Here is a 57,671-nt window from a genome sequence, read left to right on the forward strand (position 1 = left end):
TCAGTTTAGGAGTCGCGGTCGTACCACATTGAGCTTATCGACTTTTCCTGTCCTGCTCTTATCTTTGTTGACAGGTTAAGATCGAAATAAACCAGGTTTTATTTTCAATAAAGTTTGAGCCCGATAGAGCGTTTAGTTTAGGAGGTTAAAATTATGGAATGGGAATATTTATTGAGGGTTGTTATCGCCGGGTTATGCGGCGCATTGATTGGGTATGAACGGAAAAGCCGGATGAAGGAAGCCGGCATTCGTACCCACTTTGTCGTATCTTTAGGCGCGGCCCTGATTATGGTCATATCGAAATACGGCTTTCAGGATCAATCCGGCTGGCATGGCGTCGTGCTCGACCCTTCGCGGATTGCCGCGCAAATCGTCAGCGGCGTCGGTTTTCTTGGCGCCGGGATGATTTTTATGCAACGGCATACGATCAAAGGTCTAACCACCGCGGCCGGGATTTGGGCTACGGCGGGCGTCGGCATGGCGATCGGCGCGGGCATGTTTTTGCTCGGCGCGGGCGCGACCGTGATCATTCTGATCGCGCAAAAAATATTGCACGGCCGGTTCAGCTGGCTGGCCACGCCAAAAACAGAGCACCTGGTTATGCGCTTAACCCACGAACCCGGCAGCATAGAGCAGATTCAGCACATTTTTAAAGAAAAGGGCATTGCCGTGATCGGGTTTCATATCGAGCAGAAGCAGGACGGCGATTCGGACATCCAGTTGGAACTTAATACCCGGCTCCCCAGCGACTTCAAGGTGGAGCAGCTGCTTTCTTTAATCGGCGAATACCCGTTTATCAAATCGATCGACATTCAGCCGTAGCGAGCTGTTTTGGCGACTATGTTCGCGCGTTCACTGCGGACGCAGCCGGTTCACATGCGGGAGAGCCCATCTTTATGCGCTTGCCGCTAGCAAACCTGAATCATAAACAATCCATTTTAAAAAAGGACCGGACGAGAGCCCAGCTCTGCATCCGGTCCTTTGACTTTTCCAGCGAAAATACCTTTAAATGAGATCGGACTTTTGTAGAAGCTTCTGGACCATCACAGCAACTTCTGCTCTTGTGACGTATGCTTTCGGAGCAAGCTCCGTACCGGTTTTTCCGGAAACGATTCCCGCTTGCAAGGCATCGGCAATGCTGCTGATCGCCCAATTCGAGGTTTCATCTGCATCTGTAAATGAACGCAGAAGCTTATCTGCCGGTTGAGACGGGAGTTTTGCTTTCAGGCCGGTGAGGGTCATCGCTTTTGCTAAAATCGTCATCGCTTGCTCCCGTGTCATCTTGCCCGCCGGGCGGAAAGTGCCGTCTTCAAACCCGCTGATCAGCTTATATTCATAGGCTGTTTGTATCGCTTGGCTGTACCAATCCGCAGGCAGCATATCCGAGAATGGGGCCGCCCCGCCCTCTAATTTCAGTCCCAAAGCCTGGACGACGATCGCCGCAAATTCCGCACGTGTAATGTCTTGATCGGGATTAAACATCCCATTGCCGACACCGCTGACGACCATTCGCGAACCCATGTCTTTCACGGCATCTTCAGCCCAGTGGCCTGCCATATCTTTAAACATAATCGAACGCCATACCACGGAATACGTGCTGTTCGTCAAGCTGCTTATTCGGGCGTAGTATTTCCCGTCTTTGACGATGATTTTTGTCGGTACGTGATGAACCGTTCCATCCGCTCCAATCACTACACCCGTTGTGATTTTGCTTGGATCTGTACCATCCGGAATGGCGATGGTCCGTTCCACAAAAGCATTAAACTTCGATACTTCTACCGAGGAATCCCCGTAAGTCGCCCTCACCGTAAAATGAACCAGAGGGGCAACAAACGTGAACTCTCCGCCAATTTCCGAATTTTGAGCAATCTTCATCAAGTTTTCTGTTGGCACAGCAATTTCAATTTGCACCTTGATGTCTTGAAGCGCCATCGTGTTCCCAAGCCGGTTCACTATCGAATCGATGTTGATTTGCCCGGCGGGCAATGTATAGGTCGCATTCTCCGTGACAATCTCCAGAACGGCCTGCTTTTGCTCCATGAATTTGATCGTCTGACCGTTGAACTCGCTAACTACATGATCCGCTTCCGTATTCACCGCAGGAATTGTGATGACTGCCCCTTGCCCAGCCGCTGCAATCCTGTTCTCCAGCTGCTGCGAATCGACGGCAACTGTCATGACCGTTTGATCATTTACTGCGGTGATCGTGACCGTTCCAGCAGCTTCCTCAATGCCATTAATCAGCAGATCAACTCCCTCATCGGTAGTCTCCGGCGTGCCTGGAGTTGCCGGCTCTTCCGGTGTACTGCTGTTGCTGCTGCTTTTACTGCCGCTCGACCACCATGGCGTCACGGGGTTGGATGCCGCGGATGCCGCGCCGCTGCCGGCGCTATTGATCGCTTTTACCGTAAACGTATACGTTGTTCCATTCATTAAGCCGGTAATGGCAATCGGGCTGGCCGCTCCGGTTGCCGTAATATCCCCCGGTGAACTGGTAACCTCATAACCTGTAATTGCACTTCCGCCATCATCCCCTGGGATCGAAAATGCAACGATTGCCTGCCCGATGCTTGCGATAGCCGATATATCCGCAGGCGCTGCCGGTACCGTTACAGGTACTGCGCTAACTTCATTGGAGGCGGCACTATCCCCTCCCGAGTTCGCCGCTTTCACCACAAAATAATAGGTTGTTCCATTGCTCAAACCTGCCGCATCATAGGTGTATACCGAGCCGCTTACGGTAGCCGTCTCCGTCCCATAAGTGCCCGATGTGACGCTTTGGTAAACTTTATATCCGGTTGCCCTAGCCACTGGATTCCACGTGAGCGTAACTTTTCCGTTTCCGGCGGCAGCAGGCTGCAATACCGGTGCGTCAGGCGCAAGCGGCGGCGACGGGTTCTGCGTATAGAACGCTGTGTACGTCATATCCGCCGTCACTGTTGTTGCAGCTACTTGCTCGCTAGTCAGCATCGTTGTTCCCCCGTCGCTGCTCCAGCCTGCGAACGTGTAACCGCTATGGGGCGTTACTATAGGGATTGCCGCCGGACTGCGGCCATACGTTACTGTCTCGACCGTTGCGCTGATCGTTCCGTTTGCCCCCGCACCATACCTCACGGTATAGCAGTTCGCATCCCACATCGCGTACAACCTCACATCGGCAGCGCCCATGATGAAGCCCGCATTGGCCGCGTAGCTCATTCCGTTACCGTCCGCTTGCGTGTTCCATCCGGTAAAAGAGTGCCCTCCCTTCACAAGATTGCCGCTATTATCCATGACGGTGACCGATGCGCCTTCCTCATAGCTATGGCTATCCACAGGCACGTTTCCTCCCGTACTGCCATTGCCGTTATAAGAGACTGTGTGAAGTGATTTTGTCACTACTTGCCGCATCGTATAAGCGCTCTTGTACCCCGCCGCATCTTTCACAATGATGTTAAAATAATACGTGGTGCCAGGCCTCAAACCCGTAATTTCCAACAGGCCTATATCCGACGCATAGGATCCGACGGCCGTCCCTCTTCTTTCCATATCGCTCACCGTTTGAATGTTGCCGCTCCCGGAACGATACACCAAATATTGCAAAACGCTCTGCTCGCTCATATTATCCTCCGCTTTCGTCCAATTCAAGGTAACACTTGCAGAAGTTAAGGAGGAAGCGGAAATCGTTCCGCTGCTTACGGTTGGTGCCGTTGCATCCATCACTGCTTTACTTAGCACGGGCAACAATCGATTGGTTGATGTATTGTCGCCCAGTTGACCGCTGCTGTTTAATCCCCACGACCAGATCATTCCATCGCTTTTCATCGCAAAACTGTGAAAGCCTCCGGCGGCAACCTCCTTCATTCCGCTCAAACCGGGCACCTGCACAGGCGAAAGCCGCTGGGTGGTCGTCCCGTCTCCCAGTTGACCATAACTGTTATATCCCCAGGCCCAAACATGCCCCGCCGCATCCACCGCAAGACTATGGTAACCTCCTCCGGCAATTGCCGTAACGTCGGGCAACCCGGATATTTGTACAGGAACCTTGCGATTCGTTCCCGTACCGTCCCCTACTGCGCCGTATCTGTTTTCACCCCAGGCCCAAACGTGCCCGCCTGTATCAACCGCAAGACTATGGTTGCCTCCGGCGGCGATAGCCTTTATATTGCTGAGACCCGGCACTTGCTGCGGCAAGCTTCGCTGCTGTGTCGTTCCATCCCCTAACTCCCCCGCATCATTGATTCCCCACGACCAAACCGTACCGTCCTCTTTAAGCGCCAGACTGAAATACCCGCCTGCAGCGATCGCCTTTACGTTGCTCAAACCGCTTACCTGTACGGGTGTAGTTCGCTGGGTGGTCGTCCCGTCCCCCAGATCGCCATCCTCATTTCTCCCCCAGGCCCATACATGGCCGTCTTCATCCAGAGCAAGCGTATGATAACCGACGCCTCCGGAAACCGCCTTTATGCGGCTTAAGCCCGTAACCGTCACAGGGGTGGTGCGGTCTGTTAATGTGCCGTCTCCCAATTGACCGTCACTGTTGGAGCCCCACGTCATCACCGTTCCGTCATGCAAAACTGCAACGCTGCCTCGAACCCCTGAGGCAATCGCCTTAACGCCGCTGAGTCCCGCCGCTTGTCTCGGAACGGCCCGGCTCGCCGTCTCACCGTTCCCCATCTGTCCTTTGTCGCCCCGGCCCCATGACCAGACCGTTCCATCGCTAATGACCCCTACGCTGTGATAATACCCTGCGGCTATTTGAGGCACGACTGCATTTTCCGCATGTGCCGCGTTTTTCAATAACAATGGAAAAGTACTCAGAACGATTATGATACATAAAAAAACTTTCCCTGCTTGCCTCATTGCTCTTCCCTCCATATGGCGTTGACGGATTCGAATTCACAGACCATGTTAGCAAATATAAATAGATCGCCATATTAACTAAAGTTAACTTCTGCATATTTTTTTGGTATTTAGTATAATGAAATACAGGTATCGTTACGGTAAACAATAATTTGTTATTCGTTGAGAGGTACACCCATGATACGTCAAGCAGATCCCATCATTTTAAAAACAAAAATCGTTATCCCTGCCCTCAAAGAATCTACGGTTATGCGGGACCGGCTAGTGGATTCGATTCATTCCGGTTTGAAAGGCCGGCTTACAATCGTATGCGCGCCAACCGGGTTTGGAAAAACGACGCTGTTGGCCCAATGGGCGCATACCCGGCAGCACTTATGCGCTTGGGTCTCGCTTGATGAGAGGGATAACGATACGGTCCGATTTTGGCGATATATTGCCCATGCACTTGCTGCGGTGATTCCTGACGCAATCGGGGACCGCATTTTACAGCTCTCCCAAGTTTTACCGAGCTTGTCCTCCATCACCTTTCTCGATGCGCTTATCAACGAGCTGTTTGTACTTCCGGAGCCTGTTACGCTCATCCTGGACGATTACCACAACATTTTCCAGAAGCAAATCCACGACAGCTTCTCTTATCTGGTCCATCACTTACCGGAAACGATGCACCTGCTTGTCGCCACCCGTACCGAACTGCCTTTTTCTACCGTACAATGGATGGCTAAAAAAGAACAAAACCAAATCGACACGCTGCAGCTCCAATTTACACCGGCCGAGATGGAATTGTTTTGCCGGTCAATGGCCGGGATGACGTTGTCTGAGCGATATATTGAACAATTGATGTTGTGCACGGAGGGCTGGGTAACAGGGCTGCAACTGATGGCGCTCTCCCTACGTTCCGAGCCGGATTATAGCCGCTTTATGGAAGAGTGTAGAGGAAATCATCCCCGCATCTCGGAATATTTGTTCCACGAGGTCGTTTCCAAGCTCCCCGCTGACATTTATCGTTTTCTAATGAAAACATCTGTCTTAAGCCGGATGGATCCGCTTATTTGCGATGCCGTCACACAGGAAAGCGGCAGTCTTCGTATGCTCACGACGGTAAGGAGTATGAATCTGTTCCTTGTTCCGCTTGACGATCAGAATAGCTGGTTCCGGTATCATCATCTGTTCTCCCAATTTCTGCAGGAGCTTTTGAAGAGGACCGATCCGCAGCAATGGATCACATCGAACCGTTTGGCAAGCGAAGCTTTTGCCGAGCGGGGCTACTTGGACGAGGCTGTTGATCATGCCATTGCTTCTCGAGACTTTGCCCTTATGGAGACATACTTGGCAAGGCATATTCCGGTCGTACTGAAACGAGGGGAATTCGCTACCTTGCTCCGCTGGTTCGAAAGTATTCCCAGCGATTTTACACCTTCCCCGGAGCTCGCCCTCCTCTATGCATTTGTTCTCACAGTGACAGGGCAGCCCGAACGTTCGGAACATGAACTACAGCTTATTGAGCGGGAATGCCAAGCGATGGGGCATTCAGAGAGATCCAGGCAGCTGCAGAGCGGCATCGTGTTTGTCCGGTCGAATCTGGTGTTTTTAACCGGGGATTTTGACCATTGGCTTGCATTTATGGACGGTATCCTTGACGATAACCTGCCGGAAAATCCGACTTATTATAATTTCAATTACAATTTGGCCGAACCGCTTGTACGGCGAACGGCTTTGGGGCTTAAGGGATTGCTCTCGACCGATACGGAAACGATTGGCATTCGGTTTACGGAAATATTGGAGGCGCATGGTTGGCGGCATTCGCTTATTCATTTGTACGTGAAGCAATCGCTTTGCGAAGGTTACTATGAATGGAACAGAATGGATCAATGCCGCGAGTTGCTTCTCGAAATGGAAAAAACCGTTGTAAATGGACAAATTCCCGGTTTGTTCATTCCAATCCGCATCATAAAAGCACGTATATATATCACGGAAGGCCGCTTGCATCTAGCCCATGCCATCATAGAAGAGACGCTGGAAACAGCGGTAAAGCTGCCCGACACTCGCTGGATGCATGCTTTGCGGTCTTGCAAGGCGGGAATTTATGTACGGGAAGGCCGGATCACAGAGGCCAAACAAGAGCTAACCCGTCTTGGCATCTCCGCCAAGGATAAACCTACCTTCAACCGGGAGTTCGAATATTTGGCGCTGGTTCGTCTGCTCGGCAAGCAGCGTAAAGAAGCGGAGGCGATCCGTCTTTTGGAGCTGCTCAAACTCCAATCCGAAAGAGAACAGCTGCTTTCAAGCCTGGTCGAGATTTCGAACCTGCAGGCTTTGTTGGAATACCAGCTCGGAAAACGAAGCTCGGCGCTGAAACTTCTGCACGAAGCGTTACTTATCGGGGAGAGAAACGGGTACATTCGAAGTTTCCTTGACGAAGGAACGGCTATGGCGGAGCTGTTAACAAGCTACCTTAACTACAAAAACAACCAAGCTGCAGCGTCCGAAAGGACGGGTGTATCCGAGGAATATGTCCGCAAGCTGCTCGGGCTGTTTCCGATCATCCCTAAGGCGTATACCCATCTTACGTCCGATTTAAGCAAATCACTGAGCAGAAATGAACTAAACCTCCTGCAGTTGATCCGCCAAGGGGCGACCAATAAACAAATCGCGGCGGCGCTTCACTTATCGGAGGGAACGGTAAAGGTGTACCTCTCCCGCTTGTACGAGAAGCTGGGCGTATCCTCCCGTACGCAAGCCTTAAATATCGTGCAGGAATCACACTTACTGAATAATGAGGGGGATTAATTTTTGAGCAGGTGACAACTTTCCTTTCCAAGTCGGGGTTTCCCCTTATTTCCCCAGCAACCCTGCACCCGCCTTGGAGTAGGGTTGAGCTCTCTCGGCACGCTGCTGCGCTGCTTTCCTCCCTAATCTTTGCCGCCAGATTCCCTACGGCCGGGCTTAAGATTACGGTCATTTTTTAAGCTGTTGTTAAGCTTGTATTCAGTGTACTCTCAAGCTGCTTTCATGGTAGGCCTATATACTGAAGCACGAATGGGAAAAACAAGCAGCAGCATGGGAGGAACAGACGAATGATCATGAATTATGTTAAGTATGTAGGCATCGGTGCGCTTGCCGCAGTATTGATTACGGGCTGCGGGGAAAAGCCGGCGGCACAACCGGCCTCTGCAGCGGATGGTGCGGCTGCGCAGCAAACCGGGCAGATGGGATCTTCCGGACAAGCTCAAGCGTCGAGTCAGAGCCAGCCCAATCAAGCAGGGCAACCTAACCAGCAAGCAGCACAAAGCGGCGGAATAAACGACAAAGAGCGGCAGATGGGCATGACATTTCAAAACCTGCTGATGATGGACAAAGCCGACGGTTTGACCATCACCAAACAGCAAGCCGAATATATGCTGCCGGTCGTTCAAGACGGAATTACGAAGAAAGAATTGTCCAGCGATGCCGAGACGAAACTTACCGAAAAGCTGACTGCAGAGCAGAAACCGTTTTTGAGCGACCGCGCTTCGACCCGTGCGCAAGGCCAAGGCGGACCGCAGCAAGGAGGCTCGGGACAAACGGGATCGCAAGGAAACCAAGGGCAAGGCGAGCCTCAAGGAAACAACCAAGGGCAAAATCGCGGGCAGGACCGGCCGACGGGAAATTCCGGATCCGGACAGCAGCAAAACGCCCCGGCCCAAGGAGCCGACCGGACCCAGGGAGGCGAGGGCAAATCGCCCGTGCAAGGCGGCGGTAAAGGCGGGAATCCAGGCCAGCCCGGCGATCGCGGGCAGCAGTTGGTTGAGCTGCTGCAGTCCAAACTTAAATAACCCGTTACATAGTGGCTGCTTTTTATCTTCAGAAATGATGAAGGGAAGTTCGGCGGAGCTCCTTGCTCCTTATACCGGACTTCCCTTCATTTTTGTATGATTCACCTGTTATCCAAGCTTTTTAGAATATAAAACGTCGCCGTGCCTGTAGCTACAAGGCGATTTTCATCGTCGAAAACGTCCGCCCGGCCGACGGATATCGTGCCTCCGCGGTGAACAATTTCAGATTTGCACACAAGCTGTTTTCCTCTGCCGGGGCGAACGTAGTTGATTTTCAGCTCAATCGTCACCGAGTGCTGATCGTTTCTCAGTGTGGAATACACCGCCGTGCCGATCCCCGTATCGATTAAGCTGGCAATAGCACCGCCATGTACGACTCCTTGATTTTGCAGCAAATCCGTCACCACATTCATGCTTAATACGGCAGTTCCTTCCCCGATATGCTCCTCTTTGATGCCAAGTAAATCGCGAAAAGGACTCCGGGTGCGTTTTTTTTGCTCCTCGTTGTCCTGACCAGACAAGCTGTCCCGGTCTTGTTGCTGCGCGTCTTGCTGATGCTGGCTATCTTGCCGGTTAGTCTGGTCTTGTCCGTTATGCCGGTCAGATCGGCCTTGCTGATCATGTCGTTCTTGTTGATCGCTCATGCTCCTGCTGCGCCTCCTCAAATCTTATGTATGCACTTATTATTCCCAAGGGATAATCTGAAGATCAGGCCAAATTTGTATCCAGCGGGCGACCTTACCTTCATAAATATCCTTGGTGATTTGCTTTTTGTTGGCCTTAACGACTTTGCCCAACAGGTCGTCCAAGCCAAAGGGAGCGTAAATATTCCATCCATCGCGCTGTTTTCGTACGCCTATCGCGGTGGCTGTCGTTGGCCAAGTCCGGATCGCTGCCTCTAGCGATGCATACGGTACAATATCATATCCGAAATGCTGCTTATACCAAAGGTGGACTCTCGCCTGATTTTTAACGTCAAGCTCGACGGGAAGATGATGAAACAGGTCCTGTACACGGCAAATCATCCTTTCTTCCGCCGCGGCGCTTACATCCTCATCAAAATAAACCCAATCGATATCTTTAATGCCGTGATGCGGCGGCCTCCCGCTTAAGGTGTTCCATACCGTTTGAGCAATACAGCCCGCGCCGATATAATACTGGTCTAGACCAAGCTCCGGCGACTTGCGCAGCACCTCGTCGAGCAGTTCATTCCGGGCAATCATTTTGGTCAGCGCATCTAACTGCTCCGACAAAATTGTATTACATTCGTCATGCGAGGGCATCAGTTTCTTCTCCCCTACAGCTCAATGGGCTGATTGTTTTGGTCCAAATACTGAATGTCCGAACCTGTCGGAAACACAAAGCAGATCTGACTTTCCGCTTTTAGAAAGACGCCTTCCTTCGTTTTATAAGCGTGAATTTTATCGGCGGCAATCGCCGAATCGGCAATAAATTCCACCAGACACTTATCTCTCCTAGTGGAGGTTCAAATTTCCGTGGGTAGTCCATGAGCGTACATTTGCAAGCAGTCCTCATTATTCGCAAGCACATTCATCGTCTTCGGATGCGGCCTCGCGAAAATCGTCGGATAATCGACTTCCCCCAGCTCCGTCCTGACCGGAAAAGCAAGCTGTTCCCGCTCCAGCGAAAACTGTGCGTCCACTCCTTCTTTATTGCCGCGCGCATCCAAACGAACCCAGCGTTGATGGCTCTCCAGGTATACCGCGTTTAGCGCATGGATGCAGTACCCTGTCTCCGGCTCGTCCCCAAGCGTCAATCGCTGGTAGCAAAATCCCGTAGGAACTCCATTTGCCCGCAGTAATGCCGCAAGCAGATTGGACTTGGCGTAGCAGATGCCTTCCGCATAAGTCAATACCTCGGATGCTTTCCGTGTGACCCGCCTGCTCTGAATATCCCACGAATGATTGATTTGATCACGGACAAATTCGTATGCAGCTTGGACGAAATCTATCTCTGTTTGCGCGTGTGTTGCCAGTTCCGCCGCTTTATCCCGTACTGCCGGGTGGCTAAAGTCAAGTTCTTCAGTTTCGGGTAGGAAGTCTTTGAGGTTGTCAGATTCGATGGAAAAGACCATAGCAATGATTCATCTCCTTAAGTATCTATAAGTGACCGGATATGATTTGGCTTTCGAGTTTGTTTTGTTAACTTCATTAAAGTCCATTATGCCATAATGTGGATTGACTTGAAATTCCCGACCCGCAAAAATATAAAAACCACATGCTTTTGGCACGTGGTCAATACATTAAAACTCCCATCAATTCCCGGGGACGGCGGCGATCATCGCGTTAATGTGGCTGATTACATTATCCCTTTTGTTGACGACAAACTTGTACTCCTGGCCCGACTTGTCCTTCACCGTGATCCCATTGGGCACGATCAGCAGCGTATTCCGCTTCTCCACTACCGCGATGTCCGCAATCCGGATACTGAGCGGCTGGCTCTGAATATTGATGCTGTGCGGTTCGAACTTCAGGACCTCGCTGGTTATGTGCATCTTCCCTCCTACTGCTTCAATGCCTCTGAACAGATTGGCGTTTACATTCATAGCCGAATTGTTTTGTTGGTTTACCTGCACCTGATGCCGCCTCCTTTTTCATATTATCGAAAATCCGGTCAACCCGGACCTGCGAACAGGAGATTAGCTAACGATAGCTTGAACCTCGATCTCCACCAGAAGTTCCGGGTCGATTAACGCACTGACTTGAACCATTGTCGCCGCCGGCCGAATCTGTTTAAAAAATTCGCCGTGAGCCTTCCCGATTTCTTCCCAGCGGGAGATGTCCGTTACGTACATTCTCGTACGAACAACATCGTTCATGCTTGCCCCAAGCTTGTTCAAAATCTGCTCGATGAGCTGCAGCACAAACTTCGTTTGCTCATACGCACTGCCCCTGCCTACTACGACGCCGTCTTTTACCGCGGTCGTACCTGCGACCTCAATCATATTGCCTATTTTGACCGCTCTGCTGTAGCCTACAACAGGCTCCCAAGGCGAACCTGTAGGTAAGTTGATCCGTTCTGTCATTCCCTTCACCTCAAGTACTTCATAAAATCAGTTATCTGCATTAACTATCAGGTCGTTGCCCTGAGTGATAATAAAAATAATTAAGGTTCTATGGGATACCCACTTCTTCCGTGCAACTCGGTTTGATGCTCTTTGCTGATGACATAGGTACCTGAAATGATGTCATGCAGCGCCTGTTTTTTGTTTGTAAAACCGGCCATCATAAAACCAAATAACAGCGGAATGACGGAAATAATCGTGCACCAATGGATTCTTCGTCCATACTGTCCAGCAGCACAGACTGCAGCAGGAACGAAATCACTGACCAAATGATAATCACAAACACCGTGATAACAGATACAATCGCATAGTCAATGAAATGCGCCGCGACGCGTTTCCAAACCCAACGTACTCCGGAATGTTTACCACCCCATTCTATCCTTTAAAGACGTGATCTGAGCAACATGATGCCGGTGATGCCATACAAATCTTTGTAGAGCTATATCAAGCGTAATACTGCCTAGCAATTGGGTAGTTATCGTTTTGCTAAAATCAGAAGGGTTTAAACTTCGAAGTAAAATGACAAACCTGTTGTGGAGAGCTTCAAGCAGCAAAAGCGAGGTTTCCGGCGGAACGTCTTTGTAATCGTCAAGCTCCGCCCAAAGGTCTTCACGATACGTGCTTATGAGCGGGTTATCTTCCGTGAGCCCCCTCTTAAACCGCAGATACGCATTCATATCGTTATCGGCCAGATGATGCACGACTTGCTGAACGGTCCAGCCTTGAGGGCGATAGGGAGTATACAACTGCTCAGAGTGGAGACCGCCTAGCACATTGCGAAGTGTCGGTACCAACTCTCTGATTTCATCTATACAACCGGTGCGTTGTTCGAAAGTCGGATGCGGAATCGGTTCAAAACGACCGATTGGAAACCGTAAATGATCCATAACGCCTCTCCTCGACAAATTTAGTACTAAGGACCGATCCATAAATATCCATTTATAACCATTATACAAGCATAACCGCGTATACGCCATCGTCATCTTTAGGGCGTTCTTTTGCAAGCATACATGCAAAAAATCCGCAGAGACTGCGGATTTTTTAAATGGCCGTTATTAAGAATTCAACGTATCTCCAGCACATTGTGGATATGCAGCTTGGGGACAACAACTTTGACGGCTTGGCCGTCCCTTTTCACGTCCAGCGGATGCCCTTCCGGCTGCAATACGACACTTGTCACATTCGTATCGTACAGCGTTACCTTGATATCGTGCACCGGAGTGATGCTTTCGATCGGATCGTAAAACGACTTTTTCCGGTTGCCGGAATGGCCGTTCTGAAAGTTAATGAGATGAAGGAAGCGCACACCGTCCCTTTCCATCATATTCGCTTCGACCGTGACAGGAGCCTCCATTGAAAACAGCTTGCCAGTGTCGTATTTGTTCAGCAGGTTATCGACGATCCGGCGCAGCCAGAAATGATTATTATCCCAAAATGCCGTAAAAATCGGCGCAGCGATATACAGCGCAGTCCCGCTGCCGTAGCGGTTGACCGTGATCGCCGGAAAATCGCTGATTCTGCCCGCAGGCGGAATCGGATGACGGAACGCGCGCTGCGGCGCCGGCACGGTGAGCGGCCATTGCACTGAACTCAAAGTTTCCGCCGTCGACGGCTTCACCTTCAGAAACGGAGCTTCCACCAGCTGCGGAATCGCCGCTGTTCCTTGCCACAGCTCGTCATGTTCAGTCATATAAGCAAAAGGATACGGCGTCCGGTCCAAATAGTTGACGCCAAGCACCTCTGCGAGTAAAAAGTTGGCCGGCGAAGGCAAAGGCGCTCCCGGAGTACCTTGTACGCCGGGCCCGCCGGATGTGCCAAGTTCGCCGCTGTTCGCCGCTGCGCTCCGTGCCGCCAAGCTATCCGCTGTGCCTAAAGAGCTTCCTGCTGCTCCTGACGCACCGGACAATCCCATGACGGCGGATGCCCCTGCCTGACTCGTGACACCCGCTCCTCCCGGGCCGGCATGACCGCCTCCGAATGCCGCGCCGCCGCGTCCCGCGCTTAAAGTGGCATTGCCCGCCGCCAGAAGCAGGCCGCCGCCGCGCACAAACTCGGCGATCCGCTCCGCGGACCTCTCGCTGAGCCGCACCGTCTCCGGCAGCACTACCACCTTGTAGGCCGAAAGGTCGGGGAAATCGTCGTTATAAAATATATCGAATTGATGATGGCCTTCGATCAGCATTTTGGCCGCGCCGAGTGTTGCCGAATCGCCCTGCTCGAAATACCAGTTTTCCGTGTAGCCTCCGATCAGCGCCGCATGTTTGCTGCTTTGCGCACCGATACACAGCTCCTCGCGCTGCTCGACAAAAGCAAACGCCTCACCGATCACATCGTAAACGCCGCTTTGCAGCTTGCCGCTGGGCAGCACCTGATCGCCGACGTTGATAATGCCGCCGTTAGCCATGATGGCGGCAAATTCATATTTCAGCTGCTCCGCCGTCTTGCAGCTCATCAGCCCCCAGCCTTCCGTGAAACGGACGGTCATGATTTGCACCGGCACCGGAAGGTTGCGCACAAACCGCGAGCGGATCGAATGACACAGGAATGTGCCGGAAGCCGGCTGCGACTCCCACAGGCCGTAATCGCTGGTCGCGTTGATATCGGCCGGCTCGCCCATTTTCCAGGCGCCGTTGCAGTTGACGAGCACCTCGGGGCGAATGGACTTAACCACATCGTAAATTTCCTGCATGCAGCGGGCGGCCGACTGCTTGGAGAATTGCACGACCGTTTGGCGGTCGGTTGCATACAGCTCCGGAGTCAGCTCCCTTCCGTATTCCTCGGCGAATTTCTTTTTGCAGTAAGAACAGAAGCAGTGATGGTCCCAGAAATAAGGAATATCGAGCAAATAACCGTCCATCGGGTATTTCTCGGTGATCTCCTTAATCTGCGGAATGACCAGTTCCTCGCGGTACGGGCTGTTGATGCACGGCAGCTCCCATACGTTCCCTTTGCCGCCCCGCTTATTGCCATCCTTGTCGATCTGGTACCAGTCGGGATTATGCTCCACGGCGTAAGCGTCCGTACCCAGCGAGTAATATGCGATCACCTTGATCCCGTGCTTGTGCGCCTCCTCCAGCACTTCGCCGAAGAAGTCCTCCTTCAGCCCGCTGTGCTTATGTCCGACCGAATTATCGTAAAAGGCGTTGCCGAAATGGCACTTGGTAAAAATGCCGACGACGTTGACCTTGGCCCGCACGAATTCGGCCACAAATTCCTTAGCGTTGAACCCTTTAATCGCATCATATGGAAATTCAGGCATATGAAAATCGACATGAACCTGCCGGATATGCCGGCTGAACCAGTTTTTGTCCACTGTAGGAATACCCCTCTCATTTCTTCAAGCTGCCAATCCTGCATACCGCACAGTTGTTGCATCGCGAAATCGACCTCTTCGCACTACGCCCGGCTATTGACCCGCGCGATCCGCGACGATTCGCATGCTTCCATGTCTGCAGGCTTTTTGTATGTTCTCACGCCACGTTCTGTTCCCGCGCGGGTGTTTGCTGCAAGAAGGCAGACCGCCAGGCCGGCACACACGCCTTATAAAACGCTCCCCCTATCATCCGGAACGGACTGCATGTTGCACAGCAAACGCCGCAGCAGCTTCTCCTTCATATCTGCCAAAAGACCGCCGTACGCCGGATCGTCAGCCAAATTGCGCCGCTCGTACGGATCCTCCTGCAGGTCGTATAGCGAAATCCGGTCGGGAGGCAGATTGACCGGGCGGCCAAATGCAGGTCCGTGGAACGGCGAAGCTTGCAGCTCGTTGCGGGTGTCGCGGGTCAAATCGCCGAACATCAGCTTGTACCTTCCGTCATACAGCATTTTGTCGCTGCCCATCTCGCAATAGGCATCATTGCGGTGTGTGTCCGTTTGTCCAAGAAGCAGCGGCTGTAAGCTCCTGCCCTGGTCGTAATAGTGGCTGGGGCAGCCTGCAAAACCGCATACCGTCTGCCCGATGTCGATCAGCTCAGCAATCGCATCGCTGGCTGCGCCCGCGCGAATACCCGGTCCGGCAGCGATAAACGGCACGTGTACGGAACCTTCGTACAGATTGATCTTGCCCCAGAACCCGTGATCTCCGGCGTTATCGCCGTGGTCGGACGTATATATAATGACGGTATTGTCCAGTTGTCCTTGCTCTTCAAGTGTTTGCAGCACCAGCCCGATCTGGCAATCCACCTCGGTGATGCAGGCGGCGTAAGCCAGCCACTTCTCCCGGTCCCGCTGCTGCCATGCCGCATCCGGCGGCCCCGGGTAAGCGGAGGCAGTGGACGGCAAGGCGTCTTCCCTCTGCCCATACATATCCCTGTACCGCTGCGGCGCATCGTACGGATCGTGCGGCCCGACAAAACCCAAATGCAAATAAAACGGCTTGGACCGGGGCGTCTGGGCCAAAAACTCACGCGCTTGGCCGGCGATGTAGGCATCCTGGGTCCACGTCTCGTCCCACGGCCACGGCTCCTGCGGCCGCATCGTGCCGTTGTTCTGGCGGAACCGCCCCGTCCAGCCGCGATAGTCGTCGGCGATGCCTTTCTCCCGCAGGAAGCGGACGTATTGGCATTCGCAGCCGATGCTGCCGCTGCCCATTTTGCCCGACGTTTCATGCACATGCTCGAACCCGAGCCGATGCACATCCTGCTCATGCCCGACAAAATCGGCATCCCACACATGCACGTGATGATGCAGCTTGCCGATCATCGCCGTATGGTAACCGGCATTCCGCAGCTCATGCAGAAAAGTCGGGGCGTCCGGATCAACCGGGTGGCGGTTCGTGAAGCAGCCGGTATTCATCGCGTACCGGCCTGTCGTGATCGCGATGCGGGAGGGCACGCACAGCGGCGTGTTGCAGTATACCCGCTCCAGCCTCGTCCCCCACTGCGCCAAACGGTCCAAATTGGGCGTGATCACCTGTTCCGCTCCTGCACAGCCCATATAATCCCAGCGGTGATGATCGGAGGTAATCAGAATAATATTCGGTTTGGTTTCCATCAGACATGCTCCTTTGCAGGGAGACTGCCGGAGGAGTCGCCACACGGGCTCTTCAGGCAGTCTCATTGTTCGGATCGTCAAATTCATTTCAAAGTGCTTAATGGTTTACCAGTGTCAGCTTATTTTTTCTGAAACTTAGCGTACTCCGCATTATATTCTTCGATAATCTTATCTCCGCCGCTTGTTTTCCATTGGTCAATCGCTTTTTTCCAACCCGCGTCGTCGATTTCCCCGTAAATGTATTTAACCCTCGCGTCGTTAATCAATTTGTCCAGTTCGCTGCCCTTTTCGATTTGCGTGTTAGAAACAAGCGGAAGCGTCGGGTTCGGCACGGCGATCGATGTGTTTTCCACGTACGTCTTGTTCACCTTTTCGTCCATCGGCGAGCCCGTCATCAGCTTTGGTTTCCAATCGGTAATAAGCAGCTCGATCACGGACGTCACTTCGTCGTCGTACAACTTCTGATCGGTACGCACCGGCTTGCCGTTTTCCATTTTAAAATGGCGCCCCTCAATGCCGTTGACCAAAAACTGCTCCATCTTCGGATCGGACAGCTTGTTGATGAATTCAAGCACGTCCTTCAGCTCGGCTTCCGTCTTGATGCTTGATTTCGGGAACATGTACATGCCGTTGAAGCCGTTGGAAGCAAACACTCTCTCCCCCTTAGGCCCTTTAATGCGCGTGACAAAATCGAGCTTCGCATTCGGATTGGCCTGATACAGCGCGGTCCAGTTCGGAATCGTGGCATGCGCCACGACAGCGGGGTACATGCCGCCTTTTTCCTTGGCGATCGCATCCCATGCCTGACCCTGCTGCACGGCGGCAAAATCCTGATTCATCAGCTTTTCGCTAAACAGTTTGCGGTAAAACTTCATTGCATCCATGTATTCGTCAGTCGTAAAGTCCGGGAACAATTTGCCGTCTTTGACCCCAAAGCCGTTAGGCGCCCCGAACCACGCAAGCGCATTGCCGAAGCCCTGTTGGCTGACAAGCTTGGGCATAAACTCGACCAGGCCGTACGTGTCCTTTTTGCCATTCTTGTCAGGATCCTGCTCCGTAAACGCTTTCGCCATATTGTACACGTCGTCGATTGTTTCCGGCGGTTTCAGGCCCAGGTTGTCAAGCCAATCCTTGCGGTACAGCAGCATCTGCAAGCCCAGCGGACGCTGGTGCGGCATGCCGTACAGCTTGCCGTCAGTTGAGGCGTTGTAGGTGGTCTGCTCGTTGTACAGATTTTTCAAATTCGGATAATCCTTCAGATAAGGGCCAACTTCCCAGAACAAACCCGAACGGACCCCTGACAAAATGGTCGAAAGCTTGTTGTTCTGCACGTTCATTACCATCGGCAGCTGACCGGAAGCAATCGTGGCGTTGATTTTATTGTCGTAAGCGGAGTTGGGCACCCAGGTGATGTCCAGCTTGGTGTTGGTCATCTCTTCGATTTTCTGCACCATGATGTTGTCTTTTTTCGGCGGCTCGGCAAAATAATACACCATCATCAGACTGATCTTCTTCGGCTCTTTCGGCTGCTCTTTAGGCTGTTCCTTGGGCTGCTGGGCTGCCGGCGCTGCGGGCGCCGCCCCCTGCCCGGTTGATGCGCTTTTGTCTGCCGGCGCAGTTGCACCGCCTCCCCCGCCGCAGCCTACGAGCATCGTCACTGCCACGATAGCCGGACTGATTCGCGCGAGTCCTTTCATCAGCTTGCTGTTGTCCATTCTTGTCCCCTCCATTTTTGGTTTAATTGCAGTTGGTGGCTTTGATGCAGTTGGTGGTTTGATGCGGTTGGTGTTTATTGCAGTTGCTCTATTGCAGTTTCATTTAACGCCTTTAATTACTATTACTACTACTTACAGGATCTGCCCGGCGTGACTTGTTTGGATGAATGTTTATTCAGTGTATCCTGCGAAGGTCAGGGAATTATCATGGAAAGTTTACGTCCGCTTGTGAAAATCGCGTTTTCACCATTGAGTAAGTTAAGGAAAACGCGATTTTCATTGGCGGTGGAATGATAATCCCTTACCGCAGCAGGCGGCAATCTGAATAAACATTCATCCCCTCCACCTCGCCGAGCAGATCCTCCTTCACCCCTTCACCGACCCCAACAGCACCCCTTTGGCAAAATGCTTCTGCAAGAACGGGTACACCAGCAAAATCGGCAGCGTCGACAGCACAATCATCGCCATATTGACCGTCTGCGCGGGAATGTTAAAGCTGTCCTGGTTGCCCTCGCCGAGGCCCCCTTGCGATAAAATAATCAGCTGCCGGACGAGCACTTGCAGCGGCCATTTTTCATTGTCGTTGATGTAAAGAATCGCCGTGAAATAGCTGTTCCAATGACCCACCGCGTAAAACATCACAAACGTGACGATGGCCGGCAGCGACAACGGTACGACGATGCGGACCAAAATACCGAGATCGTTGCAGCCGTCGATTTTGGCCGATTCTTCGAGACCTTCGGGCAGCTGCTGGAAAAAGTTTTTCATCACGATCAGGTTGAAGGCGTTAATCGCCCCCGGAATCATCAGCGACCAGTAGCTGTCGAGCAGCCCCATCGCCTTGACGATCAGAAAGGTCGGAATCATGCCGCCGCTGAACAGCATCGAAAAGATGACCATCAGCATGATCGGCTGCCTGCCCTTTAAATCTTTGCGCGCTAACGCATAGGCCATCAGCACCGTAAACACAATATTGACGAGTGTGCCCACAACAGTAATGTACACGGATACTCCCAGTCCCCGAAGAACCGCCTCCGACGAAAGCAAGTAGCTGTAAGCTTCGAGCGTGAACCGGGAAGGAATCAGCGTGAACCCCGCTTTGTTCATATCGGCCGCAGGCGTTAACGAGCCGGCCAAAATGTACAAGAAGGGGATGACCGCAGCAAGGGCAACGCAAGCAAGCAGCACATAGTTCACAACGTTAAATACATAGTGGCTCAGCGGCCATTTGCGTTTAACCGCCGCAGCTGCGGGGTGGGTGGCTCTCGTAGAAGCTGCTTTCAATATACACCCTCCTCTCCGCATTTTTTGGCGATATAATTGGCGCCAAGCACAAGCACAAGGCCGATGACCGATTTAAACAGCCCGACGGACGTACTGTAGCTGAACTGCCCCTGCTGGATGCCGATGCTGTACACGTAAGTATCGAACACCTCGCCGACATTCCGGTTAAGCGGATTCAGCATCAGAAAAATTTGTTCAAAGCCGGTGTCCAGAAAAGAGCCAAGCCGCAAAATAAGCAATATGACGATTGTGCTGCGTATCGCCGGGAGCGTAATGTGAAACAGCTGGCGAAACCGCCCCGCTCCGTCCATCCGCGCCGCTTCATAAAGCTGCTGATCGACACCTGCGAGCGCCGCGAGAAAAATAATCGTGCCCCAGCCCGTTTCCTTCCACATCAGCTCGGAGACAACCATCGTCCGGAACCACTGCTCACTGACCAGGAAATTCAGCTTTTCCCCGCCTATCGAGGCGATCCACTCGTTAACGATGCCCCCTTCCGTTGTAAAAAAGATGTAAGCGATGCCGATCACCACAACCCATGAGATAAAATGGGGGATATAGATGAGCGTTTGCACGAACCGCTTAAACAACTCCTTACGCACCTCATTCAGCATTAAAGCGATGACAATCGGCAGCGGGAAAAAAAACACCAGATTGTAAAAGGCAAGGATAAACGTGTTGCGGAACAACATCCAAAACGCCGGATCGGTAAAAAAACGTTCGAAATGCTTGAAGCCGACCCACTTGCTGGCCATGAAACCTTGAAATACTTGATAATCCTGAAACCCGATCAGCACCCCCCACATCGGTACATATTTAAAAATGACAAAATACAGAAAACCCGGCGCCACCATCAAATACAACCAACGGTTTTTAGCTACTGCACTCACAGCATTCAGCATGACATATCGTTGCACTGAGTTACCTCCGTTTTCAGCGTTGAAGCCGTTTGATCCCCACTATAAGATCTGCTGCCGGTAACGTCTACAATCATCCGGGATCATCCGCAGCCGGCGAGTATAGCCATCCGGACGATAATCATTTCGGATCATCTAATCATTTCCGAAAGAGGCGCCTGCGAAAGCTGTGAGGAGGGGCATTCGGAGCAAAAAGTGTAACCGATTTGTAACACTACAAGCGGGTAAATTTCTTTAAAATGAAGAGACAAACGACAACAGATTACGACATCATGAGACAGCACCCGGGAGGAAAAGGAAGCAGCATGCAGCCGAAGCAAATGAAAAATGAGAATGTAAACAATTCAACGATTAACCGCCCGTACCAAGGGCCTAAAAACGGGGCGCCCCGCTTGCAGCCGGATCATGAACACCGGCCAAGCTCATCTCCTCCCGCCGGACCATGGAAAGACACGGCTGCGGTTCTCTCCGGGGACGTGCATATACAAGATTCCGCGCCCCCGCAATCCGGCAGCCACCGCTACATGCCCGGACTTGACGGACTGCGCGCGCTCTCCGTGCTCGCGGTCATCGTCTATCATCTTCATGCGGATTGGATGCCTGGCGGTTTGCTTGGCGTCGGTGTTTTTTTTGTGCTGTCGGGTTACCTAATTACCGATCTTCTGGCCGCCGAGTGGAACAAAACCGGCAGGCTTGATCTGAGAAACTTCTGGCTGCGCCGGGCCCGCCGTTTGCTGCCCGCGATGCTGATTATGCTGACCGCCGTCGGCGCCTTTGTTGCATGGGGCGCTCCCGAACGGATGGCGTCGCTGCGCGGCGATATGCTTGCTTCGATGTTGTATGCCAGCAATTGGTGGTTTATTTTTCGCGAGGTTTCTTATTTTGACAGCTTTGGTCCGCCCTCTCCGCTTGGGCATTTATGGTCGCTCGCCGTGGAAGAGCAATTTTATGTATTGTGGCCGCTTCTCTTCGCCGCTGCGCTGCGCTTCGTCAAACGGCGGGGATGGCTGATTGCGCTGACGCTGGCCGGAGCTGCAGGTTCGGCCCTCTTGATGGCACATCTGTTTGAGCCGGGCGCAGACCCAAGCCGGATATATTATGGAACGGATACAAGAGCTTTCGCCTTGCTGATCGGCGCCGCCTTTGCGCTGCTGTTTCCCAGCTCCAAATTGGGTACCCGCATGGCTGAGAAGTCCCGAGGACTTCGCGTATTCAATTTGCTCGGGGTGGCCGGGCTGCTGGTCGCGTTGTACATGTTTTGGCACACCGAGGAATACGACAGCTTTTTATATCCCGGCGGCTTCGTGATCTTGTCCTTCGCGTCGGGTCTGCTGATCGTCGCGCTGGCCCACCCTTCCGGACGGCTCGGCCGGATATTCGGCTGGTCTCCGCTGCGCTGGCTTGGGGTCCGCTCTTATGCGTTATACCTTTGGCATTATCCGGTCATTGCGCTGACTAGCCCGGCTTTTCATAACGGCAGCGTCAATCTGCCTTTGGCGTTTATTCAGCTGGCCGCCAGCATCGGTCTGGCCGCCGCATCGTGGCTGCTGATCGAGAAGCCGATCCGGAGCGGAGCACTTCGCGCCTGGTGGGGGCAAGTGAAGCAAAGCCGCGTTGGCAGACGCACGGCCATATCCGGCAAAGCTTGGACCGGGACAGCGATTATTACCGTGTTAGGCGTGTGCTGCACCTACATTTCGATGGTGTCTACCAATGCAGCCGGCTTTGTCTCTTATGCCGCCGCACACGACAGTGCAGCGTTTTGGGCGCTTACCGCTTCCGCACATACGCAGCCGGCAGCGCCGCAGCAAGAGATGTTTCCTCCTGTCGGCGCTACTGAGCGCGACATTTTCACGGCTGGAGACGAAAAGCCGCTGCGGCACAACGAAGAAGAATCTACGGCCACATCCGGGCATATTGGCCCGTCGATCCGGCCCGCAGGCTCCACGCCAACAGGCGGCAGCGCCAGGCCCAATTCGTCCGATAAAGCAGATGTAGATAAAGGAATCCCTGTAACGGGAGCAATGAAAACATCAAGAGGAGATCAAGGGGTGACCGCCATCGGCGATTCGGTGATTATCGGTGCCGCACCTTATCTGAAAGAGCTGATTCCCGATATTGTGGTGGACGGTCAGATCGGCCGGCAAATGTCGGAAGCCCATAACATTGTCGACACGCTCAAAGCCCAAGGCGATCTTGGCGACCGTGTCATCATCGAACTGGGCACTAATGGGGCGTTTACAAGCAAGCAGATCGAGTCATTGCTCGATTCGTTAAAAGAAGTCAAACAAGTTGTGCTGGTCAACACCCGCGTTCCGCGTCCCTGGGAGGACGAGGTCAATACAGCGCTTGAGGAAGCTTCGTCGCGGTACCCTAACGCCACATTGGTCAATTGGTACAAAGCGAGCGCCGACAAAGATACTTATTTTTACTCCGACGGCGTTCACTTGAATGAGGAAGGAGCGCAGTTCTACGCAGCGCTGATTGCCAAAGCGATAGAACCCGGCAACCGCTTGTAGCCGCAGTTGCAAGCTGAGTTCCGGGCTGCCAGATTCTTCGGGCGGCGCATTCCGCATATGCTGCTGCACATGCGCCTGCACCGGAGCAAGTACAGAATGGGGTTCGGCACGATGAGCAGCGGCTTGGTAAATCCACAATTCGCCGACAAGTGATGCTGAGGATGTTTGGGTAGTCGCCTAAGAATACAATGACAACTTCCTCCAGGCATCACAGTTAAAAGTTTTCCCCAAACTAATACTTATCTAAAATTTCGAGACAAGCATACCATTATTATGCACCCAAACATAAAGTAAAAAGTACCGTCCGCAGCGTCACAATAACGCAACTGACGGTACCACTAATACTAATGGTCAATACTCGGACAGATACTGGTAAACGCTGCGAACCCTTATCCTGCTTTAAGGTTCTGGTTCTATCAGGACAGGATTAAACAACTGAACGTAGCTAGAATTCAATACTCAGCCATGCTACTGCGCTTCTTCTTGTTCATAATCTTTGTACATACCAAGTTGTAAACAATATTCTAGTTTATTATCAATAATAGGAATAAATGCTGTAATATCAATTTTCTCGTTTAGAAGCATGTTTTTATGAATTGTAAACACTTCAGAAGTATTAATAATACATTCCCGACGTGTAACTTCTTCAGGCAAATATACAAAAAAAGGATGGGTTCCTTCCTTGACTCTTTTGTACCAACCTTTTTCCTTCTCACGTTCATCTATGCTTAAAATCGGAGCAACTGAGATATTGATTTTAGCTTGGTCGGAACAAAAGTCGTCTCTAGAAATAATGACAACTTTCCGCTGTTTAAGCCCCAAAACTACATGATTGACTTTACCAGGTGTGAAAACTCCATTATGTGCGCGGACTGTACCTTGATTCGGATTATCCTTATCCCTCTCAAAAAAATCAAGTGGTCGAGCACCGGTGTAAGGAATAGCCGCTTCATATATCCAACCGCGCTTTATTTTATCCCAATTACTCGAATCCAGGAATGTCAAGTCACGATTGTTAGACACATTAATCCCTCTTCCAACTATGTTTAATGAAGTCTTCCGACTCCTTCATGTCTTTAGCTGAAAGTCGTTTTATCGGCTTGACTTGTATATATTGACTAAGATCTTTCTCGTATTTACGGAGAGAAAAGTCAACGATCTTTGCTGCAGTGGCTGCCATCTTTCTGCGACCTCCTTTTTTCTTACCCATATTACATCGCCTCCTATGTAGGCTGATGTATATGTGCTAATATATATTAAATAGACCACAAAATAATCAAAAATTCTTACTTCCAAAAGAGTCCCTTTCTAAACTAGACTTGACTCTTAAATATATTTTACTATGTTAGACCTTAACGCTGCTTTTATCTTTTAATACACTCCATTCAGCTAGCTGAATGGAGTGTATTAAAAGATAAAAGCATATATATATAAATAATATAATAAGAATAAAAGATGGAAGTTTTTTGTTGTTGATATTGAATTTATTTGATAGAATTTGAGTAAGATATATACAAAATGGGCGTGATAATTATGGATTTTCAGAAAAAATCCACGAAAAAAAACGAAAATTTTTTTTTGAAAAGTACTTCTGAAAAAAATAAAGTCTTTGAGGAACTAAAAGAATCATACGGCTCTTGGAAAAAAGAAATTCAAGCAATGAACAAACCCTTTTTTGCAATTCATTCTGATTTTAAACAATTATTTTTAAAAGACTTAAGTGGGGGAGCCTTAAAACTTTACCTTTATCTTGGGTTTCATGCAAAATATTACACTGGGGAATTATGGCACACTTCTGAAGAGATTTCTTCATTTTTCGGGAAGGATCAAAGAACGATAGGAATTTGGTTCAAAGAGTTAGAGGATCGTGGTTTAATTTTTAGAGAACAAAAAGGCTTTCGAATGAAAGCCAATACTTTCCTTAAACCATATGGATTTACTTTTACGGAAATAAACCCAATAAATTCAAACCATTTAGCGTCTAGTATAGTTCAAAATATTGAAGCAAGCAAAAAATTAGGATTTAATCCGCAAATGGTACTAATCCTTAACCACTCTTTAAAAGAGTACACTATTTTGGTGATTTATAAGAATGAGAACAACTTTATTTGTTCTTACTTTTTGAATTTTCTTGAATCAGAAATTAAAATACTTCGTTACAACTTAAAGAATTTATCTATAAAATGTGATAATTTGGATATTGAACATTCACTTAATTCTAGTAAAAATAAAGAACTTTCTTTATACACTTTATTACAAAAATACTTAGATGAAGAATGATCTTAAAAATGGTTATTATGTCGCGTCATAGATTACAACGAGATAGTTTGCCTGGGAGTGACGTCATTTAACGCAAAAGGAGCTTTGCCACTGATAGCAGTGGCAAAGCTCCTCTTCGTTTTTGTCGATTTGGCATATGGAGCCGAGCAGCGGCTTGGTAAATCCACAATCCGCCTGCACATGCCGCCGGGGGCGCTGACCTAACTCCATTCTTTATGGAGCTCCCGGTATTGACCGGGCGTCATGCCCTCCATTTTGCGGAAATAGCGGATAAAATTTTGCGCATTGTTGTACTGCAATCTTTCGGCGATTTCGTTCACCTTCATCTCCGACTGAACCAGCCATTTCTTGGCGGTCAGCAGCCGGTGGCCGGCGACGTATTCGCTGAAGCTGACGCCGACGTCGCGGCGGAACACCCTTTTGACATGACTGGGGTGAAAATGCAGGCGGGCGGCGCACGCTTCCAGCGTCAGCTCGTGATCATCCTGCTCGTGAATCATCCGCAGCACCTGTTCGGAGATGCTTGTATCTTGGGAGGCGCGCGATTGCTCGACAGCCGCCGCAATGGCCCCGATGATGTCCTCACGGAACCACCGCTCGATCTCGGCGGCGGAATTCATGTCCAGCAGTCTTTCGAACAACGAGCGGCTGCGGCCCGCCGCTTGGTCAAGCGCTGCGCCCATCTGCTGCGCCAAGTCAATCAATTCCATCAGCAGCCGGGCCAGCGACATCTGGTACTCCTGGCGGCTGGACTCCTTGGAGAAAACCTCCTGGATAAATTGCCCGAGCAGCGTATAAGCACGGTCCATATCAAGCAGCTTGATCGCATCGAGCAAGCCGCCGGCAACCACTTCCGGGTAATACGGCTTCACCCGCTGCGCGGGCTGCCGGTCCTCGATGAAAATAATCGTTTCTGCGCCGGTCTTCATCCGGTATTTCAGCGCCTCCAGCCCTTCCTGGTAAGCCGCGGGCATGTCGCCCCACTCGGAGTAGGCGCGGCTGACGCCCAAGCTGATCGGCAAGCCAAGCGTGCTGCGCACCGCAGTCTGTATTTTTTCCGCCAGCTGATACAGCTGGTTTTTGAATTCCTCCCGGTCTTCCGTTTCGCTTCCGAGCAGAGTAACCTGGGAGGGATGAATCAGGATCGGACTGAGCCGGTTGGCAGCGGGCACCAGCTCGCTGACGATATTGCTTACCGCAAACAGGATCAAATCGGTATCCGCCTCACGAAAACGCGTGTGCTCCAATGAGTCGAGCTGCGCAACCAGCACTGCTTTGGTTTTCCATTGGTGCGGGAAGGCGAACCGCCGGATGTTCTCCGCAACGTCCGCCGCCTTCACTTCGCCTTGCACAAGCTTCAGCACAAAATAATCTTTCAATTGGCCCATCTGCCCCTGAAGCTGATCCTCCAATTCATGCTGCGTCATTTTTAAATTCTGAATCCGCTCGCCGATATATTGAAACTCATCCTGCTTTTTCAGATCTTGGGCCGATAACGCCGCCCCTTTAACGGTTTCGTACAGCTTGCGCACCGGCCGGTACAGCCTTTTGGAATACATATATACTCCAGCGAAAGCCAGCGCCATAATCCCCAGACAGATGAACAGCGTGATCCAGAATATCGCTCTGGATTCGCCCGTCACCTTGACGACAGGGACCAAAGTCATGTAAGTCCATCCATTGTAAGTTGATTTAACGAAATTAGCGGACACCCTCTGCCCCAAAAAATCAGTGAGCACCGGTTCCGAAGGCCGGTCGCCGCTCATGTCTGCAGGCAACATGCCTGCATTCGGGAAATTTTTCCCCGTCCATTCTCCAGACGGGTCAATCAAGACGGTGCCGTATTCGTCGAGCACATATTTACCGCCGAGTTCATCGGCATTTTGCACATATTTATTGATTTCGCCGGGGCCAATTTTGACGACGACAAACATAGTCGGGATTTGGGCATTAAGCGGAAGCTGACGGATCAATTGAAGCGCGGGCCTAGACCCTCGCGTCGACAGCCCGGAATCGGCAGGAAACGAAGCAAGCCAAAAGGAGTTTTTTTCTTTCCGTACATATTTGGTCAAATCGAGGTTGGATTCATAATCTTCAAAACGGTACATGCCGCTGTTATCCAGCAGCCAACGTTTTCCCGTGTTGATCAGTTGAATGTCCTGAATGCCGAGCTCATAGGACTGAATGCGCTGCATGTATTCCCGCAAGTCCCGAATCAGTTGAAAATCCTTATATGTGAGTTCGCTGTCCAGCGAATTATTGACCAGAGGAGAGGTAACCAGCTGCATCGAGGCCGCATCGACGGCCTTTAAATACTGCTCCATGCGCAGCTCGGTTTGCAGCGTATTTTGGGCGCTGCCTTCATTCACTTTTTGCAAGGCGATGCCCGATGATTTGTAATAAGAAAAACATCCCAGCACGATGACCGGAAAAATGACGATGATGACGCTATACCAGAACATACGTGAGAAATAACCGGTCAATAAAATGTTTCTGCTCACGTTCATCCGCCCCTTTTAGCGCTTGTTCAAAAATGCCGTTGTTTAGCGACGTGAAAAGCTGTGTCTGTACTGTCATTATACCAACAAAACAGATGCGCGGGGATACATTTTCCCGCTAACATTTGCTTCGCCCAATCAGTTTAGCGGCACGGACGAAGCGCCCCTCCCGTGCATCAAGGGGCTCCGTCCGCCGAACCATATGCCGCTTTTGCCAGCTCATACCAATCGCCGCCATGGATGTCGTTAATCACGATCGCCGGAAAGTTTTCTACCGTCAGCTTGCGGACCGCCTCGGTGCCCAGCTCCTCGTAAGCGATCACCTCCGCTGCGCGGATTGAGCGCGAGATCAGCGTCCCGGCCCCGCCCACTGCGGCGAAATACACTGCCTTATGAGACACGATGGCGTCGATCACCTCACGGCTGCGGTACCCTTTGCCGATCATGCCTTTTAATCCGCCCTCCAGCAAGGCGGGTGTATACTTGTCGACCCGGCCCGAAGTTGTCGGTCCGGCCGAACCGATGATTTGTCCGGGCTGCGCCGGGGTCGGACCGGTGTAATAGATCACCTGGCCCTGCAATTCAAAAGGCAGCTGATCTCCGGCGGCCAGCGTCTCGAACATCCGTTTATGCGCCGCATCCCTGGCCGTGTAGACTGTGCCGCTTATCAGCACGCGGTCCCCGGCGCGCAGCGATTCGCATGTGGACTCATCCAATGGAACCCGGATGCTGATTTTCCCTCCATTCGAGTCGGCTCCGTTCACAGCGTCACCTCCTTATGCCGGTTCGCATGGCAGTTCAGGTTGACGGCAACCGGAAGAGAGGCGATATGGCAAGCGTATATTTCGACCTTAACATCAAGCGCTGTTACGATCCCGCCCATGCCCTGCGGTCCGATGCCCAGCCGGTTGATGCTTTTCAGCAGTTCCTCTTCCAGTTCCGCAATGTCGGGCAGCGCATTTCTTTCGCCAACCGGCCGAAACAACGCCCTTTTCGCCAGCAGCGCGCACTTCTCAAAGCTGCCGCCGATGCCGACGCCGACCACCAGCGGCGGGCAAGCATTGGGACCGGCGATGCGCACCGTGTCCACAATAAACCGCTTGACGCCCTCCAAGCCGTCGGCGGGCTTCAGCATGCGGAGCGCGCTCATGTTCTCGCTGCCGCCGCCTTTGGCGGTAACCTTCAGCTTCAGCCGGTCCCCTGGCACCAGCTCGGTATGAATAACGGCCGGCGTGTTGTCCCCGGTATTAACCCGCTGCAGCGGATGTCCGACGATCGAGCTGCGCAAATAGCCGTCCTTGTAGCCTCTGCGCACTCCTTCGTTGATCGCGTCATACAAGCTGCCGCCCACGATGCGGCAGTCCTGCCCCACCTCCGCCATCACAACGGCGACCCCGGTGTCCTGGCACATCGGCACCTTTTCGGCTGCGGCCAGCTCTGCATTTTCGAGCAATATTTGCAAAACATCCTTGCCCGTTTCCGACACTTCCTTATTTAGCGCAAGCCGCATGGAAGAAACCGTGTCGTCGCCCAGATCGTAGTTGGCTTGCATGCACAGCTCCCTTACTTTGTCCACAATATCGCGGACATCGACTTCTCTCATACAGATCCAAGCCTCCTTTGCACTGTACGGGCAGCTCAACTACCCTTTCAGCCATTTTTTCAAGGCATAGCGATTTGCCTGTCCGTTCAACTCCGCGATGGCCGTCGTCAAAGGGATTTCCTTCGGGCAAGCGCGCACGCAGTTTTGTGAATTGCCGCAGCCGCCGATGCCGCCTTCACCGATGACCGCGTCCAGCCGCTCCTCCTTCATCATCGCCCCGGTCGGATGCATGTTGAAGTATTTGATCTGCCCCATCGCGTAAGGCCCTAAATAGGGCGATTGCTCACCTACATTCGGGCAAGCGTCCATGCAAACCCCGCAGGTCATGCAGGTCGAATACACGTAAGCGTCCTGCTGGTCTTTCGGCGAAATGCGGGGCCCGGGGCCTAACGCGTACGTGCCGTCGATAGCAATCCAAGCGCGAATCTGCTTCAGCCCATCGAACATCCGCTGCCGGTCGATCACCAAATCCTTCTCTACCGGGAACGTGCTCATCGGCTCCAGCACGATCGGCTGCTCCAGCCGGTCAATCAGTGCCGAACAAGCTTGGCGGGCCCGGCCGTTGATCCGCATGCTGCAAGCGCCGCACACTTCCTCCAGGCAGTTCGATTCCCAAGCGACGGAGCGCACCGGATTGCCCTCCCGGTTCACCGGATTGCGCTGAATTTCCATCAATGCGGAAATCACATTCATATTCGGACGGTAGGCCACGGTGAAGTGCTCCCAATACGGGGCCGTCCCTTGGCCGTCCTGCCGCTTGACTTTCAGCTCGACGCGGCGCGCTGTCCCGCTGCCGGCACGTTCTGTTTCCATGATCCACAGCTCCTTTGCCTTACACCATTACACCATTACACAAGGTCATTCCAGTTTGCTCATTGACGGCTCCCCTAGCTGCCCGCCTTGGCTACATCGTACCGCCGCTGCCGCGGCTGGATAAAACTCAAATCAACCGCTTCGTAGCTCAACTGCGGCCCGTTTGGCGTATGCCGGGCAATCGTCGTTTTCAACCAGTTGGCATCGTCTCGTTCGGGAAACTCCGGCTTGTAATGCGCTCCGCGGCTTTCGTTACGATGCAAGGCGCTGACTGTGATGACGCGGGCCAATTCCAGCATATTCCACAGCTGACGCACAAACGCCGCCGTCTTGTTATTCCATCTCGCCCCGTCGTCCACGCCGATCCGCTGCCACCGCTCCATCAGCTCCTGCAGCCGCTCATCGGTCATCTTCAGCCGGTCGTTATGCCGCACCACCGTGACGTTATCGACCATCAGGTCGCTCATCTCCACATGCAGCCGGTAGGCATTTTCGTTTCCGTTCATGTCGTAAATACGGCTCATCTCCGTCTCCTGCCGCTCCCGTTCTATTTTGTACCAGGTCTCCGCCACATCCGCCGAAGGCACGGAAAGTCCTTTGGCATAAGCGAGCGCCTTTGGCCCTGCGATCATACCTCCATAAATGGCCGACAGCAGCGAGTTGGCCCCTAGACGGTTCGCCCCGTGATATTGGTATTCGCATTCCCCGCACGCAAACAAGCCGGGAATATTCGTCATCTGGTCGAAATCGACCCACACTCCGCCCATCGAATAATGCATCGCCGGAAAAATTTTCATCGGCACCTTGCGCGGATCGTCGCCGGCGAATTTTTCATAGATGCTGACAATGCCCCCAAGCCGCTGCTCCAGCCGTTCCGGCGAAAGATGCGATACGTCGAGGTACACCATGTTTTCGCCGTTAATGCCCAGCTTTAAATCGACGCACACATGAAAAATTTCGCGGGTCGCGATATCCCGGGGAACCAGGTTGCCGTAAGCGGGGTATTTATCCTCCAGAAAATACCACGGCTTGCCGTCCCGGTACACCCATAACCGGCCGCCTTCCCCCCGGGCCGACTCGGACATCAGCCGCAGCTTGTCGTCGCCGGGGATTGCCGTCGGATGGATCTGAATAAATTCGGCGTTCGCATAATGAACCCCCTGCTGGTATACAACACTGTGCGCACTGCCCGTATTAATCACAGAATTAGTGCTTTTTCTGAAAATGTTGCCGATCCCGCCTGAAGCCAAAATGACCGCATCGGCCCGAAAATCGCGAATGTCCATCGTTTTTAAATCCTGCGCGACAATGCCCCGGCATACTCCGTCCCCGTCCAGCACGACCGAGAGCAGCTCCCAATATTCGAACTTTTCGACCCATCCCTCGGCTTCATAACGCCGCACCTGCTCGTCAAGCGCGTATAATATTTGCTGCCCCGTCGTCGCCCCGGCAAAAGCGGTCCGCGAATACGAAGCGCCCCCCAGACGCCGGAAATCGATATGGCCTTCCGCCGTACGATTGAACTGCACGCCCATCCGGTCAAGCAAATATATGATATCGGGAGCGGCGTCGCACATCCCTTTCACCGGCGTCTGGTTAGCCAGAAAGTCGCCACCGTAAATCGTATCGTCAAAATGCTCCCACGTGCTGTCCCCTTCGCCTTTCGTATTTACAGCTCCGTTGATGCCGCCTTGCGCGCATACCGAATGCGACCGCCTGACCGGCACAAGCGAGAACAGCTTTACTTTCTCGCCCGCTTCGGCGATTTTGATCGCCGCCATTAAACCGGCAAGCCCGCCGCCAATGACGATATACTGCCTTCCCGTGCTCCCCATGATTTTCCCCCTTAAAAAGCAAGCAGCGTGGCCAGCCACACGACGCTGAGCACGATAAACAACCCGAAGCAAATTCTCGCGGACACCCGCTGCGCTTGGGGGCGAATCGTAATACCCCAAGTGATTAACCCCGCTGCAAGGCCATTCGTAAAATGAAACGCCGCCGACAGCGTGCCGACCGCATAAAACAGCAGCACCGGCGGATGGTGCAAATGCCCGCTGACATAGCCGAAATCGATCGTCCTGCCAAACAGCATTTGCGCAAAACGAAACGCCCACAGATGGTACAGCACAAACACCAGCGTCACGACGCCGCTCACCCGCTGCAGCACAAACATCCAGTTGCGGGCGTAGGAATACGAGCGCGTGTTCAGCCTGCCGGTAAACGCGATATATATGCCGTACCCGGCGTGATACAGCAAGGGCAGCGCGATACACACCAACTCAAACAGCCCCAGAAAAGGAATCGATTGCAGTCTGCCGATCTGCTCGTTGTACGCGGTTTCTCCGAGCATGGCGACCGCATTCGAATACAGATGCTCGAATAAAAACAACCCCAGCGGCACGATGCCGGCCAGCGAATGGAGCCGGAGCAGCAGGAACCGCACCGCAGAGGCCGGTGCGGCCGTACGGGTTGTAGTGGACATAGCGACTCCCTCCTATAGCTCCGACAGCAGCAAGCCCGCTTCGGCCAGCTCTTCCAGATGCAGCGTCCTTTCAACATAACGCTCCACCGCCTCCGCGGGGCGATCCGCCGTCAGCTTGCGAAACTTGTCGACAAGCTCATCCGTCACCGGCGACTCGGGATCGCCTTTCGGATAATCCGTCTGCTTGGCGATCCGCGTTCCGTCCGCCAGCTTCACTTCAATGGCGGCTCCCCACTTCTCCGGATAGGCCGCGTCGATCTGCGGATCGACTCCAACCTCCACGCGCCGCATCAGCGCCAGTACCTCGGGGTCGGCAAGCGCCGATTTGCTGAAATCGGCAAGACCGGCCGATCTTTTGACGGCCGCAAGCGCCGTGCAAAATTGCAGGCTGAATTTGGCGGCATATACCGTTTGCGGGTGCGGATTATCCGTGATATTAAGCGCAACCTGATACGTTTTGACCGCGATGCTTTCTATCGTTTCCGGTCGAATGTCCCGCTCCTGCAGCATTTCCAATATCATATCGACGGCGTGGTGCGTGTGGCGGCAGGAGGCATGGATCTTAAACGAATTTTCCGTAATCTTGTACGTTTGCCCCAATCCCTCGGTCACCTTCATTGCGTCAGCCGATTCGGACATCGCTTGAAAAAAACCTCTGCGCCCTTCCAAAATACGCGTCGCCCCGGTAAATCCCCGCTGCGCCAGCTGCGCCGCCAGCACCCCGTTCATCGCCGCCTTGCCCGGATGGAGCTGCTTGCTCATTGCGCCGTCCTCGATAAACTCCCATAAGCCTGCAGCCTGCGTACCCGCGCTGCCCAAAGCTTGGATCAGTTCCTCTTCAGTCAGACCGAGCAAATACCCGGCTGCCGCCGCTGCGCCGAAGGTGCCGCATGTCGCCGTATTATGCCAGTAATAATAATGGGAAGGCGATACCGCTTCGCCGATCCGGTAGCAGATGTCGTAGCCGATGACAACCGCCGCGATCAGCTCGCGGCCGCTCTTGCGTTTCCATTCGGCAACAGCCAGTGCAGCAGGAATGACGACCGTAGCCGCATGGATAATGGACGCTTTATGGATATCGTCCAACTCGACGATATGGCTGGCCGCCCCATTCACCAGTGCGGCATTCCACACCGACGATGTGCCGCCGGTAATAAGCGTGGCCTGGCCGCTGCCGCCCATATCTTCCGCTATGGCCGCAAGGATTTGCGCCGGCTGCTGCTTCTCTCCGGCCAGCGCCGAGCCCAGCCAGTCGAGAATGCACAGCTTGGCGAACGATACCACCTCCGCAGGCAACTGCTCGTAACGGGTATTTATAATCATGCGGGCTATTTCCCGGCTTAAGCTCATAACAGGTTCTCCTCTTTGCTTGGAACTCATATTTGCTTGCTGTACCCTTGCTTGCTGGTGCCTTGTTTGCTGGTGCCTTGTTTGGCACTGTCTTCGGTATTCGCACATACCTTATTTTTGCAATCAACGGATCAACCGTTTCCGCGTCATTTTTATTTCCGTACCCGGACTTCAATCCGTGCTTGCATGCATACCTGCATCTGCTCCCATAATCAAACCGAGACGCCGCGCCGTCTCCAGCACATGCATATGGCGCTGCACAACCGGATAATCGATCATTTTGCCGTTCCACATTATAGCTGCAATCCCTGCTGATTCGGCCTTACGAAATGCGGCGACCACCGCTTCAGCCTCCTCAATCGCTTGACGCGTAGGGGCGAAGATGCCGTCGATGGTTTCCGTTTGCGCGGGGTGGACCGCCAGCTTGCCCTGGAATCCGAGCTGCTTCGCCAGACGGGTATCCCGCTCCAGCCCCGGCAAATCCTTAATGTGCGTATATACCCCGTCGATAGGTGCTTCAATGCCCGCCGCCCGCGATTGAACGACCAATTGCGAGCGGGCATACAGCAGCTCAAGACCGTCGTCCGTCAGCTCTCCGTTAATATCAAGCGTATAATCGACGGAACCGAAGGCCAGCCGCCGGACGCGCCCGCAGCAGCTTGCGATCTCGTAAGCCCTGTACAAGCCCTCCGCCGATTCGATTAACGGCACAAGATCAATAGCTCCCGGCTGAAGACCCTTTTGAAGTTCCCATTTCGACAATACGCGGTGAGCATATTGGATATGCTCCGCTTTCGCCGCCTTCGGAAGCATAAAACCGTGAAGCCCCGGCATAGTCAGTTCGGCAACATCATCCATAAACCAGATGCTGTCCGCATCGTTGACGCGCACATATTGAAGACGCTGCGGCGTATTCTGAAGCGCTTCTGCAACTGCGGCGCGTGCTGCGGCTTTTTCCTGCGGAGGCACGGAATCCTCCAGATCGTATATAATTACGTCGGCTTGCAGCTCCGGCACCTTGGCCAGCCTGCGCCGTTGATTACCCGGTACAAAAATCCACGAACGAAACAATGACATCCCGTCAACTCCCAGCAGCAATGTATGCCCGGCAATACGGATTGCCGTAACGTTTTTTTACCGCATGTTCTGATATAAATGCAGGCCTGCCTGTTGCCAATACCGCCATTGCCCTTATAGCATCCGCACACAGACACGTCCAGTTGCCGGGATAAGGTTTAATTTGTCGTGCCATAAATCCAAAATCGGGATACCCCGTGCCCGTTATTGCCGCTACAGCAGCCGGATGCCGATAAACTTCAGCTCGGTCATATCTTCGATGGCGTATTTCACGCCTTCCTTGCCGATACCGCTGCGCTTGACGCCGCCATATGGGATATGATCGTATCGCAGCAACGATACTTCGTTGATCCATACACCGCCCGTCTCCAGCACATCCGCAATGCGCAGCGCACGGTTCAGATCGCTGGTAAACACTCCCGCCTGCAGGCCAAACTCCGAATCGTTGGCATAAGCAACGGCTTCCGCTTCGGTCTGAAAGGGCAGGAGGCAGACAATCGGCGCAAACACCTCCTGGCAGACGACCTTCATCTCATGCCGCACATCAACCAGCACGGTCGGCTCAAACAGCGTTCCGTTTCGTTTGCCTCCCGCAACCGCGCGCGCACCCTGAGCGACCGCTTCACGCACCCAAGACTCGGCCCGTTCCGCCGCCACCCCGGTAATCATCGGTCCAACATCGGTAGCCGGATCTTCGGGATCCCCCACCTTCAGTTTGCCGACTTCGGCAAGCAGCTTATCGAGCAGCGGCTGGTACGCGTTCTGCTGCACATATACCCGCTGCACGGATACGCAAGCCTGACCGGCGTATACAAAACCGCCCTTCACGATCGATGCGGCCGCAGCATCCAAATCAGCATCGTCAAAAATCAGGTTGGGCGCGTTAGAGCCAAGCTCCAGCGTCACCTTGCTGGATTTGGCCATCTCCTTGATGCGCCAGCCTACGGCCGAGCTGCCGGTAAACGTCACCTTCTTGACGCGCGGATCGGTCACCAGCGGTTCAACAATGTCCGTCCCCGGTCCCATGAGAATCTGCAGCGCACCTTGTGGCAGGCCTGCCTGCTCTAGCAGCTTATACAGCAGCACCGGAGTAAACGGCGTCTTCTCGGCGGGCTTCAGCACCACCGTATTGCCCGCGGCGAGCGCGGGAGCAACCTTGTGCAGCACCAGATTCAGCGGAAAATTAAAGGGCGTGATCGCCGCCACAACGCCAAGCGGGTAACGCTTGGTCAGCCCCCAACGGCCTTCCCCGCCGATCGCGCTGTCCAGCGGAATCTGTTCGCCGCCGATGTTTTTCGCCCCTTCTGCGGCAAAACGCAGCACCTGCACCCCGCGGGCCACCTCGGCCCGGCCTTCCCGCAACGGCTTGCCGGCCTCCAGCGCCAACAGCCGGACGAATTCGTCCGCGGACTGCTCCACCAAATCGGCCGTTTTGCGTAAAATATCCGCCCGGCGGTAGGCCGGCATCGATTTCATCACATCGTGAAATACACGGTGAGCGGAAGCGACCGCCTCATTCACATCATCAGGCGAAGCCGTTTCGATATAACCGATCAGATGCTGGTTGTAGGGACTGCGAACCTCCATCCGGCTGCCGCCGCGCACTTCTTTGCCATCGATGATCGAGCCTTGAACCAGCGGATTTCCTGTATCCATTACGACATCCTCCATCCGTTCCTTCACCGCCTTAAACATGTGTCTCTCGACTCCGCATGCTTATTGCTAAACGCAGTTAAGTATCTTTCGCATCTTTCAGGTCCCCATGTTTATTGCTAAACGCAGTTAAGTATCTTCCGCATCTTTCGGGTCCCCATGCTTATTGCTAACGTGGTTAACCATCCTGCGCATCTCTCGACTCCGCATGCTTATTGCTAAACGTGGCTAAGCATCCTGCACATCCCCGGGAATAATCGATGCTCTTGTCACTTCACGATTAGCCGATTTATCCAGCGCCTCGCCGATATCCTCCAAGCAGAAATGAGCGTCCAGCATGTCGGCAAACGGGTATTTCTCCATATTCGCCGATAAAAATTGCAGCGCTTTATGCAAATACCACGGTTCATAGCGGATAATCGGAATGATCTGAATCGCCTTACGGGTCAGCAGCCCCGGATCAAACAAGGTTGTCGCTCCCGGCGACACGTTACCGATGCTCACGTAACGCCCGCCCGGACGTATATAATGAATGCCTTCGCTAAAAGCGTCGGGCACGCCGGAGAGCTCCAGCGCAAGATCGGCAAACCGTCCTCCGGTCCAATCGCGGATCGCCTCGATCCGCTTCGCCGGCGTATCCACCTGCCGGATGTCGATCACGTGATCGGCGCCAAATTGCTTGGCTTTGTCCAAACGGCTCGCCACGGCATCGAGTACGATCACCGTTGCGCCGAACTCCTTGGCTACAGCCGCAGCGTTCAAACCGAGCCCGCCTGCGCCTTGCAGCACCACCGTTTCGCCGTATCGCAAGCCGCCTTTTACCAGACCGTAATACACTTGGGTCAACGCGCAGTTCACGCTAGCCGCAGCCGTATCGGGCACATTGTCCGGCACCTTATACACGTACTGATCGGGATGAATATAATAGTGAGTCGCAAACGAACCGTGAAAATGGGGAGCCTCTGCGGCATCTTTCACCCAATAAGCGTATGCATTCGCGCATAAAGCAAACTGGCCTTGCTGGCAAAATTGGCATTTGCGGCAGGTCAGAAAATACGCCGCAACCACACGGTCTCCAAGGCCAATCGGTTCACCGGCGGAATCGGTTTCCACGCCCGGCCCGAGCCGTTCTATCCGGCCGACCATCTCATGACCCATCACGCCCGACTTTTTGGTCGGGTGTTTGCCCTTCCATATATGCAGCTCGGACCCGCATATATTCGTGCGGATCACCTTTGCCAGGATTGCGCCTTGGCCGGGTTCCGGCAGCTCATAATGCTCGAACGTCAGCTTGCCGGGTTCGGTCATGACCGCTACCGAACCTTTGGGACGAAACGCTTTGTTTTCCATAACGATATCCCCTTCCCATATTTATGATCTTTACGGGGGCGAGCGGTGGAGGGCCAGCCCTTTCCCGAGATCATCATATCCTGAATACACATCCACGATTTGCAATTGGCAGCCCCTAGAACACTCCCGCTTCACGCCACGCCTCAATCGTCGGACGGTCAAAGCCGAATTCCGCCAGCAGCCGCTCCGTGTGTTCGCCGACCGCAGGGATCGGCCCCATCACCGCTTCGATGCCTTCCAATGTCACAGGGGGGATCAGCGCTTTTACAAGTCCCGCGGGCGAGTCGACCTCCCGCCAGCGCTGACGCGCGTTCAACTGCGGGTGCTCCGCGAACTCCCGCAGTGAGTTCAACCTGGCGTTGGCAATCTGCGCCTTATCCAGCCTGCCGACAATGCTTTCGGCCGTCATCGTCCGAAATACGCCGGTGATGATCGGCTCCAGTTCGTTTTGAGCCGTCACTCGTTTGGAGTTGCTGTCAAAGCGCGGGTCTCCGGTCAGTTCAGGACATTCCAATACATCTTTGCAAAAATAAGCCCATTCCCGCTCGTTCTGAATGCCCATAAAAATCAGCTTGCCGTCACCCGCCGGGAAAGGACCATACGGATAAATCGTCGCATGGCTCGCTCCCGACCGCTTCGGTTCGACGCCGCCGTACGAGGCGTAATACAGCGGATAACCCATCCACTCCCCGAGCGCATCCAGCATCGATACCTCAAGCACCGTCCCCGTCCCGCCGGATTTGGCCCTCGCCAACAGCGCGGTCAAAATGCCGGAGTAGGCATACATTCCAGCGGCGATATCGGCAACTGAAATGCCGGCTTTGGACGGCGTCCCTTCCGTCCCGGTAATCGAAACAAGCCCCGCTTCGCATTGGATTAGCAAATCGTACGCCTTCTTGTCGCGGTATGGGCCGTCCGAGCCGTAACCTGAAATATTACAAATAATGAGCTGCGGATATTTTTCTTTCAGAGCGGCAGCGCCGAAACCGAGCCGATCTACCGCGCCGGGGGCCAAATTTTGCACAAAAACATCCGCTTCTAGCAGCAGCGCATCAAGAATATCGCAGGCTTCCTTTTTCTTCAGGTCCAGCGTCATCGATTCCTTAGAGCGGTTGCACCAGACAAAATGGCTCGACAATCCGGAGACGGTGCCATCGTAAGCTCTGGCAAAATCCCCGGTTTGAGGGCGCTCGATTTTAATGACCCGCGCTCCCAGATCGGCAAGCTGCCGAGTTGCAAACGGTGCGGCCACCGCCTGCTCAAGCGAGACCACCGTAATTCCTTCCAAAGGCAGCATGCGGGCTGCACCTCCTCATTTTGGATTTTGGATCCAATATACGTTCAGTATAATAACGCTTACAATATGCTGTCAACATCTATTTTTCCAAATCGTGTCATGTACAAGTTGACAATACCGCAGCAATCGTTGTACCCTCTTTGTATCCAATATCCATTGAATATTTTATTTTGTAGGTATTTATGTCCATAGGTGACCACAAAGAAAATCAATTGGGTTAAATGATGAAATAGGAGAGATTTCATGGAACAGCTGTCGATATTACCGGCCCGCGAACAAGTGGCGGCTGCGCTGCGCAAGGCGATTTTTTCGGGCGAGCTGCAAGTGGGACAAGAGTTAACGCAAGAGGAAGTGGCGCAGCAGCTGGGGATATCCCGCATGCCCGTGCGCGAGGCTTTTCAAATATTGGAACGCGACGGGTTGCTGCTCTTGAGAAAACGCCGTGCGATTGTACAAGGCTTGACCGTGGACGATCTGGTCGATCATTACGATATCCGCTCCTTGCTTGAAGGGGAAGCGGCAGCCCGAGCCGCCGTGCGCAAGAAAGATATGCAGGATATCGCCGGGGCTCAGGCCCAAGTGGAAAAAGCCGCAGCAGCCAAAAATACAGCCGACTATTTATCGGCGAATGAAGCTTTTCACCGTGCCATCTGGGAAGCATCGGAAAGCGCCCGATTGGAAGGGCTGCTCAGCCAGCTATGGACCGGCCTGCCTCCCCATCTGCCGGAACTGCTGCCCGAACAAATCGAAAAATCGATTACAGAACATCGCCAGATCGCTGCCGCTATCGAGTCGGGCGGTGCCGAACAGGCGCGGGCGGCCATGTCCGTTCATGTCAAGCGCAGCTTGGACGATCTGCTCAAGCAGCAGAAGGCGTTGTCTGCCGGCAGTCCCCAGCAGTGAAGAAAGTAACTCCTCCCAACCGCGACCCGGCTTGCAGCCAGTACAACCAGCGGCCCTGGTCTTCACTTATACTGCGACTCACAAAAGGCTGCTTTCATAAGCGCCTCCATGTGGGTCGCAGTTCGCATCAAGTGAAAGGAGCTGCCGCCGTCCCGGTTTTGCTGCATCTTTGGCGGCTTCAAACCATCGCCCCAGCTAACAACTACTCCTCGAATTCCAGCACGGAATCACTGCTGATGGTTGTGCCGATTTCCTTGCCTTCGCAAATTTCTCGCATCGAGCCCGGCTTATCAAAGTTAAAAACATGAACCGGCAGCTTATAGTCCCTAGCCAAAATAAACGCCGACTGGTCCATCACCTTCAGATCATTTTGCAATACATCGTTGTAGTGAAGCGATTTGTATTTTCGCGCCTGCTTGTCGTATTTCGGGTCCCCGCTTAACACGCCGTCTACGCCTTGTTTGGCCACAAGCAGCGCCTGGCAGTTCACCTCGATCGCTCTTTGCACGGAAGGGTAGTCGGTCGTGACATACGGCTGGCCGTTGCCTCCGGCGAAGATGACGATGTAGCCTTTTTCCAGATGATGAATCGCTCTTAAGCGAATATAAGGTTCGGCGACCGAAGAGATCGGGATGGCCGTCATGACGCGAACCTCTTTGCTTGTCTTTGCCTTAAGCACACCTCTGAGCATCAGGCTGTTGATAACAGTAGCCAGTGTGCCGATATTGTCGGCCTCCGCCCGTTCAATGCCCCAGCTCTCGGCCATATTGCCGCGAAAAATGTTACCTCCTCCGATCACCAGTGACACTTCTACTCCCATGTTGACCACAGACATGATTTCTTCCGCGATATGGTCCAGCCGCTCCGGCTCAAAGCCAAATTCGCTGCCACCGGCCACTGCCCCGCCGCTCAGCTTAATGAGCACCCGTTTGTATTTGTTCAACTTACTCGCCTCCCTATAAAATTTGACGCTACATTTTATCGAAATTCACTTCAGATGAGCAGCCGCGATTGCACCTGAACTCGTTCTAGGATGCCGCAACTTCACCTTCCCTTACCGCCGGCTTCGGATCAACTTTCCGTTATACTAAAAAACACTAAAGCAATAAATGCTCTAGTGTTTCCGTATGGGGAAAATATGAAAAATAAAGAAGCCCGTCCGACACCAATCGCCCCTCATCCTCATATTTCCACTCCTATCAATTTTTTCATTTCATTTATTTTATATATGCATCCCCTTGTCTGTCAACTACCCCAGATCTTAAGAAATTGGCCAAGATCAGGCGGCGCTCACCTTGCGCTTAAGGGCTTGCCTAATTTATGCGAGATTTCACTGGCGAAGCCGCGGACGTCCCCCGCCAGGGCGGGCAGTTCATTTTCCTGAAAACGGCGGCATGGCCCGTTCTCGATACAAACCGCCGCGGCCTAGGTATACATTTTGTCAACACATACGTTGACACTTATAATACGTATGGTAAGATAAAGGCAAGCATATAATGAAAAAGAGAGCCATGCGCTAACATGACTCTCCGCGACAAGCGGTGAACCGCGGCGCGCAAATTTAAAATCAAAGTGCGAAAACCACCGTAGGCGGTCAACCTTTAAACGGTGGTTTTCTCTTTGCGCGTTTACGTATCCATCTATGTAGCTTCCGCAAACTGAACCATAGGCTGAGTAATGTGGCAACTACTTTGACAAATAAATAAAGCGTTCCGAGCATGTCCGAGACGATCACCTCCTTGTAAGAGGCTGCGCCGCGGACATATCCACCGTACTTGTCCACCATATTATACCATAAGCTGCCAATAGGCGGCTTTTTATTTTGCCAAAGAAGGGTGATCGGAGTGTCTTCTCCCATGCCGAAAAAACTTCACCTGCCTCCCCGCCGATTCGGTATAATGAAGTTGGCCTCACCCATCAATCAATATTCCAACCCGATTAAAATACAGGCGGTGATCGAAAGCAGTGGCTTCTTTTCCGCGTTATTTATACGAATACCCTAACATGGACAGCTCGTTTCCGTTCTACATGAAAGAGCAGCAGCCATCCCGCATTACACTGCACCGGCACGATTTCCTGGAGCTGTCGCTGGTCACGGAAGGCACCGGTACCGAACTGATCAACGGCACTCCACATGTGTTGAAACCGGGTACGCTGGCATTTCTGCTGCCGCATCAGCTGCATGAATTGGTATCCAATCCGGCGGACCCGCTGAGGATGTATGTGTGCAATTTCGACATGTCGCTGCTGGCGGGCGAACATGAGGCAGATTGGGGCGGGCAGGCGTTCCTATCGGCTCAATCAACCGCTAACCGGCCTTACGTCGAAGCTAGCCCGGCCGATCTGGAGCGGCTCCGCGGCATATTTGCCACGCTCTTTGAGGAATACAACAACCGCAATCCGTGGCGCAACTGGCTGATCAAAGCCAAGCTGATCGAAGCGCTCACGCTGCTGGAACGTATCCGCGAAGGAAATGCCGAGCGGGAAAGCGCTGTCTCCACCACTGCCGCTCAGGACAATTTGCACGCTTCCATATGGCCGATCTTGCAATACGTGCATCAAAACTACCGCGAACCGTTGTCACTCAGCGGCTTAGCGGAACACTTTCATTTTCACCCATCCCACTTAAGCGAATCGATCAAGCAGCATCTTGGGCAAACGTTCACCGCGTTCCTGCAGGAGCTGCGCATCCGGCATGCCTGCGGGCTGCTTGCCTCTACGGATTTGCCGGTCACATCGGTCGCCCTTGAGGTCGGCTTCGGATCGTATCAGACCTTTTGCCGTTTGTTTCGCAAGTTAAAGCGGGCAGCCCCGGCAGACTACCGCAAAATGATGCACAAACAACGCTCGGCTTCCGTAACCGATGCTCAACCAGACTAATATTAAACGGGGGATAGGAGCTCGTTCAAGCTCCTATCCCCCGTTTTAGGCACTATTATTTAACGTCATAAATTTCTTACCATTCACCCGCGGAGCCGAATTTGCGCTGCACATTTTGCCCAAATTGCGCTCCGGCTGCGTCAATCGCCGACAGTATGTCCTCGGAAGAACGTCCCGCCGCGCTTCTTGCCGCAGGAATGACCGTGCTGCATTCGTTATCGTCCATAAACCGTGACGCTTCCAGCAAGCGTGGTTCGTCTTCCTGCGGGATGACGAGGAATCCGTGCTTGTCGGCATGAATCAATTGGCCCGGCTGCACCTTGCAGCCGAACACCTCTACCTCGATACCCCAGCGCACCGGCGTGCTGTACGCATGACCTACGCACATTCTGCGGGCGAGCGCCTTGAATCCGGCATTCGTCATTTCGTCGATATCGCGGATGGCGCCATCCACAATCGTACCGACACAGCCCAGCGCTTTGTGCATATTGCTGTTGACTTCCCCCCAGAACGCCCCGATGACGCGGGGTTTATCCAAATCCTGCACGACCACGATCTTGGGTCCCGGCACACTTGCCACATACTTGCGGTATTCGCTCCATGCATTCGGATTGCTTTTCGGATGATCGGGATTGCTTGGCTCGAATTGGACGGTGACGGCATAACCGACCATCGGTCCCATCTGCGGCATATAATCCTTTGTTTCCTCCATATTAAAACCCGTGGTCCTGTCGTGTTTGGTAATGATTTCCCACCCGTTGTAAATCGTCGGCGTATTCCATCGTTTCAGCTGAAGCAGCTCGCTGTGCGGCAGTCTCCGGTCGTTCATGAGGTCACTCTCCAATTGGTTGATTTTGCAGATCTATCCCCAGTGTAGCTTCCTTAGATAGCCCGTACGGATCAAATTTTCGGGTATAACGATCATATTTTCGGTTCATTCCGGCATGAAGCGGCGTCCCCGCTGCATACAACTAGGGTAAAACCTACGATCCGGGATGTGTGCCCATGGCCGAATCAAGCAGAAACGGAAAGCAGCCAAATTTCCTTCTTCTCATCGTTGATGAAGAGCGTTACCCGCCGGTCTATGAAAGCCCGGAAACCAGAGCTTGGTGCCGCCAAAACATGCCCGCCCATACGCTGCTGCGTACTCACAGCATGGAGTTTGACCGGCATTATATCGGCAGCGCCGCCTGCTGTCCGAGCCGGGCCACGATGTTTACCGGCCACTATCCTTCGCTCCATGGGGTAACCCAGACAAACGGCATCGCCAAAAGCGCCTTCGATTCCGACATGTTCTGGCTGAACCGCAATACGGTGCCTACGATGGGCAGCTATTTTCGCGAGGCCGGATACCAGACTTACTACAAGGGCAAGTGGCACATTTCATACGAAGACATCGTTGTACCAGGGACTCATGATGACGTGCCCAGTTATAATCCGGCAAATGGCGTCCCCGACCCGCAGCGGGAGGAATTGTACCTGCATGCCGATCCGCTGGATGCGTTTGGCTTCTCTTCGTGGATCGGGCCCGAACCTCATGGCCGCAATCCGCGCAATTCCGCTTCTTCCGCGGCGGTCGGCTTAAGCGGACGGGACGTTGTATACGGCGCGGAAACCGTAGAGCTGCTTGAAGCGCTGGACCGGCAAAAACAAGCCGACCCAAACGCCAAACCTTGGCTGCTCGTCGCCTCATTTGTCAATCCGCACGATATTACGCTGTACGGTTCGCTGACCGCTCATCTGCCGCAGTTGTTCCGCTTCGAGGTCGACCCGATGCCGCAGGTCCCCGCCCCGCCGACCCTAAACGAGCGGCTTGATATGAAACCGCGCTGCCAGGCGAGCTACCGCGACATTTATCCGAGAGCGCTGCAGCCGATCCTCAATCAGCCGTTTTACCGCAAGCTGTATTACCAGCTGCAAAAAAACGCCGACCAGCAGATGATGCGTGTGCTGGACGCGCTGGACCGGTCCGCTTTTGGCGACGATACGATTGTCATCTTTACTTCCGACCACGGCGATCTGCTTGGAGCCCACAGCCATCTTCATCAAAAAATGTACTGCGCTTACGAAGAGGTGCTGCATGTGCCCTTCCTCATCCACAACAAGCGGCTGTTCCCGCAGCGGAGGCATTTTCCGGCATTGACTTCGCACTTGGACCTGCTGCCCACGATGCTGGGACTCGCGGGAGCCGACGCGGACGACATCCAGCGGCGGTTGCAGGGCAGCTTTGCCGACGTTCGCCCGCTGGTCGGGCGCAACCTGACTCCTTATGTATTCGGGGATAAAAGCATAGCGGAAATCGCGGACCAGCCGATCTATTTTATGACCGACGACGAAATTACCCGCGGCCAACACCAAATCAGTCCGTTGGGAAGGCCGTATCCGGCCGTCGTCCAGCCAAACCATATCGAGACGGTGATCGCTCCACTGGGGGATGGACCGCATAAACAGCTGTGGAAGTATTCGCGGTATTTCGATAATCCGCAATTTTGGAGCGAACCGGGTGTACGGGATGAGACGGTTGAGGTATCCGGCGCCGGTCCGCAGCAGGAAGGGACAGCGTCAGAAGTGACGGCATCTTGTGCCGTTTCCGTGAAAACGGTGCCGGTGCCGGAGGAATATGAACTTTACAATTTAACCGAAGACCCACTTGAGGTATATAATTTGGCGCATTCAACCTGGGCCACCTCCGAATCGGAGCTTTTCCGGCAGCAGATGGCGATCATTCTGGATGAACAGCGGCAGCGAAAACGCCTTACTCCGGCGCTAAGCACTCTTTCGCATTTCGGGCCTTAATGCACTTCTCCGTCGCTTCATGCAACTTAAAAAGGTTCCCGCGCATGGGCGGATATCCGCGTTGACTAACCGCGCGTATCCATCGTGATGCCGGGAACCGATTTTTATTTTATATAATTTACTGTTTGAGCGGCTTTACGAACCTGTATCCGGTGACGGCGAAACCCATGCGTTTATAAAATGCATGTGCCCTTTCCCGCTCCGGTTTGATGCCGCTTGTTAAGTACAAAGCGTTCGAGCCTTTTTCCCTTGCCCACTGTTCGGCGAAGGTAACAAGCGCTTTGCCGATTCCTTGGCCTTGCAGCTCTTGTTTCGTTACAAGTATGGAGATCTGGGTCACAACCCCGTCTTCTTCGTAGTAATAAATATCCCGGCACCCGATCATTCCCACGACTGCTCCGTCTTTTACAGCCACAAAGGTATAACAATGCGGCGTAGCTGAAATGACTTCCATTCGCTGTATCATCTTATCCATGGTTGTCGGATAACCCAGATCAGCCATCAATTCGGTCAAATCTCCATCATCGCCGGGGATATAAGGGCGAATCTCCATCATGCAGCACTCCCTTTCTTCAGGTTCGGGCAAATTCAAATCGGTGGATGCCAAAATCGGTTAACGTAACGGATTGCAAAATGGCTTCCCGCAGAGGATTCAGATTGGGGGTAAACCGGAGTTCGATGTTCATCGCTGTTAATTTTTCAATTAAGTTCGAGATCGCGTCGACTTGCAGCGGCTTTATCGTTTGCTCGGATATGTAATAACCGGCAGTCTCATCGAACAGCTTAAAGCTCTCCGCCGGAAACATGTATCTGTACATCGTCGTTTCGCTAATCGCTTTGTACCAGCCCGTTTCAACCGTCACGATCTTATCCGAGCGGCTTGATCCGAAAAAAAGCGCCTCGTCGCGTTCACTCAAGCCTTCCGATCTGGTATACACAATCCGCGGGCAATTTCTCGGAAAATAAAAGGTAAACTCATGTTCGCGGTCGATCGCCCAGACGACGGGCGGCATATTTTGGCGGTTGGCTTTCACTCTTGGCACAAAAACCTCAATATTCGGCTCTTCGCTAAAATGATAAAGATACAAAGTATCTCCTCCATCATGACATGATTGTCTACAACGGCGCGATCCGATTCGCTTGACCCAGAACGGCCGTCCCGTTTACCGTTTGGTTACCGTTCAGCTACCTGTCCATAATGTCTTTGTACAACTGATCCCGCTCTTCCTTCTGACCTTCATAAATGCCCAAATAATCAAAAACTGCAAACGAAAAGTCGACAAAAGCACGTCCTTGGGCCGTAATGACATGCCCATCGCGGACTACACGCCGGTGGATGTAATTATCTCTGGGGAACGGATCGGCCACGCCTAAATCACGGATCCGCTCTATCGAACATGATGTGGTAAATTGAGTCTTGTTCAGAATACCGGCTCTTCCCAAATATTGCGGACCGTTGCATATGGCTGCCAGCAGCTTTTGTTCCCGGTCAAGCTTAAGAAGAAATGCCGTCAATTCTTCACGTTGATCGCGAATCGGCCCGCCAGGGATAATAAGGCCTTCCACATCTTGAAGCGACATTGCTTCACCCAGCGTGATATGAGGTTTGTAACACAGACCCGATTCGCTGACCACAGGCTCATGGCTGTATCCGACCGTCAGCACTTCTTTGTTTCCGACATTTTTGATCTTATGGAACGCTAAGGTGATCTCAAAATCGGCGAAATCTTCCGAGATAAAACAAAGTATGTTCCCCATAGTTACACCCCGTACATATAGGATTTTCGATGCCCATTCCGCAGAAACCCATTTACCGTGAACTTAAAAATGGAGGGATTATAATCAGCAAAACAGCAGAGCCGGCCAGTATAAATGTCGTCCTCTTGGAGAGTTTTTCCCTCCCCTTGCCAATGTACCAACCGGAGAACTGCAGCTTATTTCTATAAAGAACAAAAAATAGATTAAAAATGGCAACCCATGCCAACCAGGCATACTCCATATTTTTCAAGTTGAACCCCAGGCTTGAATACACATAACCCAATAAAGTACTCAACAACCCGCCGAAGATAAATAGCAATACAATGATGCGTAAAATCTCCAAAATGGAATAAAACACGACACACCCCCACTAAAATTCCTTTCAAATCAAAAGAAACGTAACATGAGTGATTTCCATCTTAGCATACATTGTGCCCGGACAACTAGAGATGTTACAGAGTCCGGGTTAATCTACAACTCCCCCCTCACGCTGGAACCGGCTCGTCACCCAAGGTTGTTACAAAACAAAAAATGACTCCTGCAGTGTGCAGGAATCACCTTCTGAGATAACTTGTAACGTACAATTTTTAGCGGCATGGTTAACCGCGAAGGGACTGTAGCCCGCTGCCGAACGGATTCCCCTATAGGATCCGCAGCCGCCCGCCGGGCTTTTGCTGGTTGTTCATTCTATTGGCCAATCGAACCGAAAGAAGCCAGCACTCGCAGCCAGGCATCGTCGTCGCTTGGCCGCAGCTTGCCTCTCCATGCGGCAGCATTCATAAGCGATTCCGGCGTCCATGCGCCAGACGCATAGTTACAGCACATGCCGAACGGCATTGACGGAAAACAAAATCGTACCGGCGACCACGCATACGCCTCCGGCCGATACGGCTGCTACGAATGCGACGCTTCCCGTCAGCAGCATACACGCCAGCCCCGCCATCATAATCGGAATGCCGAGCATATGCAGCCAGAAATGCCATTTGCCAAGCCTGGATTTGGCGGCATCAGGAAATAGATGATACAGCAAGCCCCCAAGCGCCAGCGATACCCATCCCAGCAAGTTAAGATGGGCATGGACCGGAGCCAGCGTATAGTTTTCCGTCATGGACATCGCCATTCCCATAACAACTCCTATAACAAAATACAAAGTGGAACCAACGATCATTGTTCTGGCCAAAGCAAATCTCCTCCTTCATTCAGTTGCATAAGTTTCTTTCCTTGCGCCGGGCACCATAATACGCGCTTTGCGGATGCCAGACCCGCGGTCCGCATGACATTCAATGTACCATGACCCGCTTCATTCCGGTATTATACGATCGTATAGTTATGCATCATACGATCGTACAGTTGTGGCTTCATAGGCCCCTGTGCGGCTGCACCGCCAAACGCCAAAAAGCCCACCTCCCGAATGGGACGCGAGCTTGCAAACAGCACCGCCTTGTCAGCCGATGCGCGGCTTACCGGAAAACATCTTGATCAACTGGCCGCGGCCTTTCACCGCCAGCTTGCTGTAGATCGAACTGACATGTTTCTTTACCGTAATTTCGCTGACAAACAGTGCCTTGGCGATCTCGCCGTTCGTCAAACCGTCGAGCACGAGGGCCACGACTTCCCGTTCCCGTTCCGTAAGCTGGCTGCCCGGTCCGTCGAACAAGATCAGTTCGTCGGGAAGGCCGCCGCGCCTCAGCAAAAATCGGAGAAACACCTCCAGCTTATCCCCTCGCGTATCGAGCACAAACGTCGGGGTCGGCGTTTTGCCATCATAATGCCGGTGGATGACCCCCGCCGCCGGCTGAAAGCCGAGATTCAGATGCGACATGCTAAAAAACTCCATTGGCGGCGGAGAAGCGAAAAACAGCCCGCCGGAGCACATATACGAGAACATCAAATACATCGCCTCCAGCACCATGTCCTGGTTCTGCCAATCGGCATAGTCGATTGTCCGTATGAACCAGCCCGCCTGTCCGGGAGGTTCGGCCTCCAGAAGCCGGCGCTCCGGCGGCGTCAGTGAAAGCAAATACGGGCTTGCGAACGGATCGCGGATTAAAGAAGGCAAGGTGCCCTTATGAATCGGAATGATCACGGCCAGTCCGATTGCTTCCCCATTCGTGTTACGAAGCAGCATGACCGACTGCTGGTCGAGCTCGACCCAGGTGCGCAAGTCCAAAAGCTTGATCGTCATCGTCATGTCTTCTTTGCCCACGAATTCGCTGTAACGCTCCTCCGTTTCCGGGTCCATGCCGGATAACTTCAGAGGGGTCGCCGCTTCGAGCCGTTTGCGCAAGTACGCTTCCCCTTCATCCAAATTGGCAGGCGTCACCAGCTCCCATGTATACCGGCCGCGGGAGTATGATTGGAGCAGCGAGCGAATGAGCGGAATACCGGTGTAATAAAACAGCTCCCCGACTTCCCACTCCGTATTTCGGTAGGAAGCGGATTCGCGGATTCTCGCTGCGTAATAAAGCGCCGCCCTGGTACGCAGCCGCTCGAAATAAGCTGGCATTCGTTCCTCAAGCTGCTTGCGCATGGCCATCCGCATCAGATCGTGAAGCATCCAGCCGCGCTCCGTCTTACGGACAAAAGACAAAGATACGAGCTGCCCGAACGTCTCGTCGCCGACATCCCGGTCCAGGGCCGCCTGCAGCACTTCCCTGTTCACATGCAGCAATATAGCCGCCGCCTCAACCACTGTCCGCAGCAAATCGTCAGGCACTTCCCTCAACCACGCCTTAGCCAAATGCTCGAACCATTCCTCCCAATCGCCGGACCGCCCGGTCCAATCCTCGTGCGGACGGACGACGGACGCCAGCGACAACGCGAGCGGATGGCCGCCCGTCTTACGCCAGACGGTGTCGATCCGCTCCTCGTCGGTCAAGCCGCATTGCCGTAGATAAGCCGTGCTTTCCGGTCCTGTCAGCGGCTCCAGCGGCATGAACAGGATGTGCTCCCGCAGCGCGGGGGAAAGAATCCATTGATCTTTCAGACGGTAACGGCCCGCCGCAATCAACAAGACGCCGTCAGGCAGCCATTTGATAAAACGCTCCCGTATCCAGCTGTCGAGGTCGCCCATCTCCTCGTACGTGTCCAGCGCGATAACGACCTTCGTTTCCGCGGCCAATTGTTCCAAACGGGTTAAGCAGGCGTCCACCGGATCGGTTAACGGCGGACGGCCGCCCGGCATTTGCCGCAGCAGCTGCCGGCACAACAAATCTCCTTTATGGTTGAAATCGCGGCTATCCACCTGCAGCATCACCGCGCCCGCCCGCAGCGCCTGACGACGGAACGCATTAAGCAGGAAACTTTTGCCGATGCCGGCTGTTCCGTACAGGCTCCATATCGTATAGCCATCCGCCCGGCCTGACAAAAAGCGCTGAAATTGCGCAAGCGGCTCGCTGCGGCCCGCTATATATTCGTCTTCCCTCAGATCCATCCTGTTCATCGGTTCCCGCCCGTCCCGCGCGGCGGATTTGTCCATGTCGTTTGGCATCTTTACCATTCCCCTTGATCGTTTCAAAGATTAGCCCCGGACACGTAAAGGGCGGCTCCCAGCGGTTTAATGCGAAATTCAGGTAGAATTGGCCGATGCGCTTGCTTAGGTCCAAGTCCGTTCCTGGTGCTGCTTCAGCATATGCGACGTTCGTTTTTCCCTGAATAAACGATTCGCCGCACCCGCTTCAAACTCCTTTTTGTAGGTGCGGGTTACAACTGGGCTATTTTCCTTTATAGTCTCAAATCCTATTGTGAAGATGGCGATGGTATCCCCTATCATAAACGTAAGTTTTAATCATTTAAGTTATACTGCTCGGTCCACTATGGGGGAACGAAAGCTTAATAAACCGCCTTTTCACCAAGGCGGTTTTCTTATGGTCAAACAAAAAAAGCCGCATAAGCTGCGACTCGGAAGTAGGCATATCTTTTTGCGCCCGATGCAAAGAACCAAAATAAACGTAAAAATCGCCTTTGTCCGGCTGTCTGAGCCAGAGCAAAGGCGATTGCGAGCCCGGGGAACACACCTTACCGGCCGCTTGTTCAGCGTGCAATGAATTACTAACCCATATCGATGCCGCCGTTTACTTTCATACAGCTTCCGGTGACGAACCGGCTCTCTTCACTGGCAAAAAAGGCAATCGCCCCCGACAGATCATCCGGCAAAGCTACCCGCTGCACCGGGGTCATGGCCGCGATTTGCTGTTTGACCGCTTCCGGCGTTACGCTTGACGCTTCCGTTTCGACCAGTCCGGGCGAAACGATGTTGGCGGTCACCCCATGAGGAGCGCTCTCCAGCGCCACATATTTGACGAACGCCTCAAGTGCCGCTTTGGCCGAGCCGTGCGCGGCCATATAGGGCAGCGGAACGTCTGCCGCATTGCTGGAAATGTAAATCATTCTGCCGTATTTCCGTTCAATCATGGCAGGCAGTACAGCTTTCGTTAATGTAAAAGCGGCTTTCATCTCGTCGTTTAACTTCTGAGCTAACTCTTCCCATTCCATTCCCATTACCGGCTTCATGACAAAAGACATATGCGCATTGCTCACCAGAATGTCAATATCGCCCCATGCTTCCCGAATGGAAGCCAGCGCTTCCCCTACTTGTTCAGGATCGCGCACGTCCGCTCTGGCGAGCATCGCTTCTCCCCCGGCTTGCCGGATCTGGTCTACGACAGCCTGCGCCGATTCCGCCTGCCGTACATAATTGACGGCAACCTTGGCCCCAAGCCGGGCCAGCTCCAACGCTGCTGACGCCCCGATTCCGCGGCCCCCTCCCGATACAAATGCAACTTTACCATGTAAATGATTCATATAGTTCCCTCCAAATGTGTGATCACAATTTTTATCCAAACTTTAGCTTTATATCGGCTTTACAATCATAAGCAAGATGAGTATCGTCCCCATAATGGAAGCCGTATTGTACAGCCTGTTGGCTTGGGCGAGCAAAGATGAGCTGCCCGCTGCCGGATCGCGCTCCCGATCCTCATCTTCGCCCAGCGCTTGGACGAGCCGCTTCAGCACCGGCCCCATCATGGCCACCGCCACCACCTGGATGAGCACATACAGGATCAAGGAGCCGACAATCCACAGCTCCGAGAACTTCCAATCCGACAATAGAACAAGCAGAATGCCCGACACAACAGCAAGCGAACCGCCGATTTTAGGAAAATAGTTGAGCAGCCCAAACAGCTTTAGCGACTCCAGCAGTTGCTCCCTGCTCTGCTTCTTGCGCAGTAAAACATGGCCGAAATACGTCGGTCCGATTCCAAGCACCGCCGACAGTACATGAATCGTCACAAGCCATCCCATCATAACGTCCTCCTCATTTCTCTTTTTCTCATCTGTCCTCTCCGATCTGTCATTTAATGTACCATGGGGGATCGTGTTCCGATATTATACGTTAGTATAGTTCTGAGCTAAGAGCGCTGTCATTTGGACCCCCTGTCTGTTAATCTGATATCAACGCATCATGGCTTAACGAAAGGAGCTGTTTTTATTGGACATTAGAGTATTGGACGAAAGTTTAAGAGAAGCGGCGGCGCAGTGGCGAGGCCCCATCATCGTATCCAGGGGGCGAATTCACCATCTCGCTCAACTGCCGGGTTATGCGGTCCTGATCGGGGGAAGTATTCAAGGGCTTGTATCCTTTTACATAGAAGATGGGGAATGCGAGATCGTATCGCTGGACAGCCGCCTCGAAAACCAAGGCATCGGCAGCAAGTTAATCGAGCTGGTAATTCACGCCGCTAAGGATGCCGGTTGCGAGCGGGTATGGCTGATTACATCCAACGATAACATCAGAGCGATCCGCTTTTATCAAAAAAGAGGATTTGACTTAAAAGCCGTTCACCGCGATGCGATTACCGAAGCGCGCATGCTCAAACCGTCCATCCCGTTAGTCGGTTATGACGGCATCCCCATTCGTCATGAAATCGAATTCGAGGTTAAGTTAACGCTGATCGTTGAAGCCGATTTCCGCTTTTTCCAGCAGTATTTCTCATGTTCCGCAGAAATCGTCCCCCAACTTGAAGAGCTGCAGCTGCAGTTCTGGCAGTGGATCGGTGACAAAAATGTCGATCATCCGTATTGGGAATACCGCGACGGCAGTAAATTTGCGGCGAACTACAAAGCCGATGCTTTTGTCGCTTGGCTTAACGAGCAGCATTTTCAAAAACAGGTTGCAAAATTGACAAGCGCCCCTCATGAAACTTCAAGACGAGCTGTAAAAACATTATTATTTTAACTGCATGAATGAAACTTTTGAGGCATTCCGGCCGTCTATTTAAAAAGTGTCATATTTTGGGTTTAAGCCTCAACGCAAAAAAGCACTTGCTTCCATTACGGAGGCAAATGCTTTTTTACGTGTGTTCCACCGGCAGATACGCGACTGAGCGCATTGCCGGTCATAGTATGTGTTGGCCGTTACTTTAATGAGTACCACAAGCGAACAAGAACACTTGTTCCCCAATGGATGAAATCATCTTCCGCACATCGCCCGGATTTGCGGTGCTTTCCGACAACACGGACACAATGATAGATCGGTGGCCGACGTATAGGACGCCCGCCTCGTGAGCAATGCCGGTCAGCGAGCCGGTTTTGCCGGCCCACTGCCACTCCGGAATGCGGCCTACCGTGGATGCCGACGGCGCAGGCAGCCGTTCAGCCAGTCCGTTGCCGAGCTGCTGCAGCTTCATCACGGCAATCATATCCGCGCAAGCGTGCCGGGAAATAAAGCTGCCCGACGCCAGCTTGCGCAGCAGCAGCGAAACATCGGCGGCTGTCGTTATGTTCTGCCCGGGAGGATCCGTCAAAAACAACCCGGTCTTATTTGCAAATACGCTTTGCTGCATCCCCAGATCAAGCATCGTACGCCGGATCGGCTCCGGTCCGATCAGATCGATCAGCATATTGGTGGCCGTATTGTCGCTTTGAATGATCATTAACGTGATTAAATCTTTAATCGACATCACCATGCCCGGCGCCATATGCTGGAGAATGCCGGAACCGCCGGCCTTATCGCCGGCCCTGAGCGATACCTGATCGTCCAGACGCAGCCGGCCCTCATAAGCTGCGGCATACACCGCAGCCATGATCGGCAGCTTAATCAGGCTGGCGGCCATAAACCCGCCGTGCTCGTTTAAGCCGAAGCGCTCGCCGCTTTGCAGGTCCTCCACGGCAATACCCCAGACACCGCCGGCCTGCCGCACTAAGTTCGTTATATTTTGGGCCAATTGTTCCATCAGCATCGTGTTCTCACTGACTCCTTTGCCTGAAACTACAGATCAGCCCGTTCTTCTTAAATAAGTACTCCGCCCTTTCACGAAGCTGCGCAGGCTTTAAACTTTCAACTGCACGATCATTTCAATCTCGACAGGAGTGTTAAACGGCAAATCGGATGTGCCGATCGCCGAACGTGCGTGTTTGCCGGACTCCCCGAATACTTGCTCCAGCAGCTCCGACGCGCCGTTAATAACATAAGGCTGATCGGCAAAGCCGTCCGCACTGTTGACGAAAGCGAGCAGCTTGACGACGCGCTCCACCCGGTCCAAGTCGCCCAGATGCCATTGCAGCACGCCGAGCAGGTTAATCATCGTTTGTCTCGCCGCCTGCTGGCCCTGCTCTATCGTCACTTCCCGGCCGAGCTTGCCTTCATAGATCAGTTTGCCGTTAATCCGGCAGTCGTTGCCCGATGTATACACCAAATTGCCTACCGTCACTGCCGGAATATACATGGCAGCGGGCGCCCCCGGTGTCGGCAGCTCGATTCCCATACTTTTCAAACGTTCTGATATGATTCCCATAGTCCAAAAACCTCCTGCAGCGCTAACTCTTATGCTGATCATTTAATGTTGTGTTTTATTGTTGCGGCTCCCGGAGTCTTACGCCGAATATTCCCAAACCAGGGACATCCGGAAGCACAATCCGGTTGCCTTCGTACATAACCCCGCCTTCGACGGCGTCTTCGCTCATCATTAGCGGACTATCCAAATCGACGCGAGTGACATTACGTTTGGCGGCGGCAAAATGGGCGGCGGCCGAAGCGCCTACCCGCGATTCGATCATGCTGCCGATCATACATTCCATGCCGCTTGCCTCCGCCATACGGCAGATCGTTTCGGCATGGTACATGCCGCCGGCTTTCATCAGCTTGATATTGATCAGATCGGCGGAACGCTGCCGAATGACCTCCAGCGCATCAGCCGGGCTGAACACACTTTCATCGGCCATGATCGGCGTGTCCACCTGGCTGGTCACAAGCCCCAGTCCGGCAATATCGTGTGCTTTCACCGGCTGCTCGACCAGCTCGATGTCCAGTCCACCGTCTTCCATAGCCCGGATGAGACGAACGGCCGTTTTGGCATCCCAGCCTTGGTTGGCATCCAACCGCAGCTTGATCCCATAACCGATCCGCTCGCGTATCGCCTTCACGCGCCGGATATCCAAGTCCGCATCGCCGAGGCCGACCTTGATTTTGAGCACGGTAAAACCGGACTTCACATACTGCACAGCGTCCTCGCCCATTTCCTCCGGGCTGCCCACGCTGACGGTGAAGTCGGTCTCGATCTCATTCTTATGACCGCCAAGCAGTTGGTACAACGGAACCCCGCCGTGCTGCGCAAGCAGATCGTATAAAGCCATCTCCACGGCGGCTTTGGCGCTGCTGTTGCGCACAGCCGCTCCATGCAGCACGGGCAAAAGCCGCTCGTACAGCAGCGGGCTTTCCCCGACCAGCTTTGGCGTAATCCCGTGGATAAACGCTTCGATGCTTTCCACGCTTTCTCCCGTGATCGCCAAGGTTGGAGGCGCCTCGCCCCAGCCGGTATGACCGCTGTCGGCAGCGATTCGCACGATGACCGACTCCGCCGTATGTACAGTGCGCAGCGCGGTTTTAAACGGTTTCTTAAGCGGCACGCGAAGCCGGCTTGTTTCGATTCGAGTAATTCGCATAACAGCTCCGGCTCCTTATCCTTGGCCCCGCTTGGCACAAGCCAGGTAGGCGAGATTGTGAAACATGGCGCGAACCCGCTTGATCGCCGGATTCGCCCGGGTCGGATGCACCCGGTTGGTGAGCAGCGCGACAAACAGATCCGCTTCCGGATCCATCCATACGCTAGTGCCGGTAAAACCGGTGTGGCCGTAAGACGACGGCGAAAACAAGTCCCCGGCCGGCGAATCGTTGCGATCCTTGGCTTGCCAGCCGAGCGCCCTGGCCAAATTGAGTCCGGCCGTATGATGGCCGGTCATGAGCTTTGCGGTGCTCCCCTGCATCAGCGGACCTTGAACCGCTCCATGATGGCGCAGCATTGCTTGGCAGAGCAAGCTCATATCGCCAATCGTGCTGAACAACCCGGCATGGCCCGCGACCCCGCCCAAGACGACGGCATTTTCGTCATGCACTTCGCCGCATACCGTTTCCTTGCGCCATGCGCAGTATTCAGTTGCCGCAATCGGGTACGTTTTTGCCTGCAGACGAGGGTTAAACAATGTGTCGCTCATGCCAAGCGGCTCGAACAACGTCCCCTGCAAAACGGCCTCTAAGCTTTGACCCGCCACCTTCTCGACAATGTCGCCAAGGATCATAAATCCTTGAGACGTATATTCCACATACGTCCCCGGCTTGTGCCGCAGCGGCAAGTTTCTGACCGCCGTCATCAGTTGTTCGCGGGTGCCGCAAGACTGGTACAACGGCTGTTGACCGGGGATTCCCCCGGTATGGGTAAGCAGCTGAAAAAGCGTAATATCCGCTTTATCCGTGCCTTTATAATCGGTTAA

The 57,671-nt window shown here is 53.1% G+C and carries 48 protein-coding genes (1 of these 48 running past the window's edge); 9 read left to right on the forward strand and 39 right to left on the reverse strand.

All coding sequences use genetic code 11. The features are described 5' to 3' along the window. The first annotated feature begins 153 nt into the window (after positions 1–153). The gene (locus EYB31_RS20655; protein ID WP_131015316.1) at positions 154–822 is read left to right on the forward strand and encodes an MgtC/SapB family protein; all 669 of its coding nucleotides are present in this window, start codon (positions 154–156) and stop codon (positions 820–822) included. Positions 823–1,005: 183 nt separating this feature from the next. Here EYB31_RS20655 and EYB31_RS20660 read toward each other — a convergent pair whose 3' ends face one another. Beyond that, the gene (locus EYB31_RS20660) at positions 1,006–4,779 is read right to left on the reverse strand and encodes an RCC1 domain-containing protein (protein WP_165452515.1); all 3,774 of its coding nucleotides are present in this window, start codon (positions 4,777–4,779) and stop codon (positions 1,006–1,008) included. Between the two features lie 240 nt (positions 4,780–5,019). Between EYB31_RS20660 and EYB31_RS20665 the strand changes: the two genes are divergently transcribed. Further along, entirely contained in the window at positions 5,020–7,629 is a 2,610-nt protein-coding gene (locus tag EYB31_RS20665; RefSeq protein ID WP_131015318.1) for a winged helix-turn-helix domain-containing protein, read from the forward strand. A gap of 293 nt (positions 7,630–7,922) precedes the next feature. Further along, the gene (locus tag EYB31_RS20670) at positions 7,923–8,654 is read left to right on the forward strand and encodes a hypothetical protein (protein ID WP_165452516.1); all 732 of its coding nucleotides are present in this window, start codon (positions 7,923–7,925) and stop codon (positions 8,652–8,654) included. Between the two features lie 101 nt (positions 8,655–8,755). Here the strand turns inward: EYB31_RS20670 and EYB31_RS20675 are convergent, their stop codons facing one another. The 12 genes from EYB31_RS20675 to EYB31_RS20730 form a co-directional block, all read right to left on the reverse strand. After that, on the reverse strand, positions 8,756–9,298 hold the full coding sequence (locus tag EYB31_RS20675) for a PaaI family thioesterase (RefSeq protein WP_131015320.1): 543 nt from the start codon (positions 9,296–9,298) through the stop codon (positions 8,756–8,758). Between the two features lie 39 nt (positions 9,299–9,337). Beyond that, entirely contained in the window at positions 9,338–9,907 is a 570-nt protein-coding gene (locus EYB31_RS20680) for a nucleotidyltransferase family protein (protein ID WP_240762664.1), read from the reverse strand. 44 nt (positions 9,908–9,951) lie between these two features. Beyond that, positions 9,952–10,113, reverse strand: coding sequence for a hypothetical protein (locus EYB31_RS40300; RefSeq protein ID WP_165452517.1), 162 nt, complete (start codon positions 10,111–10,113; stop codon positions 9,952–9,954). A 27-nt stretch (positions 10,114–10,140) separates the two neighbouring features. Beyond that, positions 10,141–10,749, reverse strand: a complete 609-nt coding sequence (locus EYB31_RS20685) for a transglutaminase-like domain-containing protein (RefSeq protein ID WP_131015322.1) — start codon at positions 10,747–10,749, stop codon at positions 10,141–10,143. Positions 10,750–10,929: 180 nt separating this feature from the next. Beyond that, positions 10,930–11,250, reverse strand: a complete 321-nt coding sequence (locus tag EYB31_RS20690; protein WP_131015323.1) for a PH domain-containing protein — start codon at positions 11,248–11,250, stop codon at positions 10,930–10,932. Positions 11,251–11,313: 63 nt separating this feature from the next. Next, positions 11,314–11,700 (reverse strand): RidA family protein, encoded by a 387-nt coding sequence (locus EYB31_RS20695; RefSeq protein ID WP_131015324.1) that lies wholly within the window; start codon positions 11,698–11,700, stop codon positions 11,314–11,316. Positions 11,701–12,101: 401 nt separating this feature from the next. Continuing rightward, positions 12,102–12,626, reverse strand: coding sequence for a YfiT family bacillithiol transferase (locus EYB31_RS20705; RefSeq protein WP_131015325.1), 525 nt, complete (start codon positions 12,624–12,626; stop codon positions 12,102–12,104). A gap of 176 nt (positions 12,627–12,802) precedes the next feature. Then, positions 12,803–15,052 (reverse strand): alpha-amylase family protein, encoded by a 2,250-nt coding sequence (locus tag EYB31_RS20710; RefSeq protein ID WP_131015326.1) that lies wholly within the window; start codon positions 15,050–15,052, stop codon positions 12,803–12,805. Positions 15,053–15,279: 227 nt separating this feature from the next. Further along, entirely contained in the window at positions 15,280–16,731 is a 1,452-nt protein-coding gene (locus EYB31_RS20715; protein WP_165452518.1) for a sulfatase family protein, read from the reverse strand. 119 nt (positions 16,732–16,850) lie between these two features. Further along, positions 16,851–18,446, reverse strand: coding sequence for an extracellular solute-binding protein (locus EYB31_RS20720; RefSeq protein ID WP_165452519.1), 1,596 nt, complete (start codon positions 18,444–18,446; stop codon positions 16,851–16,853). Between the two features lie 366 nt (positions 18,447–18,812). Continuing rightward, positions 18,813–19,667, reverse strand: coding sequence for a carbohydrate ABC transporter permease (locus EYB31_RS20725; RefSeq protein ID WP_240762696.1), 855 nt, complete (start codon positions 19,665–19,667; stop codon positions 18,813–18,815). A 59-nt stretch (positions 19,668–19,726) separates the two neighbouring features. Further along, positions 19,727–20,632, reverse strand: a complete 906-nt coding sequence (locus EYB31_RS20730; RefSeq protein WP_131015482.1) for an ABC transporter permease — start codon at positions 20,630–20,632, stop codon at positions 19,727–19,729. A gap of 287 nt (positions 20,633–20,919) precedes the next feature. On the opposite strand from EYB31_RS20730, the gene EYB31_RS20735 reads away from it, so the two are divergent. Further along, positions 20,920–23,166 carry an acyltransferase family protein gene (locus EYB31_RS20735; RefSeq protein ID WP_240762666.1) on the forward strand — a complete coding sequence of 749 codons (2,247 nt, stop codon included), beginning with the start codon at positions 20,920–20,922 and terminating at the stop codon, positions 23,164–23,166. 468 nt (positions 23,167–23,634) lie between these two features. Here the strand turns inward: EYB31_RS20735 and EYB31_RS20740 are convergent, their stop codons facing one another. Next, a complete protein-coding gene (locus tag EYB31_RS20740; RefSeq protein WP_131015330.1) occupies positions 23,635–24,189 on the reverse strand; it encodes a hypothetical protein in 555 nt (184 codons plus the stop codon). A gap of 1 nt (position 24,190) precedes the next feature. Continuing rightward, positions 24,191–24,376: a hypothetical protein gene (locus tag EYB31_RS20745; RefSeq protein WP_131015331.1), complete on the reverse strand. Its 186-nt coding sequence runs from the start codon at positions 24,374–24,376 to the stop codon at positions 24,191–24,193. Between the two features lie 323 nt (positions 24,377–24,699). Between EYB31_RS20745 and EYB31_RS20750 the strand changes: the two genes are divergently transcribed. Continuing rightward, a complete protein-coding gene (locus tag EYB31_RS20750; protein WP_131015332.1) occupies positions 24,700–25,446 on the forward strand; it encodes a helix-turn-helix domain-containing protein in 747 nt (248 codons plus the stop codon). Between the two features lie 200 nt (positions 25,447–25,646). Here the strand turns inward: EYB31_RS20750 and EYB31_RS20755 are convergent, their stop codons facing one another. The 11 genes from EYB31_RS20755 to EYB31_RS20805 form a co-directional block, all read right to left on the reverse strand. Next, positions 25,647–27,953, reverse strand: a complete 2,307-nt coding sequence (locus EYB31_RS20755; protein ID WP_131015333.1) for a helix-turn-helix domain-containing protein — start codon at positions 27,951–27,953, stop codon at positions 25,647–25,649. A gap of 167 nt (positions 27,954–28,120) precedes the next feature. Beyond that, positions 28,121–28,708, reverse strand: coding sequence for a Fe-S-containing hydro-lyase (locus EYB31_RS20760; RefSeq protein WP_240762668.1), 588 nt, complete (start codon positions 28,706–28,708; stop codon positions 28,121–28,123). After that, a complete protein-coding gene (locus tag EYB31_RS20765) occupies positions 28,705–29,547 on the reverse strand; it encodes a fumarate hydratase (RefSeq protein WP_131015334.1) in 843 nt (280 codons plus the stop codon). Before EYB31_RS20765 ends, EYB31_RS20760 begins: the two co-directional genes overlap by 4 nt. 39 nt (positions 29,548–29,586) lie before the next feature. Then, a complete protein-coding gene (gene sdhB, locus EYB31_RS20770; RefSeq protein WP_131015335.1) occupies positions 29,587–30,360 on the reverse strand; it encodes a succinate dehydrogenase iron-sulfur subunit in 774 nt (257 codons plus the stop codon). A 74-nt stretch (positions 30,361–30,434) separates the two neighbouring features. Beyond that, the gene (gene sdhA / locus EYB31_RS20775) at positions 30,435–32,195 is read right to left on the reverse strand and encodes a succinate dehydrogenase flavoprotein subunit (protein ID WP_131015336.1); all 1,761 of its coding nucleotides are present in this window, start codon (positions 32,193–32,195) and stop codon (positions 30,435–30,437) included. Positions 32,196–32,206: 11 nt separating this feature from the next. Further along, positions 32,207–32,842 carry a succinate dehydrogenase/fumarate reductase transmembrane subunit gene (locus EYB31_RS20780; RefSeq protein ID WP_131015337.1) on the reverse strand — a complete coding sequence of 212 codons (636 nt, stop codon included), beginning with the start codon at positions 32,840–32,842 and terminating at the stop codon, positions 32,207–32,209. Between the two features lie 12 nt (positions 32,843–32,854). Beyond that, a complete protein-coding gene (locus EYB31_RS20785) occupies positions 32,855–34,192 on the reverse strand; it encodes an MmgE/PrpD family protein (RefSeq protein ID WP_131015338.1) in 1,338 nt (445 codons plus the stop codon). A 171-nt stretch (positions 34,193–34,363) separates the two neighbouring features. Next, positions 34,364–35,269: an HpcH/HpaI aldolase/citrate lyase family protein gene (locus EYB31_RS20790; protein WP_131015339.1), complete on the reverse strand. Its 906-nt coding sequence runs from the start codon at positions 35,267–35,269 to the stop codon at positions 34,364–34,366. Between the two features lie 213 nt (positions 35,270–35,482). After that, the gene (locus EYB31_RS20795; protein ID WP_240762670.1) at positions 35,483–36,964 is read right to left on the reverse strand and encodes an aldehyde dehydrogenase family protein; all 1,482 of its coding nucleotides are present in this window, start codon (positions 36,962–36,964) and stop codon (positions 35,483–35,485) included. A 186-nt stretch (positions 36,965–37,150) separates the two neighbouring features. Next, positions 37,151–38,272 carry a zinc-binding dehydrogenase gene (locus EYB31_RS20800; protein WP_170318255.1) on the reverse strand — a complete coding sequence of 374 codons (1,122 nt, stop codon included), beginning with the start codon at positions 38,270–38,272 and terminating at the stop codon, positions 37,151–37,153. Between the two features lie 115 nt (positions 38,273–38,387). Continuing rightward, positions 38,388–39,569, reverse strand: coding sequence for a CaiB/BaiF CoA transferase family protein (locus EYB31_RS20805; RefSeq protein WP_131015340.1), 1,182 nt, complete (start codon positions 39,567–39,569; stop codon positions 38,388–38,390). A gap of 243 nt (positions 39,570–39,812) precedes the next feature. On the opposite strand from EYB31_RS20805, the gene EYB31_RS20810 reads away from it, so the two are divergent. Continuing rightward, positions 39,813–40,472, forward strand: a complete 660-nt coding sequence (locus tag EYB31_RS20810) for a GntR family transcriptional regulator (RefSeq protein ID WP_131015341.1) — start codon at positions 39,813–39,815, stop codon at positions 40,470–40,472. Between the two features lie 202 nt (positions 40,473–40,674). Here the strand turns inward: EYB31_RS20810 and pyrH are convergent, their stop codons facing one another. After that, the gene (gene pyrH, locus EYB31_RS20815; RefSeq protein ID WP_131015342.1) at positions 40,675–41,415 is read right to left on the reverse strand and encodes a UMP kinase; all 741 of its coding nucleotides are present in this window, start codon (positions 41,413–41,415) and stop codon (positions 40,675–40,677) included. Positions 41,416–42,437: 1,022 nt separating this feature from the next. Here pyrH and EYB31_RS20825 point away from each other — a divergent pair. Then, positions 42,438–43,352, forward strand: coding sequence for an AraC family transcriptional regulator (locus EYB31_RS20825; protein WP_131015344.1), 915 nt, complete (start codon positions 42,438–42,440; stop codon positions 43,350–43,352). A 76-nt stretch (positions 43,353–43,428) separates the two neighbouring features. On the opposite strand, the gene EYB31_RS20830 is transcribed toward EYB31_RS20825, so the two are convergent. Beyond that, positions 43,429–44,181 carry an RraA family protein gene (locus EYB31_RS20830; protein ID WP_131015345.1) on the reverse strand — a complete coding sequence of 251 codons (753 nt, stop codon included), beginning with the start codon at positions 44,179–44,181 and terminating at the stop codon, positions 43,429–43,431. A gap of 176 nt (positions 44,182–44,357) precedes the next feature. Between EYB31_RS20830 and EYB31_RS20835 the strand changes: the two genes are divergently transcribed. Next, a complete protein-coding gene (locus EYB31_RS20835; RefSeq protein ID WP_131015346.1) occupies positions 44,358–46,148 on the forward strand; it encodes a sulfatase family protein in 1,791 nt (596 codons plus the stop codon). Positions 46,149–46,266: 118 nt separating this feature from the next. Here the strand turns inward: EYB31_RS20835 and EYB31_RS20840 are convergent, their stop codons facing one another. From EYB31_RS20840 to EYB31_RS20875, 7 genes are all read right to left on the reverse strand, one after another. Continuing rightward, positions 46,267–46,704: a GNAT family N-acetyltransferase gene (locus EYB31_RS20840; protein WP_131015347.1), complete on the reverse strand. Its 438-nt coding sequence runs from the start codon at positions 46,702–46,704 to the stop codon at positions 46,267–46,269. Positions 46,705–46,720: 16 nt separating this feature from the next. Further along, positions 46,721–47,236 (reverse strand): DUF6886 family protein, encoded by a 516-nt coding sequence (locus EYB31_RS20845; RefSeq protein WP_131015348.1) that lies wholly within the window; start codon positions 47,234–47,236, stop codon positions 46,721–46,723. Between the two features lie 97 nt (positions 47,237–47,333). After that, complete coding sequence (locus tag EYB31_RS20850) at positions 47,334–47,906, reverse strand: DJ-1/PfpI family protein (RefSeq protein WP_131015349.1); 573 nt, start codon at positions 47,904–47,906, stop codon at positions 47,334–47,336. A gap of 814 nt (positions 47,907–48,720) precedes the next feature. Next, positions 48,721–49,086: a cytochrome-c oxidase gene (locus EYB31_RS20855; RefSeq protein WP_240762672.1), complete on the reverse strand. Its 366-nt coding sequence runs from the start codon at positions 49,084–49,086 to the stop codon at positions 48,721–48,723. A 264-nt stretch (positions 49,087–49,350) separates the two neighbouring features. Continuing rightward, a complete protein-coding gene (locus tag EYB31_RS41260) occupies positions 49,351–51,396 on the reverse strand; it encodes a helix-turn-helix transcriptional regulator (RefSeq protein WP_276322066.1) in 2,046 nt (681 codons plus the stop codon). 560 nt (positions 51,397–51,956) lie between these two features. After that, the gene (locus EYB31_RS20870) at positions 51,957–52,709 is read right to left on the reverse strand and encodes an SDR family oxidoreductase (RefSeq protein WP_131015350.1); all 753 of its coding nucleotides are present in this window, start codon (positions 52,707–52,709) and stop codon (positions 51,957–51,959) included. Between the two features lie 48 nt (positions 52,710–52,757). Beyond that, positions 52,758–53,210, reverse strand: a complete 453-nt coding sequence (locus tag EYB31_RS20875) for a DUF2269 family protein (RefSeq protein WP_240762674.1) — start codon at positions 53,208–53,210, stop codon at positions 52,758–52,760. Between the two features lie 184 nt (positions 53,211–53,394). On the opposite strand from EYB31_RS20875, the gene EYB31_RS20880 reads away from it, so the two are divergent. After that, on the forward strand, positions 53,395–54,141 hold the full coding sequence (locus EYB31_RS20880; RefSeq protein WP_240762676.1) for a GNAT family N-acetyltransferase: 747 nt from the start codon (positions 53,395–53,397) through the stop codon (positions 54,139–54,141). 184 nt (positions 54,142–54,325) lie between these two features. Here EYB31_RS20880 and EYB31_RS20885 read toward each other — a convergent pair whose 3' ends face one another. The 4 genes from EYB31_RS20885 to EYB31_RS20900 form a co-directional block, all read right to left on the reverse strand. Next, a complete protein-coding gene (locus tag EYB31_RS20885) occupies positions 54,326–55,144 on the reverse strand; it encodes a serine hydrolase (RefSeq protein ID WP_131015352.1) in 819 nt (272 codons plus the stop codon). Positions 55,145–55,234: 90 nt separating this feature from the next. Beyond that, on the reverse strand, positions 55,235–55,699 hold the full coding sequence (locus EYB31_RS20890) for a RidA family protein (protein WP_131015353.1): 465 nt from the start codon (positions 55,697–55,699) through the stop codon (positions 55,235–55,237). A gap of 55 nt (positions 55,700–55,754) precedes the next feature. Then, positions 55,755–56,846 carry a dipeptide epimerase gene (locus EYB31_RS20895; protein WP_131015354.1) on the reverse strand — a complete coding sequence of 364 codons (1,092 nt, stop codon included), beginning with the start codon at positions 56,844–56,846 and terminating at the stop codon, positions 55,755–55,757. Between the two features lie 15 nt (positions 56,847–56,861). Next, positions 56,862–57,671, reverse strand: partial view of a serine hydrolase domain-containing protein gene (locus EYB31_RS20900; RefSeq protein ID WP_131015355.1) — the 3' portion only. It continues 252 nt past the right edge of the window; only the last 810 of its 1,062 coding nucleotides appear in the window; the start codon falls outside the window, past its right edge; the stop codon is at positions 56,862–56,864.

Origin of the sequence: Paenibacillus thalictri (assembly GCF_004307995.1) — a bacterium.
In the GTDB taxonomy this organism is placed as follows: Bacteria; Bacillota; Bacilli; order Paenibacillales; family NBRC-103111; genus Paenibacillus_AF; species Paenibacillus_AF thalictri.

What these genes read in the sequence shown, in the direction of transcription:
- EYB31_RS20655 (WP_131015316.1), top strand. Translation starts at nt 154, where the DNA reads ATGGAATGGGAATATTTATTGAGGGTTGTTATCGCCGGGTTATGCGGC.
- EYB31_RS20665 (WP_131015318.1), top strand. Translation starts at nt 5,020, where the DNA reads ATGATACGTCAAGCAGATCCCATCATTTTAAAAACAAAAATCGTTATC.
- EYB31_RS20670 (WP_165452516.1), top strand. Translation starts at nt 7,923, where the DNA reads ATGAATTATGTTAAGTATGTAGGCATCGGTGCGCTTGCCGCAGTATTG.
- EYB31_RS20675 (WP_131015320.1), bottom strand. Translation starts at nt 9,298, where the DNA reads ATGAGCGATCAACAAGAACGACATGATCAGCAAGGCCGATCTGACCGG.
- EYB31_RS20685 (WP_131015322.1), bottom strand. Translation starts at nt 10,749, where the DNA reads ATGGTCTTTTCCATCGAATCTGACAACCTCAAAGACTTCCTACCCGAA.
- EYB31_RS20695 (WP_131015324.1), bottom strand. Translation starts at nt 11,700, where the DNA reads ATGACAGAACGGATCAACTTACCTACAGGTTCGCCTTGGGAGCCTGTT.
- EYB31_RS20705 (WP_131015325.1), bottom strand. Translation starts at nt 12,626, where the DNA reads ATGGATCATTTACGGTTTCCAATCGGTCGTTTTGAACCGATTCCGCAT.
- EYB31_RS20715 (WP_165452518.1), bottom strand. Translation starts at nt 16,731, where the DNA reads ATGGAAACCAAACCGAATATTATTCTGATTACCTCCGATCATCACCGC.
- EYB31_RS20720 (WP_165452519.1), bottom strand. Translation starts at nt 18,446, where the DNA reads ATGGACAACAGCAAGCTGATGAAAGGACTCGCGCGAATCAGTCCGGCT.
- EYB31_RS20730 (WP_131015482.1), bottom strand. Translation starts at nt 20,632, where the DNA reads ATGCTGAATGCTGTGAGTGCAGTAGCTAAAAACCGTTGGTTGTATTTG.
- EYB31_RS20735 (WP_240762666.1), top strand. Translation starts at nt 20,920, where the DNA reads ATGAGACAGCACCCGGGAGGAAAAGGAAGCAGCATGCAGCCGAAGCAA.
- EYB31_RS20745 (WP_131015331.1), bottom strand. Translation starts at nt 24,376, where the DNA reads ATGGGTAAGAAAAAAGGAGGTCGCAGAAAGATGGCAGCCACTGCAGCA.
- EYB31_RS20750 (WP_131015332.1), top strand. Translation starts at nt 24,700, where the DNA reads ATGGATTTTCAGAAAAAATCCACGAAAAAAAACGAAAATTTTTTTTTG.
- EYB31_RS20755 (WP_131015333.1), bottom strand. Translation starts at nt 27,953, where the DNA reads ATGAACGTGAGCAGAAACATTTTATTGACCGGTTATTTCTCACGTATG.
- EYB31_RS20765 (WP_131015334.1), bottom strand. Translation starts at nt 29,547, where the DNA reads ATGAGAGAAGTCGATGTCCGCGATATTGTGGACAAAGTAAGGGAGCTG.
- sdhB (WP_131015335.1), bottom strand. Translation starts at nt 30,360, where the DNA reads ATGGAAACAGAACGTGCCGGCAGCGGGACAGCGCGCCGCGTCGAGCTG.
- sdhA (WP_131015336.1), bottom strand. Translation starts at nt 32,195, where the DNA reads ATGGGGAGCACGGGAAGGCAGTATATCGTCATTGGCGGCGGGCTTGCC.
- EYB31_RS20780 (WP_131015337.1), bottom strand. Translation starts at nt 32,842, where the DNA reads ATGTCCACTACAACCCGTACGGCCGCACCGGCCTCTGCGGTGCGGTTC.
- EYB31_RS20785 (WP_131015338.1), bottom strand. Translation starts at nt 34,192, where the DNA reads ATGAGCTTAAGCCGGGAAATAGCCCGCATGATTATAAATACCCGTTAC.
- EYB31_RS20790 (WP_131015339.1), bottom strand. Translation starts at nt 35,269, where the DNA reads ATGTCATTGTTTCGTTCGTGGATTTTTGTACCGGGTAATCAACGGCGC.
- EYB31_RS20795 (WP_240762670.1), bottom strand. Translation starts at nt 36,964, where the DNA reads ATGTTTAAGGCGGTGAAGGAACGGATGGAGGATGTCGTAATGGATACA.
- EYB31_RS20800 (WP_170318255.1), bottom strand. Translation starts at nt 38,272, where the DNA reads ATGGAAAACAAAGCGTTTCGTCCCAAAGGTTCGGTAGCGGTCATGACC.
- EYB31_RS20805 (WP_131015340.1), bottom strand. Translation starts at nt 39,569, where the DNA reads ATGCTGCCTTTGGAAGGAATTACGGTGGTCTCGCTTGAGCAGGCGGTG.
- EYB31_RS20810 (WP_131015341.1), top strand. Translation starts at nt 39,813, where the DNA reads ATGGAACAGCTGTCGATATTACCGGCCCGCGAACAAGTGGCGGCTGCG.
- EYB31_RS20830 (WP_131015345.1), bottom strand. Translation starts at nt 44,181, where the DNA reads ATGAACGACCGGAGACTGCCGCACAGCGAGCTGCTTCAGCTGAAACGA.
- EYB31_RS20835 (WP_131015346.1), top strand. Translation starts at nt 44,358, where the DNA reads ATGGCCGAATCAAGCAGAAACGGAAAGCAGCCAAATTTCCTTCTTCTC.
- EYB31_RS20840 (WP_131015347.1), bottom strand. Translation starts at nt 46,704, where the DNA reads ATGATGGAGATTCGCCCTTATATCCCCGGCGATGATGGAGATTTGACC.
- EYB31_RS20850 (WP_131015349.1), bottom strand. Translation starts at nt 47,906, where the DNA reads ATGGGGAACATACTTTGTTTTATCTCGGAAGATTTCGCCGATTTTGAG.
- EYB31_RS41260 (WP_276322066.1), bottom strand. Translation starts at nt 51,396, where the DNA reads ATGCCAAACGACATGGACAAATCCGCCGCGCGGGACGGGCGGGAACCG.
- EYB31_RS20870 (WP_131015350.1), bottom strand. Translation starts at nt 52,709, where the DNA reads ATGAATCATTTACATGGTAAAGTTGCATTTGTATCGGGAGGGGGCCGC.
- EYB31_RS20875 (WP_240762674.1), bottom strand. Translation starts at nt 53,210, where the DNA reads ATGATGGGATGGCTTGTGACGATTCATGTACTGTCGGCGGTGCTTGGA.
- EYB31_RS20885 (WP_131015352.1), bottom strand. Translation starts at nt 55,144, where the DNA reads ATGCTGATGGAACAATTGGCCCAAAATATAACGAACTTAGTGCGGCAG.
- EYB31_RS20890 (WP_131015353.1), bottom strand. Translation starts at nt 55,699, where the DNA reads ATGGGAATCATATCAGAACGTTTGAAAAGTATGGGAATCGAGCTGCCG.
- EYB31_RS20895 (WP_131015354.1), bottom strand. Translation starts at nt 56,846, where the DNA reads ATGCGAATTACTCGAATCGAAACAAGCCGGCTTCGCGTGCCGCTTAAG.